This window comes from Mycolicibacterium chubuense, from assembly GCF_001044255.1.
GTDB classification, from domain to species: Bacteria; Actinomycetota; Actinomycetes; order Mycobacteriales; family Mycobacteriaceae; genus Mycobacterium; species Mycobacterium chubuense.
Window position 1 is genome coordinate 56,366 of record NZ_JYNX01000059.1, and the last position, 50,004, is coordinate 106,369.

Sequence of the window (50,004 nt, forward strand, 5' to 3'; positions counted from 1 at the left end):
CGGATCCTGATTGACCGTGATGCCGGCCTGTTCGAACATGTCCTTGCGGTACATCAGGAACGACGACTCGCCGTAGAACGGCACCGAGTACATGTTGCCCTCGTACGACAGCGATTCGCGCAGCGACGGGATGAAGTCGGCCTCGTCGTATCCGGGGGTGTTCTTCGCATAGTCCGACAGCGGAAGCAGCCAACCGTCTTTGGCCCACTGTGGTGTCTCGAAGTTGCTGATCATCGCGACATCGAACTGGCTCCCACCCATCGCCGTCGACATGGTGATCTTGGCCCGGGCCTGGTTCTCCGACAAGGAGATGAATTTCAGCCTGACGCCGGGGTTCTCCTTCTCGAATTCCGGCGCCAGCTTCTGCGCGTCCGTCATCTGCGAGTTCGACACCAGAGCGATCGTCACCTCGTTGTCCGACGCCCCGAGACTCCCCGCCCCCGAACATCCGGCGGTCAACATTAGCCCGGACGCGGCCGCGCACACCGTCAGTCGGCGTACAGCTCTTCGTAGCTTCTTCACCTTCACCTCACTTGTCATGGCCGAGTAGCCAACGGGCACAGTCGATATCACAAACCAAAAACCGGGCCAGACCGCCCCGCAGTGCGCCCAGAGCTGCCGCGTGTTTGGCGGCACCGCTAGCGATCAGAATGGTCTTGGTGCAGTTGCGGATGTCTTCCAACGGGACCGAGATCACCCTCTGAAGCAGATCGGTCTCCACGGGGGCGCCCTCTGAATCGAAGAATCTCCCACCGACTTCTCCCACCGCACCCAGTGCCACCAACTCGTCGAGCATCCCGGTGTCGAGGAAGCTGCCCTCGAACAATGTGGTCGATGTCGAGACGGCGCCGACACCGAAGAGCATCAACTCGGCTCGACGGCCCGCGAGCAGGGTGCGGGAGATCACCGAATCCTGCTGCAGCGAAGCCACCGTCGACGGATCGGCGTACAGGGGTGCGGGTAGCCGGATGGCCTCCGCACGCAGTGCGTCTGCGCAGTGACCCAGAATGTAGTCAGCACCCGTCTGATAGGTGATCGTCGATATGGCGCCGTCGAGTTGAACCACCGCGCGGCAGGTCGCCAACCCGGGCGTCAGCGCCGTGGCGACCGCGACCTGTTCGGGGCCCCAGGTGAATCCCATGGTGTCGGTGGGCGACAACCGCCGTGTCAGCAGCGCCGCGGCGGCACGGCCGACGCTGGCGAATCCCGCCGGTCCCGACAACGCTCCGACATCGACACCGCGGCCGGCGATGACGACCTCGGTCAGGCCGAATCTGCGTTCCAGCTCCCGCTCCTCTGCGGCGTGGAGATCGTCGCTGACCTCCGACGGCACGACCACCTCGATACGAACCAGTCCGTCCGCCTTCGCCCTGGCGACGAGCCGACCGGCAGTCGGTCGCGAAACGCCGAGACGGGCGGCGATCTCCGCCTGCGTCAGCCCGTCGAGGTAGTAGAGCGTCGCCGCCCGCAGTGCCAACCGCACTTCGTCGGGCGAGCGCTCGCGCGACCGACCCTGCTGCGGGCGCAGGCCGGCGCTGCTGCCGTTGGTCGTTGGTCGGGCCATGAACATCGCTCTCGGAAGGCTGACCCGTGAGCAAATGCTCAGGGGTGCGTTATTATGCTCATCACGTTAGCATGGGTAATGTGACGCACACAACATTCGATCCGAAGGGGCAGATGCGGGCCGCAGTCCTCGTCGAACCGGAAGTGATCGACATTCAAGATCGGCCGATCCCGGCCCCAGCGAGCGGAGAAGTGCTGGTCCACGTGTCAGCCGTAGGCGTGTGCGGGTCGGATACGCATTACTACCGGCACGGCAGGGTCGGGAGTTTCCTCGTCGACGGCCCGCTCGTGCTCGGCCACGAAGCCGCCGGCACCATCGTCGCCGTCGGAGACGGCGTCCCCTGCTCGCGACTGGGTCAACGAGTGTCGGTCGAGCCACAGAAACCGGACCCCGACAGCGCCGAAACCCGCAGCGGCCGCTACAACCTCTGCCCGCACATGCGGTTCTACGGGACACCTCCGGTGGATGGAGCGCTCTGCGATTATGTGACGATCGGAGCCACCTTCGCCCACCCGGTGCCCGACACCATCTCCGACGAAGCCGCCGCACTGTGCGAGCCGCTGTCAGTGGGAATCGCCGCCGTCCGGAAGACCGGGGTGACCGGCGGCTCGCGCGTACTGATCGCAGGGGCGGGACCGATCGGCATCGTGGTCGCGCAAGTCGCCCGCGCCTACGGGGCCACAGACATTGTCGTGACAGACCTCGACGAATCGCGCCGCATGCGTGCCCGCGACTTCGGGGCGACGGCGGCCGTCGATCCCGCCACCGACGATCTCGCGGACCTGAGAGTCGACGCCTTCATCGACGCGTCGGGGGCTCCCGCAGCGGTCATGGCAGGAATGTCGACGGTGCGCCCAGCCGGATCCGTGGTCCTGGTGGGCTCGGGTGCGGAGACGATGACACTCCCCACCCAGCTGATCCAGAATCGTGAGCTGGTGGTGACGGGGGTGTTCCGCTACGCCAACACATGGCCTTCCGCGATTGCGCTCGTCGAACGGGGACTGGTGGATCTCGACGCGATGGTCACCAGTAGATTCCCGCTCGAGGAGACCGCGGAAGCTCTCGACGCCGACCGCGTCCCCGGTAGCGTCAAGGCCGTGGTGGCGATCTCATGAAACTCAACCGCTCGACCCTTGCCCACCTCCCCGTCGCCGGCCCCACGTACGACCGGAGTGAGATCGGCATCGGCATAGTGCATTTCGGAGTTGGCGGATTCCACCGCGCTCACCAGGCGATGTACGTGGACCAGTTGCTGGAGCGCGGCCTGGCCCGGGAATGGGGAATCTGCGGTGTCGGGGTGATGCCCGCCGACCAGCGGATGAAGGCGGCGCTGGACGCACAGGACGGCCTCTACACGTTGATCCTGATGAACCCCGATGGTTCTCGAGACGTTCGGGTGATCGGCTCCATCCTGGACTTCCGCTACGCCCCGGATGACCCGGAGGCGGTGATCGAATTGCTGGCGGCTCCCACCACCCGGATGGTGTCGATGACGATCACCGAAGGCGGCTATCAGATCGACAACGCCGGTGAGCTCTCGGTTTTCGGCTTGGTCACCGAATCGCTGGCGCGGCGCCGGGCACGCGGTATCCCATCGCCCACGATCGTGTCGTGCGACAACATCGAGGGTAACGGTGACATCGCCCGGCGCGCGTTCACCGACTACGCCGACAGACATCATCCAGGCCTCTCCGAGTGGATGACAGGTCAAACGAAGTTCCCCAACTCGATGGTGGATCGGATCACGCCGGTCACGACGCCTGAGGTCGTCTCCTCGCTGGCGCAAGAGTACGACGTCGAGGACCAATGGCCGGTGGTCGCCGAACCGTTCACCGCGTGGGTGCTCGAAGACGACTTCGCCGAGGGCCGGCCGCCACTGGAGGACGCCGGCGTTCTCATGGTCGAGGACGTCACGCCGTACGAGTTGATGAAATTGCGCCTGCTCAACGCCAGCCACCAGGGTCTGTGCTACTTCGCCTACCTGGCCGGCTATCGGCTCGTGCACGAGGCCGCGGGCGATCCTCTCTTCGCGGAATTTCTTGTGGCATACATGGATTCAGAGGCGACCCCGACTCTCAAACCCGTTCCGGGCATCGACCTCGCCGACTACAAGCGAACGCTCATCGAACGCTTCGCCAATCCGGGGGTGCGGGACACCATTGCGCGGCTGTGCGCCGACTCCTCCGACCGCATCCCGAAGTGGCTGCTGCCTGTGATCCGCGCCAATCTCCAGAGCAACAGGCCGGTCCGCCTCTCCGCGGCGATCGTGGCGAGCTGGGCGCGCTATGCCGAGGGGGTCGACGAGCAAGGCGAGGCGATCGAGGTGGTCGACCACCTCGCGGACTCCCTGATCCCGATTGCGCGGTCGCAGCGGAATGATCCGTTGGCCTTCGTCGAGAATGCAGAGGTATTCGGCGATCTCGCGCAGCAAGCCCGCTTCGTCGAGGCCTACCGGTGGGCGCTGGAATCCCTGCACAGCGAAGGCGCACGGGCAACTCTCGAGAAGCTCAGGGAAGACCGCTGATGAGCCGCGCGCTCGTCATCGGCGAGGCGCTGATCGACATCGTCGAACGTGAGGGGCAAGCGACCTCCGAGCACGTCGGAGGAAGCCCGTTGAACGTCGCGGTGGGCCTGTCGCGGCTCGAGCGGGACGTCGATTTCCTGACGTCGATCGGCGACGACGACCGCGGAAGTCTGATCGCCGACTACGTGGCCGCCGCCGGTGTGCACCTGCTGGAGGGCAGCGCAGGGGCGCACCGGACGCCGGTGGCGCGGGCGCTGCTCGACGCGGACGGGGCGGCGACCTACACGTTCGACATCGCCTGGCAGCTGGACGGCACTCCCGACGTCGATCCGCCTCTGGTGCTCCACACCGGCTCGATCGCCACCGTCCTGGAGCCTGGGTGCTGGGCTGTCGCAGATCTCGTCGAGCACTTCCATGGGTCGGCGACGATCTCCTTCGACCCGAATGTGCGTCCCGCCCTGGTCACCGACCCGAAGCACACGACGGACCAGATCGAGCGTCTCGTGGAACGCAGCGATGTCGTCAAAGCCAGCGACGAGGATCTTCGGTGGCTCGACCCCGACAGCACCCCGGAAGAGGTGGCGCAGCGGTGGGCCCGGAAAGGCCCTGCCGTTGTGGCGATCACGATGGGCGGAGAAGGGGCCTATGCCGTGTCCGCGGCGGGATCGGTGCGCGTTCCCGCCCGTCCGGTTCAGATGGTGGACACCGTCGGTGCGGGCGATTCCTTCATGACCGGGATGCTCGACGAACTGTGGTCGCTGGGAATGCTCGGCGCCGATAGACGGGACGACCTCCGCAGCATCGGGGTCGACCAACTCGAAGCCGTCTTGCAAGCCGCCGTGCTCAACTCCGCCCTGACGGTGGAGAAGGCTGGGGCGTTCCTGCCTGACCGTGCCACTCGCGACGCTGCCCGAGAGCGGTGAACCCGGCGCGCAGCCGTCCCCTCCGCGGCTGCGCACCAGGTTCCGCGTGGTTTCAGCCTCGCGGCAGTACGGGGTGATGGCTGCAGTAGCGCACTACTGCTTTCTGTGGGGTACCTGAGGCGGGTTTCAGATGTGGGGCGTTCAGGTACTCCCTACGCAACGACCCGATCTCCGGGCCGGATGCGAAAGAGCGAAGGGACCACGCACATGGGCGCCGACGACAAGGCCAGCAACAAGATCGAAGACCTCGGCGGCAAGGCCAAGGAGGGTCTCGGCAAGGTGACCGGTGACAAGAGCACCGAGAACGAGGGCAAGGCGGACCAGGCCAAGTCCAGCCTCAAGGACGCGGTCGAGAACGTGAAGGACGCCTTCAAGAAGTAGAAGACTTCTGCGGTCAGCCCGTCACCCCGCTGGGGTGGCGGGCTGTTCTGCATGCCAAAACTGCTGATCAGAGGCTATAATTGGGGGGGTTCGGGCTCCGCGAGAGACGCCCGGCCATCCCACGCCGAGGTCGGCACCGACCCCTCGACGCCGGTGGCGACACACGGCTTGCGCGCCGTCGGTCCGCACACGAACGCCGGACATTCATCACTTCCGCATGAGAGGCGTTCGATGACCGACCCCGACAAGACCCTGATCGCTGCACTGCTGGATCGCTCCGGCTCCATGGAAACCTCCAAGGAGGCCACCGAGGACGGCTGGCGGGAACTGATCAACGAGCAACGCCTGCTGCCCGGGCAGTGCCAGATGACGCTCGCTCAGTTCGACACCGACTACGAGGTCGTCTATCCCCCGACCCCGATCGAGACGGTTCCCGACCTGGTCGTGCGTCCGCGCGGGATGACGGCCCTGCTCGACGCGGTCGGGCGCTTCGTCACCGAGGTCGGCGCTCACCTCGCCGCACTCCCCGAGGATCAGCGGCCGGGTCACGTCATCTGCGTGATCATGACCGACGGCATGGAGAACGCCAGCCACGAATGGACCTGGCAGGCGGTGAAGTATCTGATCACCACCCAACGGGATCAGTGGCAGTGGAAGTTCCTCTTCATCGGCGCCAACATCGACGCGGTCGAGGTGGGCGCCCGGATGGGGTTCAGCGCGGGCGACTCGATCACCTACGACGACTCCCACTACGAATCCACGGTCGCCGTGATGGCGTCAGCGAGGGAGATGGTGCGACGGACACGCGGCGGCGAGGACGCCGCGTTCTCGCCTGCGGACCGGGAGGCCGCGCTGGGCGGCCCGCAGCGGCAGTGACGACAAAACCGCCCTTGCCTGCGCGAACAGGAGGGCGGTTCTGGCGGTGGCGGAGGGATTTGAACCCTCGGACGGGGGTTACCCGTCACACGCTTTCGAGGCGTGCTCCTTAGGCCGCTCGGACACGCCACCGTGTGGCAGCTTACCGAGCGAGGGCTCATGACCCAAACCGGCCGTCGAGCGTGCAACTTCAGCACGATTCCGGGCAGGATCCGTGAAAGAAGTGCACGTTCGGCGCCGGCCCCGCTCAGCGCTGTCGTGCGAAGAACTCCTCCAGCGGCGCCGCGCACAGCTCGGCCAACACTCCGCCGCGGACCTGCGGCCGGTGCGTCAGCCGGCGATCGCGGACCACGTCCCACAGCGAGCCGACCGCGCCGGTCTTGGGTTCCCACGCCCCGAACACGACGCGAGCCACCCGCGCCATCACCAGCGCGCCCGCGCACATGGTGCACGGCTCCACCGTCACCGCCAGCGTCGCGCCCTCCAGCCGCCAGCCGTCGCCCAGCACCACAGCGGCCGCGCGCAGCGCCAGCATCTCCGCGTGCGCGGTCGGATCGCCGAGTTCCTCGCGGGCATTGGCCGCCCGCGCCAGCACGGTCCCGTCCGCGGCGACCACCACCGCACCGATCGGCACGTCGCGGGGTCCCGCGGTGGCGGCGGCCGCCAGGGCGGCGCGGATCAGGTCCTCGTCGGTCACCGGCCCAATCGATCGAGCACCGCGGCCAACTCGTCGGCGAAGCCCATCTCGCGGGCGATGCGGCCCACCTGCTCGTCGGCGTACAGGTCGTCGCTCTCGTCGAGGATCACGCCGAGCACCGCCTCGGGCAGCCCGATGTCGGACAGCACGCCCAGATCGCCCTCCTCGAACGGGTCGGCGCTCTCCAGCTCCTCCTCGTCGAAGTCGGCGTCGAGCTTCTCGAGTACCTCGGCCGCGATGTCGTAGTCCAGTGCGGCCGTCGCGTCCGAGAGCAGCAGCCGGGTGCCCGACGGGGCGGGCCGGACGATCACGAAGAATTCGTCGTCGATGTCCAGAAGTCCGAAAACCGCTCCGGCACTGCGGAGTTCACGCAGCTCGGTTTCGGCGGCCGACAGGCTGGTCAGCGCGTCGGGCCGCAACGCGGTGCACCGCCAGGTGCCGTCCTCGCGCACCACCGCCACCGCGAAGCCGTCCGGGACATCCGCCGACCGCTCCTGAGCCTGTGCACGCTGCGCTGCCATGAGAGGTAACCGTAGTCCCCTGCCATGGCCTTGACCATGTCATATGCCAACCTGAACGGGTGAGGAAGACACCGGTCTGCGTCGTCGGTCTCGGGTTGATCGGCGGCTCGCTGATGCGGGCGGCGCACGCCGCCGGGCGCGACGTGTTCGGCTACAACCGGTCGGTCGAGGGCGTCGAGGCCGCCCGCTTCGACGGATACGACGCCACCACCCGTCTCGACGAGGCGCTGACGCGGGCGGCCGAGACCGGCGCCCTGATCGTCCTGGCGGTGCCTGTACCGGCCCTGGGCCTGATGCTGGCGCACGTCCGCTCCACCGCCCCGCTCTGCCCGCTGACCGACGTCACGAGCGTCAAGGGCGCCGTCCTCGAGGAGGTCGGCCGGGCCGGACTGCTCGACCGGTTCGTCGGGGGCCACCCGATGACGGGCACCGCGCAGTCCGGTTGGACGGCCGGGGACGCCCGGCTCTTCGTCGATGCGCCGTGGGTGGTCAGCGTCGACGACCACGTCGACCCGGAGGTCTGGACAGAGGTGACTGCGCTGGCGCTGGACTGCCACGCGTTCGTCGTGCCCGCGCGCTCGGACGAACACGACCGGGCGGCCGCGACGATCTCGCATCTGCCCCACCTGTTCGCCGAGGCGCTGGCCGCCACCGCCGGGCAGGTCCCGCTGGCGTTTGCGCTGGCGGCGGGCTCCTTCCGCGACGGCACCCGGGTCGCGGCAACGGCGCCGAACCTGGTGCGCGCGATGTGCGAGGCCAACGCCGACGAACTGCTGCCCGTCCTCGACGAGAGTCTGCGGCTGCTCACCGACGCCCGCGACCAGCTGGCCCACCACAGGTCGGTGGCCGGGCTCGTGGAGGCCGGGCATTCGGCCCGGGTGCGCTACGACAGCTTCAGCCGGCCCGAGATCGTCGGGATCGCGGTCGGCGCGCAGGGCTGGCGCGACGAACTGGCCGCCGCCGGACGGGCCGGCGGGGTGATCAGATCCGCTCTGCCAACCCGGGATAGTCGCGGATGAAGCCGTTCGCGTCGACCGTGACGGTGGTCTGCGCGACGGGTGAATGCAGCTTGATGCCGTCGTCGGAGGCGGAGTAGCTGATGTGTGCCACGTCGACCGACAGGTCGGGCACCCGCAGGTAGACCACGGGCACGGTGACCGACTCACCGCTGCCGGGCATCACGCCGGTGCGACGGATGGGCAGCGCGTTGAAGAACGGGCTGAAGATCACGTCGACGTCCAGCGCACCCTCGTACGCCGAGCGGCTGGTCTGCCCGGTGTGTTCCTGCACCAGCCACATGTTCTCTTCGTCCCGGGCGATCGAGAGCTGCCGCTCGCGCTCGGCCAGTGTGACGGTCATCGACAATCGCTTGGTCGCGCCGACCTCGTCGGTGACGAGGTCATAGGAGGCGCTGAAGGCGGGGTGCGCGGCAGCGGCAGCCGCAACCACCCGGCCGTACGCCTTGATGCGTTTGCCCGAGAGTTGCACGCGCACCGACTCCATCCGCGGTTCGTCGGGCGCCCGCCAGGTCAGCACGGCAGGGAAGGAGGTCGCATCAGAGCGATCGGCTTCACTCATGGCTCTACCGTAGGCGACGCTCTGCCTCGTCCGTGGCGGGCTCCCGAACTGGGCTGCGATTCGAGTGCCACTTCGTCGGAGAGGAGCGGCTGCGGCATCGAACGGTTGCCCCGCAGCCGCCCGCTGCCGGGCACCGACGCCCAGACCGCAAAGGCCAGCGCCGCATCCAGGATCAGCGCCAGCGCGGTCACCATCAGCGCGCCTACCAAGGCGATGTGGAACTCGCGCACCTTGATGCCGTCGATCAGATAACGGCCCAGCCCGCCCAGGCTGGCGTAGGCCGCCACGGTCGCCGTCGCGACGATCTGCAGTGTCGCGGTGCGCAGTCCGCCCAGGATCAGCGGCATCGCGTTGGGTGTCTCGACGCGCAGCAGGATCCGCGACTCCGTCATCCCCATGGACCGGGCCGCGTCGACCACCGCCCGGTCGACGTTGGCGATGCCGGCGTACGTGCCGGCCAACAGCGGTGGGATGCCGAGCAGCATCAGCGCCACGGTCGGCGGCACCAGCCCGAGTCCCCACAGCAGCACGCCGAGCAGCAGCACCCCCAGCGTCGGCAGCGCCCGCAGCGCGTTGACCCCGGTGACGACGAGGAAGGTGCCGCGGCCGGTGTGCCCGATCAGCATTCCGATCGGGATCGCGATCAGCGCGGAGAACAACGTGGCGACGGCGGTGTACTGCAGGTGTTCCAGAATGCGGGTGCCCAGCCCGGCCGGGCCACCCCAGTTGGCCGCGGTGAAGATGAACGACAGCGCCTGCTGCAGGAAGTTCACGCGGGCACCCCCTTCTTCGCCGCGGATCCGCGTTGCGCCCTGGTCCAGGGTGTGAGTGCCTTACCGGCCAGCATGATCAGCGTGTCGATGACGATGGCCAGCACGAAGATCGCGATGATGCCGGCCACGATCTGGTCGCTCTTGTTGGACTGATAGCCCTCGGTGAACCAGGTGCCCAGACCGCCGATGCCGATCACCGAGCCCACCGACACCATCGAGATGTTGGTGACGGCCACCACCCGCAGACTGGCGATGAGCACCGGAACAGCAAGCGGCAGTTCGACTTTCAGCATCCGGGTGAGCGGTTTGTAGCCGACGGCGGTGGCGGCGTCGAGCACTGCGGGCGACACCGCGTCCAGCGCTTCGGGCACGGCGCGCACGAGCAGCGCGACCGTGTACAGCGTCAGCGCGACGATGACGTTGGCCTCGTCGAGGATCCGGGTGGGGATGATCAGCGGCAGCACCACGAACAGGGCCAGGGATGGGATCGTGAAGATGATGCTCGCCGTCACCGTTGTGAGACGGCGCAGCGCCGTGGTGCGCTGCACGAGCGCGCCCAGCGGCACCGCGATCACCAACCCCAGCACGATCGGGATCAGCGAGAGCCTCAGATGAATGACCGTCAGCGCCCACAGGTCGTCGAGGTGGGTGAACAGATACCGCATTACGCTGACTCTTCTCCCCCGAGTCGCTGCGCTCCTGCCCCGCCGGAACCGCCTTGCTGGGCGGTGCGCTGGCTGTCCAGCGCCTCGAGCACGTCGTCGGCCCGCACCCCGCCGATCACCTGGCCGCCCCCGTCGACGGCGACTCCGAGTCCGGCCGGGGAGGACAGCGCCGCGTCCAGCGCGAGCCGCAGGGTGCCGTCCGGCCGGAACAGCGAGCCGCCGGCGATCGTGCTGTCGTAGAGCGAACTTCCCGACCGGTGCAACTCGACACCCTCGGCATTGATCCATGCGTAGGGGGTGCCGTCCGGCCGGGTGACCAGCACCCAGTCGCCGGGCGCCAGCGACAGGGCGTCGATCTCGGGTTCCCCGACATGGCGGATCTCGTGCAGCGGAAGGCCGGTGGCGTGGAAGAACTGCAGCCCCCGGTAGCCGCGGTCGGCGCCGACGAAGCCCGCGACGTCGTCGTTGGCGGGATTGGACAGCAGCCGGGCGGGGGCGTCGTACTGCTGCAGGACACCGCCGCGGCCGAACACCGCGACCCGGTCGCCGAGTTTGATCGCCTCGTCGATGTCGTGGGTGACGAACACGATCGTCTTACGCAATTCGCTTTGCAGACGCAGGATCTCGGCCTGCAGATCGTCGCGGACCACGGGATCGACGGCGCTGAAGGGTTCGTCCATCAACAGAATGGGCGGGTCGGCGGCCAACGCCCGCGCCACCCCGACGCGCTGCTGCTGCCCGCCGGACAGCTGCGCCGGGTAGCGGTTGGCCAACGCCGGGTCCAGGCCCACCCGCTCGAGCACCGCGAGCGCGGATTTGCGTGCGGTGCGCCGGGATTCGCCGCGCAGCACCGGGACGGTCGCGACGTTGTCGACCACCCGCAGATGCGGCATCAGGCCGGCACTCTGGATCACGTAACCCATCCCCAGCCGCAGCTTGACGGGGTCGACCTTGGTGACGTCCTCGCCGTTGACCGTCAGCGTCCCCGAGGTCGGCTCGATCATCCGATTGATCATCCGCATCGAGGTCGTCTTGCCACAGCCCGACGGCCCGACGAACACGGTGAGCGTGCCCTCGGGCACCTCCAGCGTGAGGTCGTCGACCGCGACGGTGCCGTCCGGGTACTTCTTCGTGACGTTGGTGAAGGTGATCACGGCTGCCTATTTCTGTACGGGCTTGTCGAAGCCGTTGTCGGCGATCCACTTTCCCGCCGCTTCGTCGGGGTCGATGCCCTGGTTGCCCTCCACCGCGGTGTTCATCTGAATCAGCGCTTCGGTGGTGAGCTTGGCGCTGACCGCGTCGAGCACCGTCTTGAGGTCGCTCGACATCTTCTGCGACGCGACCAACGGGACCACGTTCGCCGCCAGGAACACGTTCTTCGGGTCTTCGAGAACCACCAGCTTGCTCTGCTCGATCGCCGGCGACGTGGAGAAGATGTTGGCCGCGGTCACCGTGCCGCCGGTGAGCGCCTGCACCGTCGCCGGGCCGCCACCGTCGCTGATGGCGACGAAGTTGGCCGGCGGGATGTCCAGACCGTACTTCTCCTTGAGTCCGACCAACCCGGTCTGGCGGGTCTGGAACTCCGACGGCGCACCGACTTTCACCTCGGCAGAATGCTGTGCGAGATCGGCGATGGACTTCAGATTCCAGCGCTGCGCGGTCGCCTCGGACACCGCGAGGGTGTCCTTGTCCTCCGCGGGGGCCGGAGTGAGGATCGACAGGTCACCGGGCAGGGCCTTGAACAGTGCGAGCAGCACGGCGTCAGGGGTGGTCGCCGCGCTCTTGGCGTCGAAGTACTGCAGCAGGTTGCCGGTGTACTCGGGGATCAGGTCGATCGAGTGGTCCTGCACCGCGGGGATGTAGGTCTCGCGGCTGCCGATCCCGAACTGACGCGACACCGTGAAGCCGTTGGCCTCGAGTGCCTGGGCGTAGATCTCGGCGATGATCTTCGACTCGGTGAAATCCGCCGACCCCACCTTGATCGACTTCAGATCACCGGAGACTTCGCCGCCGCCGAGCGGATTGGAGCTGCCGCAGGCCGCCACCGTCACCGCCATGACGAGCACCAGCACAGCGCGCCATCGGAACCCTCGGAACTTTCGGGCTGGCTTTCGGGAGCTAGTCACGCCGGACGTCCTTTCCAGGTCGCGGAAACTTTCGTGACCCTAACGCGATCACCCTGCATGTTTCATTCGAAGCCGCAAAGGGCAAAGATGGAGCCATGTCCAGCGACCCCTTCGCGTCGGCCGAGCCGTCACCACCGCCGCCGCCGCCGTTCGACGCGCCCGCCACCCCGGCGGCGGGGACCGTGCCCCCGGCGAAGTCGGCTGTCCACCGCACCCGCGCCGCAGCGCTGTGGTCGGCGCTGACGCTCGGCTTCCTGATCCTCATCGTGCTGCTGATCTTCATCGCGCAGAACACCGAGTCGGCAGCGTTCCAGTTCCTCGGCTGGCAGTGGAGCCTGCCGCTGGGGGTGGCCATCCTGTTCGCGGCGGTGGCCGGCGGACTGCTGACGGTCGCCGTCGGCGCGGTACGCATCTTCCAGCTACGCCGCGCGGCGAAGAAGAACCTCAAGGGCGGTGTCTAGCCGTCTCACTGGATCGACACCAACTGGTCGATCGAGTCGCGCGGCAGATCGCCGTCGACCGTCGCGGTGACGGTCATGTTGTTCACGGTGATCGCGCCCTTGTGGTTGTCGAGCCAGGCGGTGTCCGCGGCGTCGCGTCCGGTGGCGATGCGGACCAGGGACTGGCGCGGCGCCAGCAGGGTGGCGTCGACCACCCGCCACTGACCGTCGACGAACGCCTCGGCCACGGCGTGGAAGTCCATGGGCTGGCACCCCGGCGCGTACACCGACACCAGCCGCGCGGGCACGTTTACCGCCCGCAGCAGCGCGACCACGAGATGCGCGTAATCGCGGCAGACACCTTCACCGGCGAGCAGCGTGTCCGCCGCTCCGTCGATCGGATCACTGGAGCCGGGGACGTAGTTGAGCCGGGACCCGACCCAGGAGGACACCTTCTCGAGGATCGTGGCAGTGTCGGCAAGATCACCGAACTCCGTCGCGGCGAAACCGAAGAACTTGTCCGCCTCGGCGTACCGGCTGGGCCGCAGATAGGTCGAGAAATCGATGTCGCGCAGCGGCGGCGGGTCCGCCTGCCCGATTACGCTGGCCGAGTAGCTGACCTTCAGATTGCCCTTCGCGACCTCGAGCGTGTGGATGCGGTTGCCGTGTTCACCCGCGATCTCCTTGATGTCAGCCGAGGGAATCTCCTTGCCGTCCAACACGAATGACAGGGATTCGGTGACCTCGACGCCCGACTGCGGGGCGACGGCGATCTGGAATTCGAGCGTCGTGGGCGCAGTGATCTCCACGTCCAGCTCCGCGCCGACATCACGTTTCATGGCGGTGGGCCTTCTTGTCGGGTCGCGATGGTGAGCGGGCGGGGCGATCGTTTGGGGCACGCGCTTCTCTACCCAGGGTGAGCTGCGACGAAACCCCAGCCTAGGCCAGCTCAGCCAACCCTGCAGCGATCAACGGAGGGACGGCCTCACCGACCTTGTCCGTCTCGTCGGTCACCCCGGCCTCGCGGGAGCGGTAGGCGATGCCCGCGCCGATGATCGCGAGCTTGAAGTAGGCCAGCGCCATGTAGAAGTCCCAGTCGTGCAGATCCTGCCCGGCGGCGCGGGCGTACTTCTCAGCCAGCGCATCCGGGTCCGGGATCAGCTCCGACGCCCACGCCGCGTCGGCGTGCACGTAATGGAACGTGGGATGCCGGTACACGCACATCAGCGCCGCATCGCTGATCGGGTCGCCGAGCGTGGACATCTCCCAGTCCAGCACCGCCACCACCCGGGTCGGATCGTCGGCGTCGAGGATCGTGTTGTCGATGCGGTAGTCGCCGTGCACGATGGCCGACCGGCTGTGCGCGGGGACCGCCTCGGCGAGCTTGGCGTGCAGCCGCTTGACGTCCGCATCGCACGGGTCGTCCGGGCGCTTGACCAGTTCCCACTGCGAGCCCCACCGCCGCACCTGGCGCTCCAGGTACCCGGTGGGCTTGCCGAAGTCACCGAGTCCGACGGCATCGGGGTCGACGGCGTGCAGGTCGGCCAGCACCCCGATCAGCGCGTCGACGCACGCCTCGATGGTGTCCCTGCCGCCGAGCGCCTCGAGCTGGCCGGTGTGGCGCACCACCCGGCCCGGCACGTACTCGACCATCTGGAACGGCGCACCGAGCACGGAGTCGTCGTTGCGCATCGTCACCGCGCGGGCGACCGGCACCGCGGTGTCGGCCAGCGCCGCGACCACCCGGTACTCGCGGGCCATGTCGTGCGCCGACGGGGTCAGCCCGTGCAGCGGCGGCCGCCGCAGCACCCACTTCGACGCATCGTCGAAGACGAGGAACGTCAGGTTCGACCGGCCGCCGGAGACGAGCTCGGCCCGCAGTTCTCCGTCCCGTGGCACGTCGGCCTCGCGCAGATGCCGGTCCAGTGCGGCCAGATCCAAGCCCTCGAGGTCAGTCACGGGAACTTGTCTACCACCGCTGGTTCCGGGGCAATAAGTCCCATACGTGTTCGGTGCCGTTGACGCTCGCGACCGAGAGTCGCCCGGTGCGCGAGGACAGCAGCCGCGTCACCGATGCGTAGTCGACGTGGAACGACAGCAGCCGTTCGGTGCCCAGGATCGCGTGCAGCAGCACGTTGATCACACCGCCGTGGCTGAAGACCGCGACCGTGTCGTCGTGGTCGGCCGCCTGCACGAGGTCGTCGATGCCGGCGGTGATGCGGGCGCGGAACGCGTCCTCGTCCACGCCGCTCGGGAGATGGCCGTCGATCAGCCGCTGCAACTCCTGCGGGTTCTCCTTCGCGATCTGCTCGATCGGGATGTAGTGCGGGAGGTCGCGGTCGTACTCGGCGAGCCGGTCGTCCACCTCGATCGGCAATCCGAGCTTGTCGGCCAGCGGCCGGCCCGTCTCGATGGCCCGCACCTGCGGGCTGCTCACCAACCGGGTGATCGGGAAGCGGGCCAGCGCATCGGGCAGCCGCGCCGCCTGCGCAGCACCTTCGTCGGACAGTCGGGGATCCGAGCCCTCCCCGGGCTCGCTGCGCAGTGGTAGCGCATGTCGGACCAGAAGCAGTTGCACCGTGCCACCATAGGGCGCGTGTCAGGTTATGCCGATTCGCTGTTCGATCTCACCGACCGGGTGGTGCTGGTCACCGGCGGCAGCCGCGGTCTGGGGCGGGAGATGGCGTTCGCGGCGGCGCGGTGTGGCGCCGACGTCGTCATCGCCAGCCGCAAGTACGACGCATGCGTGGCCACCGCCGAGGAGATCGCCGCCGAGACCGGCCGGGCCGCGTTGCCGTACGCGGTGCACGTGGGCCGGTGGAACGAGCTCGACGGCCTGGTCGACGCCGCCTACGACCGATTCGGCCGGGTCGACGTGCTGGTCAACAACGCCGGCATGTCCCCGCTCTACGGCACGCTCGGCGACGTCACCGAGAAGCTGTTCGACGCGGTGATGAATCTGAATCTCAAGGGCCCGTTCCGGTTGTCGGCTCTGGTCGGTGAGCGCATGGTGGCCGCCGGCGGCGGCTCGATCATCAACGTCAGCACGCATGGCTCGCTGCGACCGGACCCGTCGTTCCTCCCCTACGCCGCATCGAAGGCGGGGCTGAACGCGATGACCGAGGGACTCGCCAAGGCGTTCGGTCCGACGGTGCGCGTCAACACGCTGATGCCCGGCCCGTTCCTCACCGATATCAGCACGGCGTGGAACCTGTCCGGAGACAACCCCTTCCGGCATTTCGCGCTGCAGCGCGCCGGTCAGCCCAGCGAGATCGTCGGCGCCGCAGTGTTTCTGATGTCGGACGCGTCGAGCTTCACCACCGGGTCGATCGTCCGCGCCGACGGCGGGATGCCCTAGAGCATTCGGGCGGCCTCGGCGATGTGACCGTCGAAGCCACACGCGGCCGACATCAGCCGATAGCGAGACACATGATCCCGGTACTCGTCCTCTGCTCCCGTCTGTCTCGCCAGCAGCGCCCGCAGCCGAAGAACAGGAAGGCGATGCAGAACGAATCCGACATCCGTCGGCACCGTCGACAATCGTTCGATCGCTCCTCGAGCCATCTCGAGATCGTGCCGCTTGCCGCGACGCAGCAACGCTTCGACGACCACCGACGTGGCAGGACCACGGTACGCCATCTCGCCGCTGGTGAACTGCTCGTCAAGCACGCCCTTGGCGAGGTCAAGCGCCCCATCAGGATCGTCCGCCTCGAGACGCTCACGCGCCAGTTCGATATCGGAAAGCCGACGCAACGTGAAAGTCAGCCTATCGCGCACTATCAGTTCGCGCGCCGTCTGCAGCGCCTCGATCCCGACCGAACCATGGTTCTCGGGCGTGTGTAGCAGACACATTGCCCGATTCATGTACGAGAAGGCAAGTGCGGCATTATCACCCGACTGCTTCGCGACCTCCACAGACTCCTCCGTCATGGACATGTCGCTCGAATCGGGAAGTACTGCACCGTGCACGACGGCGCCAGAAAACCTGTACAGCTGTGTCACGATCCGCGTGGCTGCGTCGAACGATCGAGCCATTTCGATCCCGCGCTGTATATCGGTGCGCCACCCAGGCTGACCCAACACCATCGATGACACTCCCCGCAGCGAGGTCGCCCACGCAAGCGGGGAACCGAGCACCAGATTGCCCATCTCGAGATCGCCGTCAGCCAGGTCGATGATGCGCTGCGCCAGCCGTCGGCTCTCAATCGCTTGCCCGGCTTCCCACTTGGCCTGTGCTGCGCCGTAGAGAAGGCCGACGGTCATCGTCGGATCGCCGATCGACTCGAGCAATGTGGCGAGTTCGGACGCCGTCTTTGCGGACTCCTGGTGGCGCGAGTTGAAGGTGAGAGTGTTGAGATAGCCCGCCATTCCCACGGCCAGCGACCGCTTGTCGTTCGCCTGCGACGTCAGGCTGCGTAACTCCTCGAATCCCGTGGATTCGGGATCGCCTCCTACGCGGAAAACTGTGCCACACAACAGTGCCCGAGTCTCGATCCTCATCGCCAGAGCACCTGCGTGACCGTTCGGCAATTTGTGGGCAATCCGCGCAGCCTGCTCCCAAGCGCCGCGCGAGGCTCGGATGTCGCGCGTTCCGAACCATTCCGCGGCGCGCATCGACCACGTGTATGCATCTTTCCAGGCGCCGGCCGACTCGTACTGGGTGGCTATCGCGGCGGCGCCTTCACCGGTGGCTGCGGCATCCGTCTGTTCGATGATGAACGCCGCACGTCGGTGCAGTTCTGCGCGCGCCGACTTGAGCTGCGACTCGTATGCCACCTTCTGCGTGAGGGGATGGTGGAAGGCATACGCGCCATCGCCCGCACCATGAAGCACATCGACGAGCTGACCTTCGACCAGCGGTTTCCAGTCGGCACTGCCCACGAGGTGCTCAACCAGATCCGCGCGGAACCGCACACCCATCACCGCCGCGGCGTTGAGCGTGCGCTTGGCAGTCGCGTCGAGCCGATCGATCCGGGCACCGATAGCGGCTTGCAGCGTGGCCGGCACCTGCACATCGTCGACTTCCCGGTCGCAGACGTAGTTGCCCGAGGTTCCCGCGATCTCGCCCCGCTCCGCAAGATCGCGGATGATCTCCTCGGCGAAGAACGGGATTCCCGCCGCACGCTCCACGACGACCGCCACCAGTCCGTTGACCGAGGGATCCGCACCGAGCAGTTCTCTGACCAACTCCTGCGTGTCCGCATCGGGAAGCGGGGCGAGTTCTATCGTCGTCGCGCCGTCGATCCGGGACAAGGCTCCTCGGTACTCGGGGCGATACGTGATCAGGATCGTCGCCTTCGCGTGGATGATCGCTCGACCGAACTCCGCAAGCATGGATTCGCTGACCTCATCGATCCAGTGAACGTCTTCGATCACATAGGCAGTGGGTCGTGACCTGGCCAGCGAGATCTTGCTCATCAAGTCGATGAGCCGTCGCCGCCGCGCATCGGGGCTCACGTCGGGTAGCGGCATGTCCGTCTCGCCGATTCCGAGCATGTCGTACAGCAGCAACAGATCCTGGTCGTCGGCATCGTCGATGTCCGCACGAACCATCGATCGCGCCGCAGTCGGTTCGACGCCACCGATTGCGAAAACTGCTCGCAGCAGACGCGAGATCACATTGAACGAGATCTCGCGTGCGTGCGACTCACAGTAGGTGAAGAAGACATCGAATCCGCGCTGCGTCGCGGCGCTCATCGATTCCTGGACCAGCCGGGTCTTGCCGACGCCCGGCGCCCCCTGCACTGTGACGACGGCACCGAGTCGTTCGCGCGCGTCGTCGAGAACGCCTGCGATACAACGGTTCTCGGACATTCTCCCGACGAGGCGCGAACGTCGTCGGGTGATTTCACGTTCTACCACCGCAGACAGGAGTCGGTGGACGGGAACCGGTTGGTCGGAGCCCTTGATGCGCGCGAGCTCTCGGGGACCGAGGTGAAAATCGCCTTCGACGAGTCGGGCAGTCGACTCGCTGAGCATGACGCCGCCGGGTCCAGCGACAGACTCCATGCGCTGCGCCATCCCCACGTGGCCCCCCATGGCCGTGTAGGCGATCGGAGCCGAGCCGACATCACCGGCGATGACGAGGCCGGAGTTGAGTCCGATCCTCAAGCGCAGCAACATCCCCGCGCGCCGTAAGACCGTCGAGTCCATGTTCATGGCCTGGGCTTGGATGTCCAGGGCGGCCAGACATGCCCGGCGAGCATGGTCCTCGAGAGCATTCGGTATGCCGAACAAGGCCATGATTCCGTCACCGGTGAACTGATTCAGATCACCGCCATAGCGGCGAACCACTGCGCCACAGGAGTCGACCAACTCGGTCATCAACTCTCTCAGCCCTTCGGGACCCAGCGCCCCAGCGATCTCCATGGACCTGACCACGTCAGCGAACAGAACCGTGACCTGCTTGTATTCAGCGCCCGACAACCGAGTGATCGAAGCGCCGCAGTAGTCACAGAATCGGGCATTTTTCCGCGGCTCGACTCCACAATGCTGGCAAGCGGTCGGAACAGTCGTCATAACCCAGCACTCGCACGTTCAAGGCCCTCTGGTAGACGCAACGATAGACCTCGTCAGGGCGTGACGATGTCGAACCCAGGGTCCGGCTTGTCCAGCACACCGACCAGCGCGGTCAGTACCTCGCCGTCGCCGGTGATCTCGACGCCCGGTGACGTCGCGTCGCCGGCCGCCAGGCTGAGCAGCCGCACCTTGGTCGCCAGCTGGATCGTCGCCTGCGCCGTCTGGTCGTCGGCGTCCACCTTGCGATACACCAGCACCCCGTTGCGCAGCGTCAGCCGGTAGTTGGTGGCGGTGTCTTCGAAGGTGACGTCGATCGCGAGGTCGAGATCCCAGGCCCGGGGCCCGTTGACGCTGATCGCCAGCACGTCGAACATCTGCTCGGGCGACAGCTGCGCGGCCATCGTGGTCGACGTCGTGGTGGGGGTGCCGAAGTTGCCGTCGCGCAGTTCGGTGGCGCCGGCCAGGAAGAAGTTGCGCCAGGTCGCTGTCTCCGATCCGTAGGCCAGCTGCTCGAGGGTGTCGGCGTAGAGCTGCCGGGCACTCGCGTGGTTCTCGTCGGTGAAGATCGCGTGATCGAGAAGGGTTGCTGCCCAACGGAAGTCACCGTCATCGAAGGCCTGCTGCGCCAGCTCGACGACGCGGTCGATGCCACCCATCGCCGCGACGTAACGCGGGCCGATGGCCTCGGGTGGATGCGGCCACAACCGCCCGGGGTTGCCGTCGAACCACCCCATGTAGCGCTGATAGACCGCCTTGACGTTGTGGCTGACCGAGCCGTAGTAGCCGTGCGCGTGCCAGGCCCGCTCGAGCGCGGGCGGCATCGCGAACGTCTCGGCGATCTCGATACCGGTGTAGCCCTGGTTGAGCTGGCGCAGCGTCTGATCGTGCAGGTAGGCGTACAGATCCCGTTGCAGCGACAGGAATTCGACGATGCGCTCCTTCCCCCAGGTCGGCCAGTGGTGGGAGGCGAACACGACGTCGGCGCGGTCGGCGAAGGTGTCGATGGCCTCGGTGAGGTAGCCGGCCCAGCCGTGTGGATCGCGCACCAGCGCACCGCGCAGCGTCAGCAGGTTGTGCAGATTGTGGGTGGCGTTCTCGGCCATGCACAGCGCCCGGTACTTCGGGAAGTAGAAGTGCATCTCGGCCGGCGCCTCCGTGCCCGGCGCCATCTGGAACTCGATCTGGACCCCGTCGATCGTGTGGGTCTCCCCCGTCTCGCGGATGTCCACCGTCGGCACGATGATCGCAACCTCGCCCGTCGACGGTGTCTGGCCCAACCCGCAGCCCACCTGCCCCTGCGGTCCACGCTCGAGCACGGCGCCGTACATGTACCCGGCGCGCCGCGCCATCGCGGTTCCGGCGTAGACGTTCTCCTGCACCGCGTGTTCGGTGAAGCCCTCGGGCGCCAGCACCGCGACCTTTCCCGCGTCGACGTCGGCCTGCGATGTCACCCCGAGAACGCCGCCGAAGTGGTCGACGTGGCTGTGGGTGTAAATGACCGCGACGACGGTCCTTTCCCCCCGGTGCCGGCGGTAGAGCGCCAGGGCCGCGGCCGCGACCTCGGTGGACACCAGCGGATCGATCACGATGATGCCGGTGTCGCCCTCGACGAACGTGATGTTGGACAGGTCGAATCCGCGCACCTGATAGATGCCCTCCACCACTTCGTAGAGGCCCTGCTTGGCGACCAGCTGGGACTGCCGCCACAGGCTGGGATGCACGGTGGTGGGCGCGTCCCCGTGCAGGAAGTCGTAGACGTCGTTGTCCCAGACGACGCGGCCGTCGGCGGCGGTGATCACGCAGGGCTGCTGTGCGGCGATGAAGCCGCGGTCGGCGTCGGCGAAGTCTCGCGTGTCGTCGAACGGCAGGCTCCCCAGATGCGCGCGGTGAGCGGCTTCGATCGTCGGGGTCGGTGGCTTGTGCTCCATTCCGCAGAGACTGCCACGGCGGCACCGCATCCGGTGGTTGACTGGACCGATGGATGTCCGCCGAGTCGTCACAGGCCACGATGCGTCCGGGAAGTCGGTGTTCGTCAGCGACGAGACGGTCGCGCCGCGCACGCCGGTCCTGCTGCCCGGATCCGAGTTCACGATTCTGTGGGGCGGCGACGAGACCCCGCACTTTCCTGACGACGGGTCGATGCCGAACTGGCGCACCTACTTTCCGCCGATCGGCGGGTTCCGGTTCTCGATGTTCACGCTGCCGCCGGGGACCGCGACGGCCAGGACGGACGACCTCACCACCGAGGAGGCGATCGCCGACGGGGAGGCGAAGCTGCCCGGGCTGCTCGGCTACATGGAACTCGACGATCCCGGCATGCACACCACCGACACGATCGACTTCGAGGTGGTGCTCGAGGGCACCGTCATCCTGGAACTCGACGACGGCGCCGAGGTGACCCTGCATCCCGGGGACACCGTGGTGCAGAACGGCACCCGGCACCGGTGGCGCAACCCCGGTGACGTCCCGGCCCGGCTCGCGCTATTCGTCTGCGGAGCCGAGCACGACAACGTCACCCGTCCCGGCTGAGCCACTGCGCGGCACGCCGTTTCGACGCCCGGGACAGCCAGGCGTCCTGGATCAGCTCGCGTAGCTCGGTCACTCCGATCTCGCCGAGCCGGCTCGCGCGCACCAACACCGACGGGTGCCCGTCGAAGTGCGGCGTGGTGAAGAACGGTGAGTCCGGGTCCTGTGTCAGCGCCAGCTTGTCGGCCTCGGACTCGACCCAGATCACGATCACGTCGGGATACTTCTCGCCCGTGTCGGGGTCGACGGCGTCCGGTCGTGGGGTCCGGAAGAACACGAACGACTTCCCGCCCACCTGGTAGATCGGGTTGCCCGCCCGCGGGCCCACGATCGTGGTGACGTGCGGCATCCCCGCCGCGATCGCGTGGACGTCGTCGACGGTGGCGGGCCGGTCACTCACGGCGAGGCACCCGGTGCAGTTCCACGTCTGTCAGCACGCCGGCGGCGGCTGTCGCGGTCATGTACGTGCAGTAGGGCTGGCGGCGACGGTCGGTCGGCGAACCCGGATTGAGCAGCCGCAGACCGGTTTCGGCGGTGGTGTCCCACGGGATGTGGCTGTGCCCGAAGACCAGCACGTCGGTCTCGGGGTAGGCCCTGGCCATCCGGGCCTCGCGGCCGGCGGCGCCGCCGGTCTCGTGGGTCACCGTGAAGCGGAGGCCGCCGAGTTCGACGTCGGCCCGTTCGGGCAGCCGGAGGCGCAGTTCGTCGCCGTCGTTGTTGCCCCAACAGGCCACGAGGCGCCGGGCGCGCGTCTCGAGCACGTCGAGCAGTCCGGGCTCCACCCAGTCCCCGGCGTGGATCACCACATCGGCGGCGTCCACCGCGTCCCACACCTGCGGCGGTAGGTCGCGGGCCCGCTTCGGGACGTGCGTGTCGGCGATCAGCAGAAGGCGCACAACACCAGACTAGGACGTCCGGGCCGCGCGAAATTGGCGCACGGACCCCCCTGCGCGGCCCCATAGGCTGCTTCGCGTGGGGCGTTCGGTCGAGGTGGTGGTGTCGGAGTTGCAGGCGGCGGCGGAGCGCCTGCGTGATGCGGGTCGGCGGCTGCAGGACGGACTCTCCGGGGTGGACCTCGAGACCCGGCAACTGCTGGGGTCCGGCTGGAAGGGCGATGCGGCGTCGGCGTACGGACCGGCGTGGGATCAGTGGCACACCGGCGCGGGTCAGGTGATCCGCGGCCTGCAGACCATGGCCGACCTGCTGAACCTCGCCGGCAAGGAGTACGCCAAAACCGATGAGCAGTCCGGCGAGGCGCTGAACGCGACGATGCAGGGCGGGGGCTCAACGGTCGGTGGCGGAGGGGGCGGCGGCAGTGTGCCGGGCGCGCCGAGTGCCGGGCTGTCGGCGCCCGTGGCCGACCTCGCGCAGCAGATGAACCTCGACCAGCTGTCGTCGGCGGGCCAGTCGGCGGGGTCGGTGCCCGGTCAGCTCGGCGGAATCGTCGCGCAGGCCACCCAGATGGCCGGGGAGGTGGCCGCACAGGTGACCCAGATGGTCGAGGGCGCGATCCAGGGCGGCCAGGAGCCGCCCGAGCCCTCGGACCGGGAACCGGGAGACAGAAACCGATGACCGCACTCGTGGTGGATTTCGCCCAGCTGCGTGCGGCGATCACCCACATGGAGGACTTCGGCCGCGACGTCACCGAGATCCTCGCCGACATCGAGCACACGATGGCGGCTCTGCGCAGGTCGTGGCAGGGCGACGGGTCGGACGCGCAGGCGCAGGCCCAGCAGCAGTGGGACGACGGCGCCGAGCAGATGAAGGAGGCGCTGACGGCGCTGCAGAAGGTCGCCGACGCGGCGCACAAGAACTACACCGACGCGGTCACCAAGAACGGACAGATGTGGCAGATGTGACCGCTGGAGGGGCTGCCGGTGCGCATCGAGGTTGATCCGGACGCGTTGATCGCCGCGGGTCGACAGACCGGGGCGCTGGGCGGCCAGCTGGCGCGGCTGTCGGATGCGTTGGGCGCGGCGCTGGGCGGCGGCATCTCCTCGGGCATGGATGCGGCGGGGCTGAACTTCGGCATGAAGTACGGCCATCAGGCCGGCGAGTTCACCTCCGCGGTCGCCGATGCGGCGAACGCCTTCACGTCGGTGGGAATGCTGTTGGAGGCGAGCGGCTTCAACTACCGCAACGCCGACGCCGCCTCGACCATCGGAGGCCCCGGCCCGTCGGGCGGCGTCAGCGGCGACCCCGGCAAGGCGCTGCCCGCGCATGTTCCGCCCGGACCCAACGGTGTCACCGTGCCCCCGCCGTCGAAGTGGTACCTGATTCAGCCGCTGCTGCAGGTGCTGCCCGGGCTCGGCCCGGTCGCGGGGATCGCGATGACGTGGCCGTCGGGCAACGCGGCGATGATGGGCGTCACCGCGACGCAGTGGCGCAACTTCGCCACCGGGTTCGCGTTGATCGAGCCGCAGCTGACCGGCATCAAGGCTGCCCTCGCCGCCCAGCAGATCCCCGAGCGCGCAGCGATGACGACCGCGCTGGAGAGTCTCGGCACGGCGATCTCCTCGCTGGCCGACGTCAGTTCGTCGGTGGCGCAGTCGATCACGGATTTCGCGTCGGGAGTCCAGGAAAGCCAGGACGCCATCCGGCGGCTGCTGGACCGGCTGTCCCTGGACGGTTTGTGGGACACGGTGACCGGCTTCCTCACCGGCGAGGGCGACGACATCCTGCGCGAGGTCGCCAACGATGTGGGCACGGTGCTGCACAACTTCCAGCAGCAGGTCAAGGGGATCATCGGACTGCTCGACGAGCTGACCGTGCTGATCGGTGATGCGGCGACGGCGTTCCAGAAGTGGATCCGCCCGATCCTGGTGGAGACGTTCGGCGATCGGGTGGGCAACGACCTGGCAAATGCCGTGACGTTGTACACCGACGTGCAGGTGGGTGCGGTCACCGGGCTGATCGGCACGGTGTCCGGGGTGGTGGCGATGGCCGACCCCGACACGTGGAAGGGCATGGCCGAGATGGCCCTGTCGGTGGCCAAGGACCCGTCGTCCCTGCCCGGGGTGCTGGAGAACATGGGCAAGGAGTTCGTGGCGTGGGACAAGTGGTCCGGCGACCATCCCGGCCGCGCCGCCGGGGAGGCCGCGTTCAACATCGGATCACTGTTCGTGCCCGGCGGCGCGCTGTCGAAGACGGGCAGCGTCGCGAAGGGCCTGAACCTCAGCCGGCGCGTACTGGAGGAGGGCCGACTGCCCGGTGTCCGCGAACTCGGCAGCTGGACGCGAGGGACGCCCAATCCGATTGAGACGCCGCGGGTTCCGGAGTTCAGTCCGACAGCACCGGGCGGCATACCGCCGGTGCGGCCCGAGGGGATTCCGGGGGGTGCCGGGCCGGGCACGCCGGGTGCGGGTCCGGCTCCAGGTAGTGGCCCGTCAGGCGGCGGGCCTGCGCGCACCGGTGAGCCACCCGCTTCCGCTGGACGGCCGACCGGTTCCGGCGCGGAAGGTGGCGCCGGCCCGCGGGCACCGGTCGAGCAGGCGGAACGGGCCCCGGGGGTGGAAGCGGCTCCTCGGTCCGGGGCGGTGTCGCCGAATAGCGAATCGTCCGAATCCGTTCGCGCACCCGGGCACTCGATTCCTTCGCCCGCCTCGGCGGCTGAGCCAACAAGCGGTGGTGCGGACCACGGTTACAACGTCGCTCACCCGCCGAGCGCTGATGAGGCGGGTCGGACGATGCACGCCGATGAACCGCTCACCAACACCGGGGAGAGCGGAGCCGATCACGAGCGGAGGTCTCCGACGGATGGCCCGATGGATGGTGGTTCGCCACACGTCGAAGGTCACGACAGCGCAAGTGGTGCAGATCCCAGCAGTTATCACTCACACGCACCGGAGATCGCCACTTCGTTGAACGAAGCTTTTGTCAACGGCGATCCGACTTCTCAGCTGGCGGGCGAACTCGCCGATCTGTCGACCCACTACATTGCGAGCCCCGTTGGAGACTCTGCCGCTGCAGACCGGATCGTCCTGGGGAAGTGGGACGGGATGGACGGCGGTTACATCGGCGAAGCCAGGCACCACGGCGGCATCTACTACGACACCGGAGACGCAACGTGGGAAGCGATGAGCTTGGGGTTGGACGACAGCCAAGTGAGGCAACTCGGCTGGCAGGTGAATGAGCAGTTCCTGCGTCGGCAACTGGAACTCGGTGTTTCACGCATCGAATATGTCTTACCTGCAGCGTTCGATAGTGTCGAACAGCTCGCGGCTGTCCAACGACTCTCATTTTCCGCAATGGAGATCAATTTCTTGAAGGCAAACGCCGAAGCATATGGCTACGTGCAACGGAACAACGTCTGGATACACATCGGAAAGGCCCACCATGGAGGCTAGAGGACTAGCGGAATTTCTCGCCCCAGAAATGTCCGTTCACGGTCTTGTGCTCGACGAGATTCGAGACCCCGAGACTTACGGTAATCGCCCAGCTTGGGCAATTTTTTATCGTCGTGACGACTGCAAGGTCCAGGTGTGCTGGTCAGCGCGAGACGGTGGAATCGACTTCATGATGGCACCGCCCGAGGCGGCGAACACCTTCGGTTTGTCGGACCGCTCCGGCACCTGGCAGTTCATGCTCCTGCTTTCCCGCGTCAGAGACAGTCTTCCCACTCCCGATCTGAGCGCCAGCGACAGCGAGTTGATGTCATGGCTGCGCGATCTCTTCAGGATTCATTTCGCCTCGGCACATGAAAAGTTGAACTCGACTGATTCCTGAGGGGCTGGTGCGGCTACCACCTCAGCGAAATAGACCAACAGGGGCGTTGCACCCTTGACATACGCGACGCTCGCCGAGATGGGCGTCGCTTGGTCCGCCTGTCAACCGAATCAGACCTCAGCCCACAGTGCCGGTACCTTCACGTTCGGCGTCGACCGTGACGACAGCTTCACGCTCGTTGTGCGAGGAGTAGCCCGCTAGGCCCCGGTCACCCAGCCGAGCACCGTCAGCCCGAAAACCCCGAACAGCAGCAGCGTGCCCGCCACATCGGACACCGGGTTCGACCCCACCGCCGCCGTCACCACTCCCAGCACGACCGCGAGTACCACGAAAGCCACCCGCACACCGAGCAGAAGCCGTTGCCGCACAACAGAAGCCAGCACCGGACCCGGTACCGTCCGCACCACCCATACCAGCGGCACCGCCAGCGCCACACCCAGCACCCCCGCCACGATCCGCGGGATCACCGTGGGCATCCCGTCGTCGTGCGCGGCCATCACCACGATCAGCGCGACCGCCAGGAACACCACCGACGCCGTCGCCATCCGCATCACCCGGGTCACGGCCAGCCCGACGTTGTCGATCGCCAACGGCCTCAACGCCGGTTCCAGGCGCACCGATGCCAGCAACCCGCGCACCGCCTGCGTCAGCGTTCCCCACCGCAGCCTGCTGACGCCCAGATTGTGTGTCGCCAGAGCATGATTCGGCGAGAGTCTCAGCGCCTCCAGATACTGCGCCTCAGCGGCGGCCGCGCCCCACGTCGACCGATAGATGTCGCCGCGCAACACCAGAGCCTCCGGGTTCGCCGGATCCCGCCGCAGCGCCTCGTTGACCACCGCCAACGCCTGGGCGCCCTGCCCGGACTCGTGCAACAGGCCGGCGTAGGTGTACTGCGCCGACGCCGACAGCGGGTGCTCGCTGAGCATCCGCCACGCCATCGACAGTGCGTCGGCGGTGCGTCCCTGCCGCTTCAGCGCGAGCGTGTACAGCCGCATCGCGTGTTCGTTGTGTGGATCCGCGGTCAGCGCCGCCCATGCGGCCGCGACGTCGCTGGCTCCCCCGGTGTCGGACATCACCGGAAATGCTATCCGGGCCACCGCCCGGCACGACGCACCAGTTTCAGGTGCGCACGTCCGCCACGTCGAGGCGGGTCACGTCGCCGTCGTCGGGACCGTGCGTACGTCCGGCGTGCGCCTCACGCCGCATCCGCTCCACCATGTGCGGGTAGTGCAGCTCGAACGCGGGCCGCTCCGAACGGATCCGGGGCAGCTCGGTGAAATTGTGCCGCGGCGGCGGGCAGGACGTCGCCCACTCCAGCGAGTTGCCGTAACCCCACGGATCGTCGACCGTCACCGGCTCGCCGTACCGCCAGCTCGTGAAGATGTTCCACACGAACGGGATCATCGAGACGCCGAGGATGAACGACCCGATCGTCGAGACGATGTTCAGCGTGGTGAACCCGTCGGTCGGCAGGTAGTCGGCGTAGCGACGGGGCATGCCCTCGTCGCCGAGCCAGTGCTGCACCAGGAACGTGGTGTGGAACCCGATGAACGTCAACCAGAAATGCACCTTGCCCAGCCGCTCGTCGAGCAGCCGTCCCGTCATCTTCGGGAACCAGAAGTAGATGCCCGCGTAGGTGGCGAACACGATGGTGCCGAACAGCACGTAGTGGAAATGCGCCACCACGAAATACGAATCCGTCACGTGCAGATCCAGCGGCGGGCTGGCCAGCAGCACACCCGACAGGCCGCCCAACAGGAAGGTCACGATGAAGCCGACGGAGAACAGCATCGGCGTCTCGAAGGTCAACTGCCCCTTCCACATCGTGCCGATCCAGTTGAAGAACTTGATGCCCNGTCACGATGAAGCCGACGGAGAACAGCATCGGCGTCTCGAAGGTCAACTGCCCCTTCCACATCGTGCCGATCCAGTTGAAGAACTTGATGCCCGTCGGGACCGCGATCAGGAACGTCATGAACGAGAAGAACGGCAGCAGCACCGCACCGGTGGCGTACATGTGGTGCGCCCACACCGCCACCGACAGCGCCGCGATGCCCAGCGTCGCGTAGATCAGCGTCGTGTAGCCGAACANAGCAGCACCGCACCGGTGGCGTACATGTGGTGCGCCCACACCGCCACCGACAGCGCCGCGATGCCCAGCGTCGCGTAGATCAGCGTCGTGTAGCCGAACAACGGCTTACGGCTGAACACCGGGAAGATCTCACTGACGATCCCGAAGAACGGCAACGCGATCACGTACACCTCGGGATGCCCGAAGTACCAGAACAGGTGCTGCCACAACATGGCTCCGCCGTTGGACGGGTCGTAGACGTGCGCGCCGAGATGCCGGTCGGCGGCCAGGCCGAACAGGGCGGCCGTGAGGATCGGGAAGATGATGAGTACGAGGATGGAGGTCACCATGATGTTCCAGGTGAAGATCGGCATCCGGAACATCGTCATGCCCGGCGCCCGCATGCACACCACCGTCGTCACCATGTTGACCGCGCCGAGAATGGTGCCCAGACCACCCACCCCGAGCCCGAAGATCCACAGATCGCCGCCGACACCGGGCGAGTGGATCGCGTCGGTCAGCGGCGAGTAGGCCGTCCACCCGAAGTCCGCCGCGCCGCCGGGGGTGATGAACCCGGCCAGCGCGATCAGGGCCCCGAACAGGAACAGCCAGAACGACAGTGCGTTCAACCGTGGGAACGCGACGTCGGGCGCGCCGATCTGCAGCGGCAGCACCAGGTTCGCGAAGCCGAACACGATCGGGGTCGCATAGAACAGCAGCATCGCCGTGCCGTGCATGGTGAACAGCTGGTTGTACTGCTCGTTGGACAGGAACTGCAGACCCGGCAGCGCCAACTCGGTGCGGATGAACAGCGCCATCAAGCCGCCGACCATGAAGAACACGAAGCACGCGACGCAGTACATGATCCCGATCAGCTTGTGATCGGTGGTCGTGACCAGCTTGTAGATCAGGTTGCCCTTGGGCCCCAAGCGGGCAGGAAACGGCCTGCGCGGGACCAGGGTCTCCGGCTTCTCGACGATCGCCACGTGCGCAGTCAACAACGCCGGCGTCCCGGCGAGTAGGGCCGAAAGTCGCTAGCTCAGCGACTCTTCAGCAAGTCCGCCGGTGTTTCACCGCCCGAGACGCGCGCCGGGCGCGAGGATCAGGGGATGTCGGCATCCACGTGGGAACTCGTCGCGTGCGCAGTCCGAGGTCATGTCACTTACGCACCCGACGACGCGGCGCTCGCCGACCGGCTCAGCGGAACGACCGGCTTGGGCGAGGTCTGGCGCTGCCTGCGCTGCGGAGCGTTCGTCGTCGGGCCGCCGCACGGCCGGGGCCCGGCCGACCAGGCGCCTCTGGTGCTGCGCGGGAAGGCGTTGCGGCAGGCAATGATCGTGCGGGCGCTCGCGGTGGAGCGCTGGTTTCGCGCCTTGCTGATCGGTCTCGCCGCATGGGCTGTCTGGACGTTCCGCGGTGCCCAGGGCTCGATCCAGGCCGCCGTCGAACGGGACCTGCCGCTGGTGCGGGCGTCGGGGATCGAGGTCGACCAGATGACCCTCGTGCACGAGTTGGAGAAGGCACTGACCGCCAGGCCCTCCACACTCGCCCTGATCTTCTGCCTGCTCCTGGCGTACGCCCTGCTCGAATTCGTCGAGGGGCTGGGGCTGTGGATGATGGTCCGGTGGGGCGAGTACTTCGCCGTGGTGGCGACGTCGGTGTTCCTGCCGTTGGAGGTGTACGACCTGGTCTCCAAGGGCATCACCGTCACGCGGGTCGGCGCGTTCGTGATCAACGTGGCCGCTGTCGTCTATCTGCTGGTCTCGAAACGCCTGTTCGGTCTGCGTGGCGGCCGGAGGGCCTACGAGGAAGAACGGCGCGGTGAGCAGCTGCTCGATGTCGAACGAGCCGCTATGAGCGTCTGACGGCGCGATATCCACTGCCGCCGATCGGGAGGGGTTCGCGCTCGACATCGGAGGACCGGTCCAGCCACAGCACCACCACCATGTGCGGGACGGTGAGGGCAAGCAGCACCCGAAGCGCCTCGGCCACGGCCTCGGTCGGCTCCGGCGACGCAAGGGTGAACCAGGCCAGAGCGCCGATTGCCGTGAGCACGGCGAGCGACGGCAGCGCGGCCAGTCGGGCCAACCGGTGCACCGCCGCGCGCCGGTGTCCGTCGGCGAGCAGCGCCGCGCACCCGGGTTCGACGGTCAGCAGTCGCGCGGAGTGCCGCAGCGCATGCCAGCCGCCGAACCACACCGCGAAGGCGACCAGCGGCGGGGCGAGGAAGCCCAGCGCGCCGATCAGCGCGATGTCGAGCGCGACCACGCCGTGGCCGTCGCGCAGCGCCGCGGTGATCGCGACCGCGGCACACGCCAGCCACGCCACCGTGATGCCGACCGGCAGCGGCGCCGCGGCAAGTAGGCGCGCCAGCCCCGGTGAGACGGCGGCCGCGACCGCGGAGAACTGCTCGCCGGAACGGGCCAGGGGCAGCGCCAGAGCGCCGCTACCGGCGACAACCGTCGCCGCAGCAGTCAGCCGACCGGGCCGCCAGCCGGTCAGCCGGCGGCTCACCTCGAGCTCGCCGAGCCCGAAGTGCACCGCGCTGAGCGTGACGACCGCGACGAGCGCCGCGGGGCCGGCCCACCGCAGCAGCACCCACGCCACCGCGGCCACTCCGGCATACGCCGCGACGACGGCGGTCAGTGAGCGTCCCCGCGCGAGGCGGGTCGCCATCAGATGGTCGACCGCGCCGTGCGGCACGCCCGCGATCAACCCGAGGCCGACGATCACCAGCGCGAGCGACGACGACAGGGCGGGCACCCCGAACAGGTGCCCGCCCGTCGCCAGCACGGTGCCGACTGTCAGCCAGCGGGACCAGACCGCGGACGTCGACAACGCGCTGTGTGACATCGGCCTAGGCCGTGGTCGCCGTGGTGCCCTTCCGGCCCACCCCGACCGTGACGGGAGCCGCGCCGTTGCCGGCCACCACGACCCCGTCGTGCGCCTCGTTCTCCCGGTCGGCGAACTCGGCGTCGTCGGCGAACGACTTGAGCCGCGCGATCTTGTAGATCAACAGGCCGTAGAGCACCTTGGCCAGGATGTCGGCGATCGAGTAGCCACCCTGTTTGGCCACCCACGCGGCCGCACCGTCGATGCCGAGCAGCGGGATGATGTAGGCGATCGGGTAGACACCCCAGGTGGCCAGCAGCAGGATCCGCATCCGGCTGACGGTCTTGCGCACCGCCGCCGGCTGGCGGTCCAGCGAGCGGGTCAGCTCCACGAACAGCACGTAGAGGATGTACAGGAACGGCACCGTGGACAGCAGCCCGAAGACGTTGCGGGTCAGGTCGTCCGAGCTGATCTCCCCGGGGTAGCCGAGCGCGATCATCAGAGCCGAGGCCGGGATGAGCCGGTACAGCAGCGAGTTGCGCAACTTGCGGGCAAGGGCCAGCACCACGATCAACTCGGCGAGCAGCAGCGGCACCGTCAGCAGCCAGTCGACGTACCGATACCCCTCGTTGAACGATTGGCCGGGGGCTTGAACGTAGGTTCCGCGTCCACCGGCAGCGTCGGTCACGAAGGCGCCCTTGAACGATTCGAAGATACGGAAGTAGTGATAGGCCGCGATGCCGCACACGATTCCGGACATCACCAGCGCCTGGCGGTAACGCGGAAGCACCCTTGGCTGGACGGCGAACAGGAAGATCGCGCCGAACAGCTGGGCCGCAATCACCAGAGACAGCAGGTTGTAGACGGTGTCGAATTGGGCCTGGGTCAGTTCTTCAGGAATCATCTCTCACCTTTGAGTGGATGAAGCGGATGGGGTAGATCTGAAGGTACGGTATTGAACGATTCGTTCACTAGTGTTTATTTATGACGTTTTTGGACAATTCGTTCGTAAGTTAACTTGTTGACAGTGCAGCGCGAGGTGGAGCGACAGCTGGAGGTGAACTGCTCGCATGGCAGCCCGCACCGGCAGGAAGTCCGCGGCAGGTGAAGACTCCCGCGTCATCCGCACCCGCGCCGACGTCGCGCGGACCGCGCTCGACGTTCTGATCACCGAGGGTTCCGACGCGCTGACCCATGCCCGGGTGGCGGAACTGGCCGGCTACTCGAAGACGACGCTCTACAGCCACTGGCCGTCGCGGTTCGACCTGCTCAAGACGGCCCTGGACGCCATCGGCGAACTCCCCCATCAGGAGCCCACCGGGGATCTGCGCGCCGACCTGATCGGGGAACTGAAGATGTTCCGGCAGGCGGTGGTCGATCGGCACCTCGACCGCGTGCTCTCGGCGATGGCGCAGTGGGCGTCGGTGGAGACGATGGCCGAGATCCGCGACGCCCTGAACAGCGAGGCTCAGCGTCCGATCCGCGGCATGCTCGAGGCGGCGTTCGACGGCGCCCGCCTGGAGGCGGCGATCTCGATGCTGGCCGGAGTGGTGGCGTGCCCGTCGCTGATGTTCGGTGCCGTACCGGACGACGAGGAGATCGAGGCCGCGGTGGACATCGTGCTCGACGGGAGGAAGACGAAGCGCGCCCGAAGGGATTCGAACCCCTAACCTTCTGATCCGTAGTCAGATGCTCTATCCGTTGAGCTACGGGCGCTTGGGTGGTGCATGTTCAGTTGTGCGCGGAGGCGAGAGGATTTGAACCTCCGGTCCGCTTTAAGGCGGACAACTCATTAGCAGTGAGTCCCATTCGGCCGCTCTGGCACGCCTCCCGACGTTTTCCGCCGCTGCGACAGAGTACACAGGCCCCACGGCGGGAAGCAAAGCAGATCGGAGGCGGCCCTAAACTGTCCAGGTGCCCGCCCGTCTACGCCCCGAACTCGCCGATCTTCCCGCCTACACGCCGGGAAAGACCGTGCCGGGCGCCATCAAGATCGCCAGCAACGAGACCGTCGACGGACCGCTGCCCAGCGTGCGCGCCGCGGTCGAGAAGGCCCTCGACGGCATCAACCGCTATCCCGACAACGGGTACGTCGAGCTCAAGCAGCGGCTGGCCAAGCACGTCAACGTCGCGCCCGAACACATCTCGGTGGGCTGCGGGTCGGTCAGCCTGTGCCAGCAGCTGATCCAGATCACGTCCACCGTCGGTGACGAGGTCCTGTTCGGGTGGCGCAGCTTCGAGATCTACCCGCTGCAGGTCCGCACCGCCGGCGCGACCCCGGTGCAGGTACCGCTGACCGACCACACCTTCGACCTGGACGCGATGCTCGCCGCGATCACCGACCGCACGCGGCTGATCTTCGTCTGCAACCCGAACAACCCCACCAGCACCGTCGTCGACCCGGACGCGCTGGCCCGGTTCGTCGAGGCCGTCCCATCGCACATCATGGTGGTGCTCGACGAGGCCTACATCGAGTACATCCGCGACGGCCTCGTCCCCGACAGCTTCGGCCTGGTCCGTGCCTACAGCAACGTCGTTGTGCTGCGCACCTTTTCGAAGGCCTACGGGCTGGCCGGTCTGCGCGTCGGGTACGCGGTCGCCGATCCGGAGATCGTCTCCGCGCTGTCGAAGGTGTACGTGCCCTTCACCGCGACCAGCGTCTCGCAGGCCGCGGCGATCGCGTCCCTGGACGCCGCCGACGAGCTGCTCGAGCGCACCGACGCCGTCGTGGCCGAACGGGTCCGGGTGTCGGCGGCGCTGCGCGAGGCCGGCTACGAACTGCCGCCGTCGCAGGCCAACTTCGTCTGGCTGCCGCTGCCCGGCCGGGCGTCGGCGTTCGCCGCCGACGCCGCCAACAGCCGCATCATCGTCCGGCCCTACGGTGAGGACGGCGTGCGGATCACCGTCGCCGCACCGGACGAGAACGACGCCTTCCTCGCCTTCGCCCGCTCATGGACAGGACGCGCATGACCGACGCCCGCACCACCTTCACCGAGCTGACCGAGCGCACCGACCGGATCGACGACGCCGAACTCGACGCGTTCTGGGCCACCCTCGCCCCGGCCACCATCGAGTTCATGATCGGCGAGTGGAAGGGCGGCGAGTTCGACACCGGCCACAAGGCCAACGGATTCATGAAGCGGCTCAACTGGTTCGGCAAGACGTTCGTCTCGGCCGCCGACGCCAAGCCGCTGGTCTGCCTGGACGCCGAGGGCGCCAGGTTCTCCAACACCGAGGCGATGAACGGCGAGGCCAGCCTCTGGATGGAGGAGTTCCGCGGGGAGACGGTGGCCTCGATGGTCTACGACGGCAAGCCGGTGCACGACCACTTCAAGGTCGTCGACGACAACGCGGTCATCGGGATCATGAACGGCAAAGGTGCGCTGGACACCAGCAGCGGCACGCCGCGCCACCTGTACTTCTATCTGGAACGGGTGTAGCCGCCTATCGTGGCGGAGATGAAGACGCGCGTGCGGGTGACGACGACGGCGCTCGCCGGGCTGGCGATCGCGCTCGGCGTGACCACGGCCTGCCAGCGCACCACCGAGGGCGCCGTCGCGCAGACCACCCAGCCGGGCCCTCCGCTGACCACCGAGCCCAGTGCGCCGAGCGGGCTCCCGTCGATCCCGGGGCTGCCCGACATCACGATCCCCAACCTCCCCCTGCCGACCCGCGGCACCGACGTCCCCGTGGTCCCGCCGCCGCCGAACGCCACCAGCATGACCTGCGAGGAGTACAACGGCCTCGACGAGCCCACCCGCGTCGCGGTGGTGAGGGCGATCCTCGAGCAGGGCAGCAACCCCCTGGGCCCCAACGGCGAGACCGTGGGCCAGCTGTTGGCCGACGCGGCATGCCAGTTCCTGCCAAGCGCCAAGGTGAGCGACGTCCTGATGGGCTCGTAGCCCCCGCTGCGGCGAGGCGGCTAGCCTCTTGATCCATGGGCAGCAGCTATGAGTCATTGACCGTCGACATCGCCGATCACATCGCGCAGGTCACGCTCATCGGGCCGGGCAAGGGCAACGCGATGGGCCCGGCGTTCTGGGCCGAACTCCCCCAGGTCTTCGCCGAACTGGACACCGACCCCGACGTGCGGGCGATCGTGCTGACCGGGTCGGGGCGCAACTTCAGCTACGGCCTGGATCTGGCGGCGATGGGCGGCACCCTGTCGCCGATGATGGCCGAGGGCGCCCTGGCCAAACCCCGCGCCGATTTCCATACCCGGCTCAAGACGATGCAGCAGTCGATCACCGCCGTCGCGGACTGCCGCACGCCGACCATCGCGGCGATCCAGGGCTGGTGCATCGGCGGCGGCGTCGACCTGATCTCGGCCGTCGACATCCGCTACGCCAGCGCCGACGCCAAGTTCTCCGTCCGTGAGGTCAAGCTCGCCATCGTCGCCGACGTCGGCTCGCTGGCGCGGCTGCCGCTGATCCTGTCGGACGGGCACCTGCGTGAGCTGGCGTTGACGGGCAAGGACATCGACGCCGCCCGCGCCGAGAAGATCGGACTGGTCAACGACGTGTACCCCGACGCCGAGGCCACCCTGGCCGCCGCCCGGGCCACCGCGGCCGAGATCGCCGCGAACCCGCCGCTCGTCGTCGCCGGCGTCAAGGACGTGCTCGACGAGCAGCGCACCGCGGCGGTATCGGCCAGCCTGCGTTACGTCGCGGCGTGGAACTCGGCGTTCCTGCCGTCGAAGGATCTCACCGAGGGCATCACCGCGATGTTCGAGAAGCGGGCACCCGACTTCAGAGGCGAGTGAGCGTCCGCCCGGACGTCTCGGGAAGGGCGAGCACGCAGGCGAGGCTGACCAGCCCGAGGGCGCCCATCATCACCGACACCGCCCACCCCCCGTAGGACGCCAGCAGCGTGGGTGAGACGACGGGCGGCAGCGCGCCGCCGACGATGGCGCCCAGTGTGTGCGACAGTGCCGCGCCGGTGTAGCGGTACTCGGGGTCGAAGATCTCCGGCAGGAGTGCCGCGAGCGGCCCCATGCACCACCCGATCAGGCAGTAGGTCACCACGATCGTGACTCCGAAGACGAGCTTGTGGCCCGTCTCGATGAGCGGGAAGACCGCGAACGACCACGGTGCGGTCAACGCGAAGCCCAGCGACACGATGCGACGCCGGCCGTAGGTGTCGGACAGGATCGCCGACAGGGCCGCGAAGCCCACCGCGCACAATCCGCCGATGACGCCGACCATCAGCACGAGGTCGTAGGAGAAGTCGAGTCGGTCGGCTGCGTAGTGGGTGAAGAACGTGCCGGCCTGGAACACGAGCATCGGCGCACAGATCGCCACCCCGGCGGCCAGCAGCACCTGGCGACCCTGCCGGCGGAACAGCGCGACCAGCGGGGTGCCGACGTGACCGGACTCCGTGTGCACCGGTGAATCCTTGACGTGCACCCGGATGTAGAGCGCGACGAGGATCAGAATTCCGCTGAGCAGGAACGGGATTCGCCACGCCCACGCGAAGAAGGCCGACCCCGGATCCTCACCGAACACGGCCTGCACGACGTAGAAGACCAGGTTCGCCAGGACCAGCGCGGTGCCGAGCCCGAGCTGGGTGAACATGCCGAAGAAGCCGCGCCGGTCCTGCGGCGCGTTCTCCGCGCTCAGCAACACCGCACCCGCCCATTCCCCGCCGACCGCGAAGCCCTGCACCAACCGCAGGAAGAGCAGCAGCAGCGGCGCCGCGACACCGATGGTCGCGGTGCTCGGGATCAGGCCGACGCCGACGGTGGCCAGTCCCATCAGCAGCAGCGTCACGACGAGCGTCTGCTTGCGGCTGATCCGGTCCCCGAAGTGGCCGAACACCGCCGCCCCGACCGGCCGGGCCAGAAAGGCGGCCGCGAAGGCACCGAGGGACGCCGTCGTCGCCATCATCGGGCTGAGTTCGGGGAAGAACACGGTCGGAAAGACCAGCGCTGCGGCGGTGCCGTAGATGAAGAAGTCGTAGAACTCGACGGCAGAGCCGACGTAGCTGGACATCGAGATCCGCCACAGCGGTTGGGTGGCGGTGGCCGTTCCTGTCGTCATGCGTCGATATTGAAGGGTTTGCCTGCTCTTCACATCCGCTATTGAGCGGATTCCCCGGGTGGACGGAGACGTCCCCCGATCGGCGGACGGACGAGCTGGGCTTTTCCCGGACAGCAACCCGCGCCCGATGGTGAACGGGTTTGCTGAACAGGTGAACTGAAGCGGTGGCGGAGGGATTTGAACCCCCGGTCGGTGTTAGCCGACTCTCGCTTTCAAGGCGAGTGCATTAGGCCGCTCTGCCACGCCACCGCGGGACAGTCTAGACGCGGCCCACCTTGACCGACTGCGTGCCTGACTTCAGCCCGACGCTGATCCGACGGCAGTTCTCGCCCATCGCGGCCACCTGCGGGCGGGTCAACCGGTCGAGGAAGTGGGCGCGCACCGCGGCGCCGTACGTGTGCAGCGCCGCCGCCAGCGCCTCGCGCCCCTCGGGCGTGATGCGCGCCAGCACACCGCGTCCGTCGTCCGGACTGGCCCCCCGGCCGACCAGACCCTGCTTCTCCAACCGGTGGATCTGGCGCGTCACCCGACTCGGCAGCGACATCAACGACTCCGCGAGATCACCCATCCGCGCGGCGCCGGAAGGGGACCTGGCCAGTAGGTCGAGCAGCCGAACGTCGTTGAGTGTGAGCTTGTGGCGGTCCACCAGAGAACGATTCATGGTGGCGTACAAGCGAAGTGCGGCGTCCAGGAAGTTCTGCCACGCCCGTTGTTCTGCAATGTCAAGACCAGGCGTATCGCTGGCGGTACGCCCCCCGATGATCCCCTCCATGTGCACATAGTAGAGGTACGCCGGTATTGCTGTGAGGTAAAAAGTAAGGGACTTTTCCCAGCGTAGTACCCTTGCGTGGATGCGCGCGATCGTGGCCGATTCAGGCCGGCTCACCTGGCAAACCGTTCCTGACGTCGCGCCTGCGCCCGGCGAGGTCCTGATCCGGGTCACCGCTGCGGGCGTGAACCGGGCCGATCTCCTTCAAGCGGCCGGGAACTATCCGCCACCTCCTGGTGCCAGCGACATCATAGGGCTCGAGGTGTCGGGTTTCCTAGAGCAGATCGGTGACGGCGTCACGAATTGGACTCAGGGGCAACAGGTCTGCGCTTTGCTGGCAGGCGGCGGCTACGCGGAGTTCGTGGCGGTTCCGGCCGGTCAGGTACTGCCCGCACCCGACGGCGTCCCCCTCGAACACGCCGCCGGCCTGCCCGAGGTGGCCTGCACCGTCTGGTCGAACGTGGTGATGACCGCCGGCCTGCAACCGTCCCAGCTGCTGCTCGTCCACGGCGGCGCGAGCGGTATCGGTACGCATGCCATCCAGGTGGCGCGCGCACTCGGGTGCCGCGTCGCGGTGACCGCCGGTTCGCGCAACAAACTCGAGCTGTGCGCCGAACTCGGCGCCGAGATCACCATCGACTATCACAGCGAGGATTTCGTCGACGCCGTGCGTGATGCGGGCGGAGCGGATGTCATCCTCGACATCATGGGAGCGGCCTACCTGGACCGCAACATCGATGCGCTGGCCGCCGACGGCCGGCTGGTGATCATCGGCATGCAGGGCGGCGTCACCGCGGAACTGAACATCGCCAAATTGCTGGCCAAGCGCGGCGGCGTGTTCGCCACCGCACTGCGCGCCCGCCCGGTCGACGGTCCCGCCGGCAAGACCGAGATCGTGGCCCGGGTGCGCGACGAGGTGTGGCCGTTGATCGCCGACGGTCAGGTCCGGCCGGTGATCGGCGCCGAGTTCCCCATCGCCGAGGCCCAAGCCGCCCACGAGCTGCTCGAGTCCGGCGACGTGTCCGGGAAAGTGATTCTGCGCGTTCGCGATTGATGCTGTCAGCCGAGCGACGCGAGCGCCCGTACCAGCTGGTCCACCTCGGCGGCGGTGCTGTAGTGGGCCAGCCCGATCGTCACCGCGCCGCCGATGTCGTTGACGCCGATGACGTCGAGCACGCGGGAGTTCGCATTGGCGATCGCGAGGATGCCGTTGTCGGCCAACCGCTGCACCACCCGCTCCGCGGGGACGTTCTCGACCACGAAACTGAGCACCGGGATGCGCACCTCAGGGCTGCCGATCACCATCACCGCGGGCAGCAGGCGCAGCGACGACAACAGGTAGTCGAAGAGCCCGTTCAGGTACCCCGCCGCCGACCGCATCGACACCTCGAGCCGCTCCCGACGGCTGCCCTGGGCCGAATCCTCCAGGCCGGCAAGGTATTCGATACTCGCCACCACACCTGCCAGCAGACCGAACTGATGTGTGCCCAGCTCGAGGCGATCCGGCCCCGTGGCATACGGGTTGAGCGACACCGAACCGAACGCGTCGATCAGCGAGGGATCGCGGAAGACCAGCGCACCGATCGGCGGACCGCCCCAGGCGAGCGCGTTGACCGCCACCACATCGGCCTCGACCTCCTGGATGTCGATGAGCCGATACGGCGCCGCCGCAGAATGGTCCACCACGACCAGGCCACCGACCTCGTGCACCAGCTTGGTCACTTCGCGGAGCTCGCTCACCGTCCCCAAAGTCGCTGAGCCAGAAGCCAACGCGACCATCCGGGTGGGCCGGGTGACCAGCCCCTCCCACTGCCAGGTCGGCAGCTCGCCGGTCTCGATGTCGACCTCGGCCCACTTGACCTTCGCGCCGTAGCGGTTCGCCGCGCGCAGCCACGGGGCGATGTTCGCCTCGTCGTCGAGCCGCGACACCACCACCTCGTAGCCCAGGCCCACCCGGGCCGATGCGGCGTCGGCGAGCGAGGTCAGCAACACCGCACGATCAGCGCCCAGAACCACCCCGCCCGGATCGGCGTTGACCAGATCGGCCACTGCCTGGCGGGCCGCGGCCAGCACCGCGGCGCTGCGCCGCGACGACGGGTGCGGACTCGACACCGTCGGCATCGAACCGCGAAACGCGGTGGAGACGGCCCGGCTCACGGTGTCCGGCAGGAGCATGCCGTGCTGTGCGTCGAGGTGCACCCAGCCATCGCCCAACGACGGGTGCAGTCCACGCACCCGGGCGACGTCGTATGCCATGCCAGCCCACCTTAGTGCGTCAAGGGAACCTCGCCGCACCGCCCGATTCGGACGGATGAGCGGTTGCCCGACCTCGCTCTTGCTGCCCATGCCGTAACCGGTACGGGTCATCTGGGCAGCCATACTAGTCGAGTGAGCTTCGGGTTCGGCGTTCTCCTTGCGCTGTTGTTGCTGGTGGGACCCGGGGCAATCATCGCGCGGTGCGGCGGACTGCACTGGCCCGCGGCCGTCGCCGTCGGGCCGTCCCTGACCTACGGCGCCGTGGCCATGGCCATCGTCCCGTTCGGCGCACTGGGCCTGCCGTGGAACGCGGCGTCGGCGGTGCTGGCCTTCGTCGCGGTGGCGGTCGCCGTGACGTGTTTGCGGACGCTGCTGCGCCGATTCGGCGCGCAGCCCGAGCCCGACGACACCGCGGTGCCGCCGAGCGGGGCCGGGCTGCTGGTCGCCGGGGGCGTGCTGCTCGGCGCGGTGCTGATCTGGCTGGCCGCCGCCCGCGGACTGGAGAATTGGCAGTCGATTCCCAGCACCTGGGACGCCGTCTGGCACGCCAACACCATCCGGTTCATCCTCGACACCGGGCAGGCGTCCCCGACACACATGGGCGAACTGCGCAACATCGAGACCCACGAAGCGCTCTACTACCCGTCCACGTTCCACGCGGTCGCCGCCGTCTTCGCCCAGGTGTCCGGCGCCGCGCCGGCGACTGCGTACACCGTCAGCTCGGTGGCGGTGTCGAGCTGGCTGTTCCCCGTCAGCGCCGCGGTGCTGACCTGGCAGCTGCTGCGCTCCCGCACCGGCCCGTGGCCCACCGCGGGCGCGGCCGCCACCGCCGCCGCGCTGTCGGCGTCGTTCACCGCGGTCCCCTACGTCGAGTTCGACACCGCATCCATGCCGAACCTGGCCGCGTACGGCATCGCCGTCCCCGTCTTCGTGCTCACCACCACGACGCTGGCCCACCGTGACCGCATCCCGATGGCCGTGCTCGCCGTCGTCGGGGTGTTCTCGGTGCACATCACCGGCGGCGTCGTCACCGTCCTGCTGGTGGCCGCATGGTGGCTGGTCGAGGCGTTGCGCCACCCGGTCCGCGGCCGACTCGCCGACACCGGCACGCTGCTGCTCGTCGGCGCGCCGGCGGTCGCCCTGCTACTGCCCCAGTTCCTCGGCGTCCTGCAGCAGGCCGAGATCATCGAGGGCCACTCCTTCGTCACCCATCAGGGCAAGAAGAGGGCGCTGTTCGATGCCGTCGTACAGCACACCCGTCATCTCAACGATTTCCCGATCCAGTGGGTCCTGATCGCGCTGGCCGCCGCCGGAGGGGTGATCCTGCTGGTCCGCCGGGTGTGGTGGCCGGTGCCGGTGTGGCTGCTGCTGGTGGTGGCGATCGTGCATTCGTCGGCGCCGTTCGGCGGTCCGTTCGGTGCGGTCACCGGCAAGTTCAGCGACCTCTTCTACAGCGACCCCCGCCGCCTGTCGGCGGTGGTGACCATGCTGTTGAGCGCGCTCGCCGGCATCGCCGCCTACACCGCGGTCGCCGCCGTCGTCGGGCGGATGAGCCGGCTCAGTCCGCGCAACCGGCACGCCGCCATCGGTGCGGTCCTGGTCGTGGGGTGCGTCGCGTCGGCCGTGCACTACCTCCCGCGGCACGAGTTCCTGTTCGGCGAGAAGTACGACTCGGTGATCATCGACGCGAAGGACCTCGAGGCGTTCGCCCACCTGGCGTCGCTGCCCGGGGCGCGGGACACCCTGGTCGCCAACGCCAACACCGACGGCACCGCGTGGATGTACGCGGTCTCCGGTCTGCACCCGCTGTGGACCCACTACGACTACCCCGTGCAGCAGGGCCCCGGGTATCACCGGTTCATCATCTGGGCCTACGCCGACGACGCCGACACCGATCCGCGGGTGGCCGAGGCCGTCAAGGCGCTCGACATCCGCTACCTTCTCGTGAGCACGCCGGTGGTGCGGGGCTTCGTGATGCCCGACGGTCTGGCGTCGCTGGACAAATCCCGCTCCTGGGAGAAGATCTACGACAACGGCGAGGCGCGCATCTACCAGTGGCGCGGAGCCCGACCGTAATGACGACGCAACGCTGGGGCACTCTAGGACCATGACTTCTGACAGCACCGACGACGACAACGTCGAGATCATCGGCGACGGATCCACCGACGCCGTCCAGGACTCCGACGGCAAGTCGCTGACCGACCTCGTCGAGCAGCCGGCCAAGGTGATGCGCATCGGCACGATGATCAAGCAGCTGCTCGAGGAGGTGCGCGCCGCACCGCTCGACGAGGCCAGCCGCGGCCGGCTGCGCGACATCCACCGCACCAGCATCCGCGAACTCGAGGACGGGCTGGCGCCGGAGTTGCGCGCCGAACTCGAGCGGCTCACGCTGCCGTTCACCGAAGAGGCGGTGCCGTCGGACTCCGAACTGCGCATCGCGCAGGCCCAGCTGGTGGGGTGGCTCGAGGGCCTGTTCCACGGCATCCAGACCGCGCTGTTCGCCCAGCAGATGGCGGCGCGTCAGCAACTCGAGCAGATGCGCCAGGGCGCGCTGCCTCCCGGCGTGGTGGTGCCGGGTCAGCGCGGCGGGCACGGCACCGGCCAGTACCTGTGAGCGTTCGTGGCAAGTCCTAGTGGCTCGTCCGAGCCCTCCATCCACACGCGCAACGCGTGGGTGGAGTTCCCGATCTTCGACGCCAAGACGCGCTCGCTGAAGAAGGCGTTCCTCGGCAAGGCCGGCGGCGCGATCGGACGCAACGATTCCAACGTCGTCGTCATCGAGGCGCTGCGCGACATCACGATGTCGCTGAAGATGGGTGACCGCGTCGGCTTGGTCGGGCACAACGGTGCGGGCAAGTCGACCCTGCTGCGGCTGCTCTCCGGCATCTACGAACCCACCCGCGGCGTGGCCACGGTGCAGGGCCGGGTGGCCCCGGTGTTCGACCTCGGGGTCGGTATGGACCCCGAGATCTCCGGGTTCGAGAACATCATCATCCGCGGTCTGTTCCTCGGTCAGACCCGCAAGCAGATGCTCGACAAGGTCGACGAGATCGCCGAGTTCACCGAGCTCGGCGACTACCTGTCGATGCCGCTGCGCACGTACTCGACGGGCATGCGGGTGCGGCTCGCGATGGGCGTGGTGACCAGCATCGACCCCGAGATCCTGCTGCTCGACGAAGGCATCGGCGCCGTGGACGCCGACTTCCTGAAGAAGGCCCAGACGCGGCTGGCCCAGCTGGTGGAGCGGTCCGGCATCCTGGTGTTCGCCAGCCACTCCAACGAGTTTCTGGCACGGCTGTGCAAGACCGCGATATGGATCGATCACGGCACCGTGAGGATGGAGGGCGGGATCGAAGAGGTGGTCCGCGCCTACGAGGGCGAGGACGCCGCCCGCCATGTGCGCGAGGTGCTCGAGGAGACGGCGCACACGCATGAACCGTGAAACCGTGGTCGCGGTCGTCGTCACCCACCGTCGTCCCGACGAGCTGGCGAAGTCGCTCGATGCCGTGGCCGCCCAGAGCAGACGTCCCGACCACCTGATCGTGGTCGACAACGATCACGACGAGCGGGTCCGTGATCTCGTTGTCGGCCAACCGATTCCGACCACCTATCTGGGATCGCAGCGAAACTTGGGCGGCGCAGGCGGTTTCGCGCTCGGCATGCTGCACGCGCTCGCGCTCGGTGCGGACTGGGTGTGGCTCGCCGACGACGACGGCCGGCCCCAGGACGCCGAGGTGCTGGCGACGCTGCTGAACTGCGCAGGCCGCCACGGGCTGGCCGAGGTGTCGCCGATGGTGTGCAACCTCGACGAGCCCGATCGTTTGGCCTTCCCGCTGCGCCGCGGCCTGAAATGGCGGCGGCTGGTGAGCGAATTGCGTACCGACGGAAACGGAGACCTGCTGCCGGGCATCGCGTCTCTGTTCAACGGCGCTCTGTTCCGTGCCACGACTATCGAGGCGGTCGGCGTGCCCGATCTGCGATTGTTCATCCGCGGCGACGAGACCGAACTGCACCGCCGTCTCGTCCGCACCGGGTTGCCGTTCGGCACCTGTCTGGACGCGGTGTACCTGCATCCCTGTGGCACCGAGGAATTCAAGCCGATCCTGGGTGGCCGGATGCACACCCAGTATCCGGACAACGAGGCCAAACGGTTCTACACCTACCGCAACCGCGGCTACCTGCAAGCCCAGCCGGGGATGCGCAAACTCGTCGCGCAGGAATGGCTGCGGTTCGGCTGGTACTTCCTGGTGTCGACGCGCGATCCGCGTGGTTTCGCCGAGTGGATCCGGTTGCGGCGGTTGGGTCGACGGGAGAGGTTCGCGCGACGATGACGTTCACGGATGCCGCGGCACAGTCGAAGACGTTCACCCGGGCCTGGGCCGACCTGGTCGGCGGGTTCGGTAAGCGCGAGCTGTGGCTGCACCTGGGGTGGCAGGACATCAAGCAGCGGTACCGGCGTTCGGTGCTGGGCCCGTTCTGGATCACCATCGCCACCGGCACCACCGCCGTGGCGATGGGTGGGCTGTACTCGAAGCTGTTCAAACTCGAGCTGTCCGAACATCTCCCCTACGTCACGCTCGGGTTGATCATCTGGAATCTGATCAACGCCTCGATTCTCGAGGGCGCCGAGGTGTTCATCGCCAACGAGGGTCTGATCAAACAACTTCCGACGCCGCTGTCGGTGCACGTCTACCGACTGGTCTGGCGGCAGATGATCCTGTTCGCGCACAACATCATCATCTTCGTGATCATCGCGATCATCTTCCCCAAACCGTGGACGTGGACGGACCTGTCCGTCATCCCCGCGCTGGCGCTGATCTCTCTCAACTGTGTCTGGGTCGCTTTGTGTTTCGGCATCCTCGCGACCCGCTACCGCGACATCAGCCCGCTGCTGAACAGCCTGGTGCAGCTGTTGTTCTTCATGACGCCGATCATCTGGAACGAGGCGACGCTGCAATCCCAGGGCGCCGGCCAGTGGGCCAGGATCGTCGAGCTCAACCCGCTGCTGCACTACCTCGACATCGTGCGGGCCCCGCTGCTGGGCGCGGATCAGGAGCTGCGGCACTGGATCGTGGTGCTCGTCCTGACCGCATTCGGCTGGTTGTTCGCCGCGCTGGCGATGCGCCAGTACCGGGCGCGGGTGCCGTACTGGGTGTGACCGTCAGCTGACGAGCGCGGTGTGGTCAGGTTCGGGGCCGAACACGAACCGACGACCGGTCAGCGTGTCCGGCATGATGCGCACGTAGCGGAGCTTGCGGGTGGCGACCCACGGGTACAGGCCTGCGCGTTCGGCCTCGTCGATTTCCGCGGTGGTGGAGAGCGGCTTGGCCGTGCCGCGCAGCACCACGCTCCAGCCCTCGGCCACGGTGTGGTCGTCGGCCTCGAACACCACGTGCTCGTTGAGCACCGAGGTGAGCAGCTTGGTGCCTTCCGCGGTCCGGAACAGCACCGTCTTGTGCTGGACGACGTAGTTGACGGGGAAGATCTCGGTCCACCCGCCGACGGTCGTGACCAGCCTGCCCAGCGATACCCCGGACAGCAGGTCCCAGCTCTGTGCGTCGGTGAGCACGGTCACCGGTGTGGTTGTCGCGTCCATGAATTCATGGTCGTCGGCCTTTGCCGATGCTCGTAGGGTCCAACGGCACTACCTTCGGCCCTTCGGTCAGCGCCGCGGCGGTGGCGTGTGCACGGCGGCGTTGATCCGATTCCAGGCGTTGATGGTCACGGCCATCGCGATGACCTGTCCCAGCTCCCGATCGGTGAACGCATCTGCCGCGGTGGCGTAGACGTCGTCGGGAACCCCGTGATCGCCGAGCACCGTGATCGCTTTGGTCAGCGCCAGGGCGGCCCGTTCACGCGGGCTGAAGATGTCGCCCGCCTCCGTCCACGCCGCGAGCACGTCGAGCTTCTGCTCGCCCACCCCGAGCTTGCGCGCATCGCGGGTGTGCATGTCGAGGCAGAACGCACAGTGGTTGATCTGCGACGCGCGGATCTTGATCAGTTCGCCGAGTTCGGGTTCGACGTCCTTGGCGGCTGCCGTGGACAACGCCATCATCGCGTCGTAGAGCTCCGGGGAGCTCTTGTAGATCTTCAACCGGGCCGGGGTGGTGAGGGTCTGTGTCATGACGTCGACGCTAAGCCCGAATGACCCATGACGGTGGTTCAATCAGACCATGGTTTCCTGGGCCAATTCAGGAACCCGCGATCTGCACCTCGAACTGCGCGGGTCCGTCACCCCCGGCGCGCGTGGCGCGAAGGACCTGCTGATCACCGCCGTGCGCGATGCGGTGCGCTCCGGCCGGCTCACCCCGGGCACGATGCTGCCGCCGTCCCGGACGCTGGCGTCCGATCTCGGTCTGGCCCGCAACACGGTCGCCGACGCCTATGCCGAACTCGTCGCCGAAGGGTGGCTCGGCTCCCGCCAGGGTGCGGGCACCTGGGTGCTCAACACCACCCGGCCGGTGACCCGCACCCGCCCGCGGGGAGCGCGGGTTGCCCCGGTGCACAACCTGATGCCCGGATCGCCCGACATCTCGGAGTTTCCGCGCGGACAGTGGCTGACGTGTGCGCGCCGCGCGCTGTCCGCCGCCCCGAACGATGCGCTGCGGATGGGCGATCCGCGCGGCAGCATCGAATTGCGTTCCGCCCTGGCGGAGTACCTCGCCCGCACCCGCGGGGTCCGCACGTCGGAGGAGTCCATCGTGGTGTGCGCCGGGGTGCGACAGGCGGTGCTGTTGCTGGCGCGCGCCCTGGGTGGACCTTTCGCCGTGGAGGCCTACGGGCTGTTCCTGTTCCGCGATGCGCTTGCCGCGTCCGGGGTGACGACAGTCCCGATCGGGGTGGACGACAAGGGTGCGGTGGTGCAGGACCTCGACGGCCTGGACGTGACCGCGGCGCTGCTGACGCCGGCCCACCACAATCCGCTCGGGATGCCGATGCATCCGTCGCGGCGGATGGCCGTCGTCGAATGGGCGCAGCGCACAGGCGGATTCGTGCTCGACGACGACTACGACGGGGAGTTCCGGTTCGACCGCCAGCCCGTCGGCGCGCTGCAGGCATTGGACCCGGACCGGGTGGCCTACCTGGGGTCGGTCAGCAAGAGTCTGTCACCGGCGCTGCGGCTGGGCTGGATGGCGCTGCCCGACAGCCTCGTCGACCCTGTGGTCGAAGCCGCTGGGGGACAACAGTTCTCCGTCGGTGCCATCGGTCAGCTCACGCTGGCGGAGTTCATCGCGGGCGGCTACTACGACCGGCACATCCGGCGGATGAGGGCCCGGTACCGGCGCCGGCGGGACGCGCTCGTCGGCGCGCTGGAACCGCTTTGCGTCGAGATCAGCGGCTTGGCCGCGGGGCTCAACCTGCTGGTGAGCCTGCCCGACGGGGCCGAGCCCGAGGTGATGCGGCGCGCCGGCGAGGCCGGCATCGCGCTCACCGGACTGTCGATCATGCGCCATCCCGATGCCCGATCCGGGGTCGCCGACCGCGACGGCGTCGTCGTCGGTTTCGCCGCACCGCCCGAGCACGCTTTCAATGCAGCGGTTTCGGCGTTATGCGAGGTTCTCGAGGCCAGCGGACTGTAGCGTCCGGCTATGGCCAGTCGGCGTCCGATGAGCGTGTACGAACGCACGCTGGAACGCTTCGCCCGAACTCCGCTGGGCTACTGGTACGTCACGCGCCTCGCGCCGCTCATCGATCCGCCGCTGCTGCGCCTCAGCGGCGGACGGGTCAGCAGCGTCTATCCCGTGCCGGTGATGCTGCTGACCACGATCGGCGCGAAAACCGGGCTGCGGCGGACGTTACCGCTGCTCTACGTCATCGACGGGGACTCTCTGGTGCTGATCGCGTCGAACTACGGCAGGCCCGGCAATCCGTCCTGGTACCGCAACCTCGTCGCCAACCCGCGGGTGGAGGTGCTCGCCGGCCGGTTCAGCGGGACCTACGAGGCGCGCGAGATCACCGATACGGCCGAGCGTGCCGACGCCTGGGACAAGGCGCTCGACGTCTACGCCGGATACGGCGATTACGAAGTGCGTGCCGGGAGTCGGACGATCCCGCTGGTGCGTTTGCGTCGCACATGAAGAAGGGCGCCCCTTGTGGGGGCGCCCTTCTGGTCGGTGGTGCTTACTTCACGGTGACGTAGATCGTCTGGCTGGTCTCCGAGCGGTTGGAGTCGCCGTTGGACGTTCCGAACGGGACGGCCGTGCGCGTGATCGGGCCGCGGGTCACGGAGACCACCGAGGACTCGTCCAGCGGGGCGCTGCCCTGGCGGTTCACGACGACGCGGTTGCCCTGGGCCTCCAGCGCGCTGATGGTGTCGGCGGCGTTGCCACCGGTCGGGGCGGCGAGCGCGGGGGCGGCCAGGCCCAGAACTCCGGCGGTCAGGGCGGCTGCGGCGGCGGTGGTGATGGTGAGCTTCTTCATGGTCTTGCCCTCTTCTTGGTTTCCGATCTTGGTGATCTGATGTCTCAAACCTGCGGATGGGCGCATTCCATGTCAGGTGGCAGAAATTGAACGGCGGCTGGCAGAAACACATGCCTGCAACTCGCTTGTCTGGGTGGGCTGGGTCATGCGGCGCCGCGGGTTATCGGCTGCGTCACGCGCGGTCGGGCCTTAGCACGTCGGGGCGTTGCGAGAGACCGTTGTCCACAGCTTCGTCGTCACGGGGCCGGTTATCCACAGGGGCGGTTTTCCTTCTACCGAGGTGCTGCGGCCTCGCTAAAATCGAACGTATGTACGATTCCGCGGTGCCGCCGATGGCGTCGCTGGCTGCTGCCGGCGATGCGGATCTGGTCGACATCGTGACCGGGTGTGGGGCGGCGGCGGCGCGGGCCGAGGCGGTGAAGCTGGCCGCGATCGTGGAGTTCTGGGAGCGTCGGCGTGCACCGGAGCGGGCCGGCTGGGCCTGTGATGATTGGGACGCCGCCGCCGCGGAGATCGGGTGTGCGCTCAACATCAGCTCCGGGCGCGCCTCGGGGCAGATGACCCTGGGGTTGGCGTTGCGGGACCGGTTCCCGCGGCTGGGCCGACTGTTGGCGGCCGGGCGGGTGCCGGTGTCGCTGGTGACGACGATCGTGTTCCGCAGCGCGCTGGTGGTGGACCCGGCCATCTTGGCCAGGTTGGACGGCATCGTCGTCGACGCCGTGCGGGAGTGGGGGCTGCTGTCGCAGAAGAAACTCGAGACCGCCATCGACGCCACGATC

The 50,004-nt window shown here is 67.9% G+C and carries 54 protein-coding genes, 4 tRNA genes and 2 pseudogenes (1 of these 60 running past the window's edge); 28 read left to right on the forward strand and 32 right to left on the reverse strand.

What is annotated here, in order from left to right:
- Together MCHUDSM44219_RS20455 and MCHUDSM44219_RS20460 are read right to left on the reverse strand one after the other, a co-directional pair.
- Positions 1-540, reverse strand: the 5' end (the start) of a protein-coding gene (locus MCHUDSM44219_RS20455) for an ABC transporter substrate-binding protein (protein WP_048420088.1). Its footprint begins 855 nt before the window's first position; 540 of the gene's 1,395 nt are visible here — the first part of the coding sequence; it begins with the start codon at positions 538-540; its stop codon lies beyond the left edge, outside the window.
- Positions 530-1,564 (reverse strand): sugar-binding transcriptional regulator, encoded by a 1,035-nt coding sequence (locus MCHUDSM44219_RS20460; RefSeq protein ID WP_082162308.1) that lies wholly within the window; start codon positions 1,562-1,564, stop codon positions 530-532. Before MCHUDSM44219_RS20460 ends, MCHUDSM44219_RS20455 begins: the two co-directional genes overlap by 11 nt.
- A 113-nt stretch (positions 1,565-1,677) precedes the next feature.
- Between MCHUDSM44219_RS20460 and MCHUDSM44219_RS20465 the strand changes: the two genes are divergently transcribed.
- The 5 genes from MCHUDSM44219_RS20465 to MCHUDSM44219_RS20485 all read left to right on the forward strand — a co-directional run bounded on the left by MCHUDSM44219_RS20465 (position 1,678) and on the right by MCHUDSM44219_RS20485 (position 6,268).
- Positions 1,678-2,679: an NAD(P)-dependent alcohol dehydrogenase gene (locus MCHUDSM44219_RS20465; RefSeq protein ID WP_048420089.1), complete on the forward strand. Its 1,002-nt coding sequence runs from the start codon at positions 1,678-1,680 to the stop codon at positions 2,677-2,679.
- Positions 2,676-4,088 (forward strand): mannitol dehydrogenase family protein, encoded by a 1,413-nt coding sequence (locus MCHUDSM44219_RS20470; RefSeq protein ID WP_048420090.1) that lies wholly within the window; start codon positions 2,676-2,678, stop codon positions 4,086-4,088. Before MCHUDSM44219_RS20465 ends, MCHUDSM44219_RS20470 begins: the two co-directional genes overlap by 4 nt.
- A complete protein-coding gene (locus MCHUDSM44219_RS20475) occupies positions 4,088-5,011 on the forward strand; it encodes a carbohydrate kinase family protein (protein ID WP_048420091.1) in 924 nt (307 codons plus the stop codon). Before MCHUDSM44219_RS20470 ends, MCHUDSM44219_RS20475 begins: the two co-directional genes overlap by 1 nt.
- Before the next feature lie 207 nt (positions 5,012-5,218).
- Entirely contained in the window at positions 5,219-5,392 is a 174-nt protein-coding gene (locus tag MCHUDSM44219_RS20480) for a CsbD family protein (protein WP_043413411.1), read from the forward strand.
- A 231-nt stretch (positions 5,393-5,623) separates the two neighbouring features.
- The gene (locus MCHUDSM44219_RS20485) at positions 5,624-6,268 is read left to right on the forward strand and encodes a vWA domain-containing protein (RefSeq protein WP_048420092.1); all 645 of its coding nucleotides are present in this window, start codon (positions 5,624-5,626) and stop codon (positions 6,266-6,268) included.
- Positions 6,269-6,309: 41 nt separating this feature from the next.
- Here the strand turns inward: MCHUDSM44219_RS20485 and MCHUDSM44219_RS20490 are convergent.
- From MCHUDSM44219_RS20490 to MCHUDSM44219_RS20500, 3 genes are all read right to left on the reverse strand, one after another.
- A tRNA-Ser gene (locus tag MCHUDSM44219_RS20490) sits at positions 6,310-6,400 on the reverse strand.
- A gap of 115 nt (positions 6,401-6,515) precedes the next feature.
- On the reverse strand, positions 6,516-6,965 hold the full coding sequence (locus MCHUDSM44219_RS20495; RefSeq protein ID WP_048420093.1) for a nucleoside deaminase: 450 nt from the start codon (positions 6,963-6,965) through the stop codon (positions 6,516-6,518).
- Entirely contained in the window at positions 6,962-7,486 is a 525-nt protein-coding gene (locus tag MCHUDSM44219_RS20500) for a tRNA adenosine deaminase-associated protein (RefSeq protein WP_048420094.1), read from the reverse strand. Before MCHUDSM44219_RS20500 ends, MCHUDSM44219_RS20495 begins: the two co-directional genes overlap by 4 nt.
- A 113-nt stretch (positions 7,487-7,599) precedes the next feature.
- Here MCHUDSM44219_RS20500 and MCHUDSM44219_RS20505 point away from each other — a divergent pair, with 113 nt between their 5' ends.
- Positions 7,600-8,505: a prephenate dehydrogenase gene (locus MCHUDSM44219_RS20505; RefSeq protein WP_048420136.1), complete on the forward strand. Its 906-nt coding sequence runs from the start codon at positions 7,600-7,602 to the stop codon at positions 8,503-8,505.
- Here the strand turns inward: MCHUDSM44219_RS20505 and MCHUDSM44219_RS20510 are convergent.
- Genes MCHUDSM44219_RS20510 through MCHUDSM44219_RS20530 form a run of 5 tightly spaced genes read right to left on the reverse strand, consistent with a single transcriptional unit; the run spans position 8,468 to position 12,559 of the window.
- The gene (locus MCHUDSM44219_RS20510; RefSeq protein WP_048420095.1) at positions 8,468-9,064 is read right to left on the reverse strand and encodes a putative glycolipid-binding domain-containing protein; all 597 of its coding nucleotides are present in this window, start codon (positions 9,062-9,064) and stop codon (positions 8,468-8,470) included. The two genes, MCHUDSM44219_RS20505 and MCHUDSM44219_RS20510, sit on opposite strands and share 38 nt — an antisense overlap.
- The gene (locus MCHUDSM44219_RS20515) at positions 9,061-9,837 is read right to left on the reverse strand and encodes an ABC transporter permease (RefSeq protein WP_048420096.1); all 777 of its coding nucleotides are present in this window, start codon (positions 9,835-9,837) and stop codon (positions 9,061-9,063) included. The genes MCHUDSM44219_RS20510 and MCHUDSM44219_RS20515 overlap by 4 nt, the downstream gene beginning before the upstream one ends.
- Entirely contained in the window at positions 9,834-10,502 is a 669-nt protein-coding gene (locus MCHUDSM44219_RS20520; RefSeq protein WP_048420097.1) for an ABC transporter permease, read from the reverse strand. The genes MCHUDSM44219_RS20515 and MCHUDSM44219_RS20520 overlap by 4 nt, the downstream gene beginning before the upstream one ends.
- Entirely contained in the window at positions 10,502-11,656 is a 1,155-nt protein-coding gene (locus MCHUDSM44219_RS20525; protein WP_048420098.1) for an ABC transporter ATP-binding protein, read from the reverse strand. The genes MCHUDSM44219_RS20520 and MCHUDSM44219_RS20525 overlap by 1 nt, the downstream gene beginning before the upstream one ends.
- Positions 11,657-11,662: 6 nt before the next feature.
- Positions 11,663-12,559 (reverse strand): ABC transporter substrate-binding protein, encoded by an 897-nt coding sequence (locus MCHUDSM44219_RS20530; protein WP_048420137.1) that lies wholly within the window; start codon positions 12,557-12,559, stop codon positions 11,663-11,665.
- 164 nt (positions 12,560-12,723) lie between these two features.
- On the opposite strand from MCHUDSM44219_RS20530, the gene MCHUDSM44219_RS20535 reads away from it, so the two are divergent.
- The gene (locus MCHUDSM44219_RS20535) at positions 12,724-13,089 is read left to right on the forward strand and encodes a LapA family protein (protein ID WP_048420099.1); all 366 of its coding nucleotides are present in this window, start codon (positions 12,724-12,726) and stop codon (positions 13,087-13,089) included.
- 5 nt (positions 13,090-13,094) lie between these two features.
- Here MCHUDSM44219_RS20535 and MCHUDSM44219_RS20540 read toward each other — a convergent pair whose 3' ends face one another.
- The 3 genes from MCHUDSM44219_RS20540 to MCHUDSM44219_RS20550 all read right to left on the reverse strand — a co-directional run bounded on the left by MCHUDSM44219_RS20540 (position 13,095) and on the right by MCHUDSM44219_RS20550 (position 15,646).
- Positions 13,095-13,907 carry a transglutaminase-like domain-containing protein gene (locus tag MCHUDSM44219_RS20540; RefSeq protein WP_048420100.1) on the reverse strand — a complete coding sequence of 271 codons (813 nt, stop codon included), beginning with the start codon at positions 13,905-13,907 and terminating at the stop codon, positions 13,095-13,097.
- Between the two features lie 100 nt (positions 13,908-14,007).
- Positions 14,008-15,027 carry a phosphotransferase family protein gene (locus MCHUDSM44219_RS20545; RefSeq protein ID WP_048420101.1) on the reverse strand — a complete coding sequence of 340 codons (1,020 nt, stop codon included), beginning with the start codon at positions 15,025-15,027 and terminating at the stop codon, positions 14,008-14,010.
- Positions 15,028-15,037: 10 nt separating this feature from the next.
- The gene (locus MCHUDSM44219_RS20550; RefSeq protein WP_048420138.1) at positions 15,038-15,646 is read right to left on the reverse strand and encodes a histidine phosphatase family protein; all 609 of its coding nucleotides are present in this window, start codon (positions 15,644-15,646) and stop codon (positions 15,038-15,040) included.
- Between MCHUDSM44219_RS20550 and MCHUDSM44219_RS20555 the strand changes: the two genes are divergently transcribed.
- Positions 15,623-16,426: an SDR family NAD(P)-dependent oxidoreductase gene (locus MCHUDSM44219_RS20555; RefSeq protein WP_048420102.1), complete on the forward strand. Its 804-nt coding sequence runs from the start codon at positions 15,623-15,625 to the stop codon at positions 16,424-16,426. The genes MCHUDSM44219_RS20550 and MCHUDSM44219_RS20555 overlap by 24 nt on opposite strands.
- Here the strand turns inward: MCHUDSM44219_RS20555 and MCHUDSM44219_RS20560 are convergent.
- Together MCHUDSM44219_RS20560 and MCHUDSM44219_RS20565 are read right to left on the reverse strand one after the other, a co-directional pair.
- On the reverse strand, positions 16,423-19,587 hold the full coding sequence (locus MCHUDSM44219_RS20560) for an adenylate/guanylate cyclase domain-containing protein (protein WP_082162299.1): 3,165 nt from the start codon (positions 19,585-19,587) through the stop codon (positions 16,423-16,425). The genes MCHUDSM44219_RS20555 and MCHUDSM44219_RS20560 overlap by 4 nt on opposite strands.
- A gap of 53 nt (positions 19,588-19,640) precedes the next feature.
- The gene (locus tag MCHUDSM44219_RS20565) at positions 19,641-21,515 is read right to left on the reverse strand and encodes an alkyl/aryl-sulfatase (RefSeq protein ID WP_048420103.1); all 1,875 of its coding nucleotides are present in this window, start codon (positions 21,513-21,515) and stop codon (positions 19,641-19,643) included.
- Between the two features lie 49 nt (positions 21,516-21,564).
- Here MCHUDSM44219_RS20565 and MCHUDSM44219_RS20570 point away from each other — a divergent pair, with 49 nt between their 5' ends.
- Positions 21,565-22,116 (forward strand): cupin domain-containing protein, encoded by a 552-nt coding sequence (locus MCHUDSM44219_RS20570; RefSeq protein ID WP_048420104.1) that lies wholly within the window; start codon positions 21,565-21,567, stop codon positions 22,114-22,116.
- Here MCHUDSM44219_RS20570 and MCHUDSM44219_RS20575 read toward each other — a convergent pair.
- Positions 22,100-22,513 carry an MmcQ/YjbR family DNA-binding protein gene (locus MCHUDSM44219_RS20575; RefSeq protein ID WP_048420105.1) on the reverse strand — a complete coding sequence of 138 codons (414 nt, stop codon included), beginning with the start codon at positions 22,511-22,513 and terminating at the stop codon, positions 22,100-22,102. The genes MCHUDSM44219_RS20570 and MCHUDSM44219_RS20575 overlap by 17 nt on opposite strands.
- Positions 22,506-23,009, reverse strand: a complete 504-nt coding sequence (locus MCHUDSM44219_RS20580; RefSeq protein ID WP_048420106.1) for a metallophosphoesterase family protein — start codon at positions 23,007-23,009, stop codon at positions 22,506-22,508. Before MCHUDSM44219_RS20580 ends, MCHUDSM44219_RS20575 begins: the two co-directional genes overlap by 8 nt.
- A gap of 76 nt (positions 23,010-23,085) precedes the next feature.
- On the opposite strand from MCHUDSM44219_RS20580, the gene MCHUDSM44219_RS20585 reads away from it, so the two are divergent.
- The 4 genes from MCHUDSM44219_RS20585 (at position 23,086) to MCHUDSM44219_RS31250 (ending at position 26,838) form a co-directional block, all read left to right on the forward strand.
- A complete protein-coding gene (locus tag MCHUDSM44219_RS20585; RefSeq protein WP_053081314.1) occupies positions 23,086-23,685 on the forward strand; it encodes a WXG100 family type VII secretion target in 600 nt (199 codons plus the stop codon).
- Positions 23,682-23,972: a WXG100 family type VII secretion target gene (locus MCHUDSM44219_RS20590; RefSeq protein WP_082162301.1), complete on the forward strand. Its 291-nt coding sequence runs from the start codon at positions 23,682-23,684 to the stop codon at positions 23,970-23,972. Before MCHUDSM44219_RS20585 ends, MCHUDSM44219_RS20590 begins: the two co-directional genes overlap by 4 nt.
- Positions 23,973-23,990: 18 nt before the next feature.
- Positions 23,991-26,459, forward strand: coding sequence for a hypothetical protein (locus tag MCHUDSM44219_RS29590; RefSeq protein WP_053081315.1), 2,469 nt, complete (start codon positions 23,991-23,993; stop codon positions 26,457-26,459).
- A 169-nt stretch (positions 26,460-26,628) separates the two neighbouring features.
- A complete protein-coding gene (locus tag MCHUDSM44219_RS31250) occupies positions 26,629-26,838 on the forward strand; it encodes a hypothetical protein (protein WP_236695531.1) in 210 nt (69 codons plus the stop codon).
- Between the two features lie 197 nt (positions 26,839-27,035).
- Here the strand turns inward: MCHUDSM44219_RS31250 and MCHUDSM44219_RS20605 are convergent, their stop codons facing one another.
- The 4 genes and pseudogenes from MCHUDSM44219_RS20605 to MCHUDSM44219_RS31265 form a co-directional block, all read right to left on the reverse strand.
- On the reverse strand, positions 27,036-27,911 hold the full coding sequence (locus tag MCHUDSM44219_RS20605) for a tetratricopeptide repeat protein (RefSeq protein WP_053081317.1): 876 nt from the start codon (positions 27,909-27,911) through the stop codon (positions 27,036-27,038).
- Between the two features lie 46 nt (positions 27,912-27,957).
- Positions 27,958-28,693, reverse strand: a 736-nt coding sequence (locus MCHUDSM44219_RS31255; RefSeq protein ID WP_236695532.1) for a cytochrome c oxidase subunit I, incomplete at its 5' end; no start/stop codon positions are given.
- Position 28,694: 1 nt separating this feature from the next.
- Positions 28,695-28,846: pseudogene (locus MCHUDSM44219_RS31755) on the reverse strand (cbb3-type cytochrome c oxidase subunit I); the annotation flags it as partial.
- 84 nt (positions 28,847-28,930) lie between these two features.
- Positions 28,931-29,895: pseudogene (locus MCHUDSM44219_RS31265) on the reverse strand (cbb3-type cytochrome c oxidase subunit I); the annotation flags it as partial.
- A 123-nt stretch (positions 29,896-30,018) separates the two neighbouring features.
- Between MCHUDSM44219_RS31265 and MCHUDSM44219_RS20615 the strand changes: the two are divergent.
- Positions 30,019-30,774, forward strand: a complete 756-nt coding sequence (locus MCHUDSM44219_RS20615; protein ID WP_048420110.1) for a DUF2127 domain-containing protein — start codon at positions 30,019-30,021, stop codon at positions 30,772-30,774.
- Here the strand turns inward: MCHUDSM44219_RS20615 and MCHUDSM44219_RS20620 are convergent.
- Entirely contained in the window at positions 30,761-31,762 is a 1,002-nt protein-coding gene (locus MCHUDSM44219_RS20620; protein WP_048420111.1) for a Brp/Blh family beta-carotene 15,15'-dioxygenase, read from the reverse strand. The two genes, MCHUDSM44219_RS20615 and MCHUDSM44219_RS20620, sit on opposite strands and share 14 nt — an antisense overlap.
- A gap of 4 nt (positions 31,763-31,766) precedes the next feature.
- Positions 31,767-32,645 carry a bacteriorhodopsin-like gene (locus MCHUDSM44219_RS20625; protein WP_082162302.1) on the reverse strand — a complete coding sequence of 293 codons (879 nt, stop codon included), beginning with the start codon at positions 32,643-32,645 and terminating at the stop codon, positions 31,767-31,769.
- Positions 32,646-32,811: 166 nt separating this feature from the next.
- Here MCHUDSM44219_RS20625 and MCHUDSM44219_RS29135 point away from each other — a divergent pair, with 166 nt between their 5' ends.
- Positions 32,812-33,411, forward strand: coding sequence for a TetR/AcrR family transcriptional regulator (locus MCHUDSM44219_RS29135; protein ID WP_082162303.1), 600 nt, complete (start codon positions 32,812-32,814; stop codon positions 33,409-33,411).
- On the opposite strand, the gene MCHUDSM44219_RS20640 is transcribed toward MCHUDSM44219_RS29135, so the two are convergent.
- Both MCHUDSM44219_RS20640 and MCHUDSM44219_RS20645 read right to left on the reverse strand, forming a co-directional pair.
- Positions 33,385-33,457: transfer RNA gene (locus tag MCHUDSM44219_RS20640), tRNA-Arg, on the reverse strand. The two genes, MCHUDSM44219_RS29135 and MCHUDSM44219_RS20640, sit on opposite strands and share 27 nt — an antisense overlap.
- Before the next feature lie 26 nt (positions 33,458-33,483).
- Positions 33,484-33,572: transfer RNA gene (locus tag MCHUDSM44219_RS20645), tRNA-Ser, on the reverse strand.
- Positions 33,573-33,655: 83 nt separating this feature from the next.
- On the opposite strand from MCHUDSM44219_RS20645, the gene hisC reads away from it, so the two are divergent.
- From hisC to MCHUDSM44219_RS20665, 4 genes are read left to right on the forward strand one after another with little or no spacing between them, the layout of a single operon-like run.
- On the forward strand, positions 33,656-34,711 hold the full coding sequence (gene hisC / locus MCHUDSM44219_RS20650; protein WP_048420113.1) for a histidinol-phosphate transaminase: 1,056 nt from the start codon (positions 33,656-33,658) through the stop codon (positions 34,709-34,711).
- Positions 34,708-35,181, forward strand: a complete 474-nt coding sequence (locus MCHUDSM44219_RS20655; protein ID WP_048420144.1) for a DUF4334 domain-containing protein — start codon at positions 34,708-34,710, stop codon at positions 35,179-35,181. Before hisC ends, MCHUDSM44219_RS20655 begins: the two co-directional genes overlap by 4 nt.
- 18 nt (positions 35,182-35,199) lie before the next feature.
- Positions 35,200-35,643 carry a hypothetical protein gene (locus tag MCHUDSM44219_RS20660; protein WP_082162304.1) on the forward strand — a complete coding sequence of 148 codons (444 nt, stop codon included), beginning with the start codon at positions 35,200-35,202 and terminating at the stop codon, positions 35,641-35,643.
- A gap of 35 nt (positions 35,644-35,678) precedes the next feature.
- Positions 35,679-36,503 carry a crotonase/enoyl-CoA hydratase family protein gene (locus tag MCHUDSM44219_RS20665; protein ID WP_048420115.1) on the forward strand — a complete coding sequence of 275 codons (825 nt, stop codon included), beginning with the start codon at positions 35,679-35,681 and terminating at the stop codon, positions 36,501-36,503.
- Here MCHUDSM44219_RS20665 and MCHUDSM44219_RS20670 read toward each other — a convergent pair.
- The 3 genes from MCHUDSM44219_RS20670 to MCHUDSM44219_RS20680 all read right to left on the reverse strand — a co-directional run bounded on the left by MCHUDSM44219_RS20670 (position 36,490) and on the right by MCHUDSM44219_RS20680 (position 38,551).
- Positions 36,490-37,779 carry an MFS transporter gene (locus MCHUDSM44219_RS20670; protein ID WP_048420116.1) on the reverse strand — a complete coding sequence of 430 codons (1,290 nt, stop codon included), beginning with the start codon at positions 37,777-37,779 and terminating at the stop codon, positions 36,490-36,492. The two genes, MCHUDSM44219_RS20665 and MCHUDSM44219_RS20670, sit on opposite strands and share 14 nt — an antisense overlap.
- Before the next feature lie 162 nt (positions 37,780-37,941).
- Positions 37,942-38,028, reverse strand: a tRNA-Ser gene (locus tag MCHUDSM44219_RS20675).
- Positions 38,029-38,038: 10 nt separating this feature from the next.
- Positions 38,039-38,551, reverse strand: coding sequence for a MarR family winged helix-turn-helix transcriptional regulator (locus MCHUDSM44219_RS20680; protein ID WP_048420145.1), 513 nt, complete (start codon positions 38,549-38,551; stop codon positions 38,039-38,041).
- A 79-nt stretch (positions 38,552-38,630) separates the two neighbouring features.
- Between MCHUDSM44219_RS20680 and MCHUDSM44219_RS20685 the strand changes: the two genes are divergently transcribed.
- Positions 38,631-39,602, forward strand: a complete 972-nt coding sequence (locus MCHUDSM44219_RS20685) for an NAD(P)H-quinone oxidoreductase (protein WP_048420117.1) — start codon at positions 38,631-38,633, stop codon at positions 39,600-39,602.
- Between the two features lie 5 nt (positions 39,603-39,607).
- Here the strand turns inward: MCHUDSM44219_RS20685 and MCHUDSM44219_RS20690 are convergent, their stop codons facing one another.
- Positions 39,608-40,804 carry a cysteine desulfurase-like protein gene (locus tag MCHUDSM44219_RS20690; RefSeq protein ID WP_048420118.1) on the reverse strand — a complete coding sequence of 399 codons (1,197 nt, stop codon included), beginning with the start codon at positions 40,802-40,804 and terminating at the stop codon, positions 39,608-39,610.
- A gap of 132 nt (positions 40,805-40,936) precedes the next feature.
- Here MCHUDSM44219_RS20690 and MCHUDSM44219_RS20695 point away from each other — a divergent pair, with 132 nt between their 5' ends.
- From MCHUDSM44219_RS20695 to wzm, 5 genes are read left to right on the forward strand one after another with little or no spacing between them, the layout of a single operon-like run.
- On the forward strand, positions 40,937-42,880 hold the full coding sequence (locus tag MCHUDSM44219_RS20695; protein WP_048420119.1) for a DUF6541 family protein: 1,944 nt from the start codon (positions 40,937-40,939) through the stop codon (positions 42,878-42,880).
- A gap of 31 nt (positions 42,881-42,911) precedes the next feature.
- Positions 42,912-43,418, forward strand: coding sequence for a bacterial proteasome activator family protein (locus MCHUDSM44219_RS20700; protein WP_048420120.1), 507 nt, complete (start codon positions 42,912-42,914; stop codon positions 43,416-43,418).
- Between the two features lie 6 nt (positions 43,419-43,424).
- A complete protein-coding gene (gene wzt / locus MCHUDSM44219_RS20705; protein WP_048420121.1) occupies positions 43,425-44,246 on the forward strand; it encodes a galactan export ABC transporter ATP-binding subunit Wzt/RfbE in 822 nt (273 codons plus the stop codon).
- Complete coding sequence (gene glfT1 / locus MCHUDSM44219_RS20710) at positions 44,236-45,135, forward strand: galactofuranosyltransferase GlfT1 (RefSeq protein WP_048420122.1); 900 nt, start codon at positions 44,236-44,238, stop codon at positions 45,133-45,135. Before wzt ends, glfT1 begins: the two co-directional genes overlap by 11 nt.
- Positions 45,132-45,962: a galactan export ABC transporter permease subunit Wzm/RfbD gene (gene wzm, locus MCHUDSM44219_RS20715; protein ID WP_048420123.1), complete on the forward strand. Its 831-nt coding sequence runs from the start codon at positions 45,132-45,134 to the stop codon at positions 45,960-45,962. The genes glfT1 and wzm overlap by 4 nt, the downstream gene beginning before the upstream one ends.
- A 3-nt stretch (positions 45,963-45,965) precedes the next feature.
- Here the strand turns inward: wzm and MCHUDSM44219_RS20720 are convergent, their stop codons facing one another.
- Entirely contained in the window at positions 45,966-46,400 is a 435-nt protein-coding gene (locus tag MCHUDSM44219_RS20720; protein ID WP_048420124.1) for a pyridoxamine 5'-phosphate oxidase family protein, read from the reverse strand.
- 66 nt (positions 46,401-46,466) lie between these two features.
- Positions 46,467-46,928 (reverse strand): carboxymuconolactone decarboxylase family protein, encoded by a 462-nt coding sequence (locus MCHUDSM44219_RS20725; RefSeq protein WP_048420125.1) that lies wholly within the window; start codon positions 46,926-46,928, stop codon positions 46,467-46,469.
- A gap of 49 nt (positions 46,929-46,977) precedes the next feature.
- Here MCHUDSM44219_RS20725 and pdxR point away from each other — a divergent pair, with 49 nt between their 5' ends.
- Both pdxR and MCHUDSM44219_RS20735 read left to right on the forward strand, forming a co-directional pair.
- On the forward strand, positions 46,978-48,384 hold the full coding sequence (gene pdxR, locus MCHUDSM44219_RS20730) for a MocR-like pyridoxine biosynthesis transcription factor PdxR (RefSeq protein WP_048420126.1): 1,407 nt from the start codon (positions 46,978-46,980) through the stop codon (positions 48,382-48,384).
- Between the two features lie 9 nt (positions 48,385-48,393).
- Complete coding sequence (locus tag MCHUDSM44219_RS20735; RefSeq protein WP_082162305.1) at positions 48,394-48,882, forward strand: nitroreductase/quinone reductase family protein; 489 nt, start codon at positions 48,394-48,396, stop codon at positions 48,880-48,882.
- A gap of 43 nt (positions 48,883-48,925) precedes the next feature.
- Here the strand turns inward: MCHUDSM44219_RS20735 and MCHUDSM44219_RS20740 are convergent, their stop codons facing one another.
- Positions 48,926-49,225 carry a hypothetical protein gene (locus MCHUDSM44219_RS20740; protein ID WP_048420146.1) on the reverse strand — a complete coding sequence of 100 codons (300 nt, stop codon included), beginning with the start codon at positions 49,223-49,225 and terminating at the stop codon, positions 48,926-48,928.
- Between the two features lie 308 nt (positions 49,226-49,533).
- On the opposite strand from MCHUDSM44219_RS20740, the gene MCHUDSM44219_RS20745 reads away from it, so the two are divergent.
- Positions 49,534-50,004: DUF222 domain-containing protein (locus tag MCHUDSM44219_RS20745; protein ID WP_048420128.1), on the forward strand; the 471-nt coding region annotated here is incomplete at its 3' end.

Coding starts and splice junctions, on each gene's coding strand:
- MCHUDSM44219_RS20565 (WP_048420103.1), bottom strand. CDS start 21,515: ATGGAGCACAAGCCACCGACCCCGACGATCGAAGCCGCTCACCGCGCG.
- MCHUDSM44219_RS20505 (WP_048420136.1), top strand. CDS start 7,600: ATGCGGGCGGCGCACGCCGCCGGGCGCGACGTGTTCGGCTACAACCGG.
- MCHUDSM44219_RS20460 (WP_082162308.1), bottom strand. CDS start 1,564: ATGGCCCGACCAACGACCAACGGCAGCAGCGCCGGCCTGCGCCCGCAG.
- MCHUDSM44219_RS20570 (WP_048420104.1), top strand. CDS start 21,565: ATGGATGTCCGCCGAGTCGTCACAGGCCACGATGCGTCCGGGAAGTCG.
- MCHUDSM44219_RS20560 (WP_082162299.1), bottom strand. CDS start 19,587: ATGACGACTGTTCCGACCGCTTGCCAGCATTGTGGAGTCGAGCCGCGG.
- MCHUDSM44219_RS20465 (WP_048420089.1), top strand. CDS start 1,678: ATGCGGGCCGCAGTCCTCGTCGAACCGGAAGTGATCGACATTCAAGAT.
- MCHUDSM44219_RS20475 (WP_048420091.1), top strand. CDS start 4,088: ATGAGCCGCGCGCTCGTCATCGGCGAGGCGCTGATCGACATCGTCGAA.
- MCHUDSM44219_RS31250 (WP_236695531.1), top strand. CDS start 26,629: ATGATGGCACCGCCCGAGGCGGCGAACACCTTCGGTTTGTCGGACCGC.
- MCHUDSM44219_RS20735 (WP_082162305.1), top strand. CDS start 48,394: ATGGCCAGTCGGCGTCCGATGAGCGTGTACGAACGCACGCTGGAACGC.
- MCHUDSM44219_RS20665 (WP_048420115.1), top strand. CDS start 35,679: ATGGGCAGCAGCTATGAGTCATTGACCGTCGACATCGCCGATCACATC.
- MCHUDSM44219_RS20510 (WP_048420095.1), bottom strand. CDS start 9,064: ATGAGTGAAGCCGATCGCTCTGATGCGACCTCCTTCCCTGCCGTGCTG.
- MCHUDSM44219_RS20605 (WP_053081317.1), bottom strand. CDS start 27,911: ATGTCCGACACCGGGGGAGCCAGCGACGTCGCGGCCGCATGGGCGGCG.
- MCHUDSM44219_RS20655 (WP_048420144.1), top strand. CDS start 34,708: ATGACCGACGCCCGCACCACCTTCACCGAGCTGACCGAGCGCACCGAC.
- MCHUDSM44219_RS29135 (WP_082162303.1), top strand. CDS start 32,812: ATGGCAGCCCGCACCGGCAGGAAGTCCGCGGCAGGTGAAGACTCCCGC.
- MCHUDSM44219_RS20690 (WP_048420118.1), bottom strand. CDS start 40,804: ATGGCATACGACGTCGCCCGGGTGCGTGGACTGCACCCGTCGTTGGGC.
- MCHUDSM44219_RS20480 (WP_043413411.1), top strand. CDS start 5,219: ATGGGCGCCGACGACAAGGCCAGCAACAAGATCGAAGACCTCGGCGGC.
- MCHUDSM44219_RS20535 (WP_048420099.1), top strand. CDS start 12,724: ATGTCCAGCGACCCCTTCGCGTCGGCCGAGCCGTCACCACCGCCGCCG.
- glfT1 (WP_048420122.1), top strand. CDS start 44,236: ATGAACCGTGAAACCGTGGTCGCGGTCGTCGTCACCCACCGTCGTCCC.
- MCHUDSM44219_RS20615 (WP_048420110.1), top strand. CDS start 30,019: ATGTCGGCATCCACGTGGGAACTCGTCGCGTGCGCAGTCCGAGGTCAT.
- MCHUDSM44219_RS20590 (WP_082162301.1), top strand. CDS start 23,682: ATGACCGCACTCGTGGTGGATTTCGCCCAGCTGCGTGCGGCGATCACC.
- MCHUDSM44219_RS20625 (WP_082162302.1), bottom strand. CDS start 32,645: ATGATTCCTGAAGAACTGACCCAGGCCCAATTCGACACCGTCTACAAC.
- MCHUDSM44219_RS20670 (WP_048420116.1), bottom strand. CDS start 37,779: ATGACGACAGGAACGGCCACCGCCACCCAACCGCTGTGGCGGATCTCG.
- MCHUDSM44219_RS20540 (WP_048420100.1), bottom strand. CDS start 13,907: ATGAAACGTGATGTCGGCGCGGAGCTGGACGTGGAGATCACTGCGCCC.
- MCHUDSM44219_RS20700 (WP_048420120.1), top strand. CDS start 42,912: ATGACTTCTGACAGCACCGACGACGACAACGTCGAGATCATCGGCGAC.
- MCHUDSM44219_RS20530 (WP_048420137.1), bottom strand. CDS start 12,559: ATGGCGGTGACGGTGGCGGCCTGCGGCAGCTCCAATCCGCTCGGCGGC.
- MCHUDSM44219_RS20470 (WP_048420090.1), top strand. CDS start 2,676: ATGAAACTCAACCGCTCGACCCTTGCCCACCTCCCCGTCGCCGGCCCC.
- wzm (WP_048420123.1), top strand. CDS start 45,132: ATGACGTTCACGGATGCCGCGGCACAGTCGAAGACGTTCACCCGGGCC.
- MCHUDSM44219_RS20740 (WP_048420146.1), bottom strand. CDS start 49,225: ATGAAGAAGCTCACCATCACCACCGCCGCCGCAGCCGCCCTGACCGCC.
- pdxR (WP_048420126.1), top strand. CDS start 46,978: ATGGTTTCCTGGGCCAATTCAGGAACCCGCGATCTGCACCTCGAACTG.
- MCHUDSM44219_RS20685 (WP_048420117.1), top strand. CDS start 38,631: ATGCGCGCGATCGTGGCCGATTCAGGCCGGCTCACCTGGCAAACCGTT.
- MCHUDSM44219_RS20555 (WP_048420102.1), top strand. CDS start 15,623: ATGTCGGACCAGAAGCAGTTGCACCGTGCCACCATAGGGCGCGTGTCA.
- MCHUDSM44219_RS20725 (WP_048420125.1), bottom strand. CDS start 46,928: ATGACACAGACCCTCACCACCCCGGCCCGGTTGAAGATCTACAAGAGC.
- MCHUDSM44219_RS20520 (WP_048420097.1), bottom strand. CDS start 10,502: ATGCGGTATCTGTTCACCCACCTCGACGACCTGTGGGCGCTGACGGTC.
- MCHUDSM44219_RS20720 (WP_048420124.1), bottom strand. CDS start 46,400: ATGGACGCGACAACCACACCGGTGACCGTGCTCACCGACGCACAGAGC.
- MCHUDSM44219_RS20620 (WP_048420111.1), bottom strand. CDS start 31,762: ATGTCACACAGCGCGTTGTCGACGTCCGCGGTCTGGTCCCGCTGGCTG.
- MCHUDSM44219_RS20660 (WP_082162304.1), top strand. CDS start 35,200: ATGAAGACGCGCGTGCGGGTGACGACGACGGCGCTCGCCGGGCTGGCG.
- MCHUDSM44219_RS20680 (WP_048420145.1), bottom strand. CDS start 38,551: ATGGAGGGGATCATCGGGGGGCGTACCGCCAGCGATACGCCTGGTCTT.
- MCHUDSM44219_RS20500 (WP_048420094.1), bottom strand. CDS start 7,486: ATGGCAGCGCAGCGTGCACAGGCTCAGGAGCGGTCGGCGGATGTCCCG.
- MCHUDSM44219_RS20485 (WP_048420092.1), top strand. CDS start 5,624: ATGACCGACCCCGACAAGACCCTGATCGCTGCACTGCTGGATCGCTCC.